At 63.9% G+C, this 57,671-nt stretch carries 52 protein-coding genes and 1 pseudogene (1 of these 53 only partly in view); 33 read left to right on the forward strand and 20 right to left on the reverse strand.

What is annotated here, in order from left to right; all coding sequences use genetic code 11:
- A partial coding sequence (locus BN9444_RS06730) for an aldehyde dehydrogenase family protein (protein ID WP_141681575.1) occupies positions 1-657 on the reverse strand: 657 nt, incomplete at its 3' end.
- A gap of 131 nt (positions 658-788) precedes the next feature.
- Here BN9444_RS06730 and BN9444_RS06735 point away from each other — a divergent pair.
- A complete protein-coding gene (locus tag BN9444_RS06735; RefSeq protein ID WP_068801630.1) occupies positions 789-1,670 on the forward strand; it encodes a D-arabinono-1,4-lactone oxidase in 882 nt (293 codons plus the stop codon).
- Between the two features lie 225 nt (positions 1,671-1,895).
- Complete coding sequence (locus tag BN9444_RS06740; protein ID WP_066509603.1) at positions 1,896-2,810, forward strand: cation diffusion facilitator family transporter; 915 nt, start codon at positions 1,896-1,898, stop codon at positions 2,808-2,810.
- Here the strand turns inward: BN9444_RS06740 and BN9444_RS06745 are convergent.
- Positions 2,807-3,664, reverse strand: a complete 858-nt coding sequence (locus BN9444_RS06745) for a GNAT family N-acetyltransferase (protein ID WP_084759269.1) — start codon at positions 3,662-3,664, stop codon at positions 2,807-2,809. The genes BN9444_RS06740 and BN9444_RS06745 overlap by 4 nt on opposite strands.
- A gap of 337 nt (positions 3,665-4,001) precedes the next feature.
- Between BN9444_RS06745 and BN9444_RS06750 the strand changes: the two genes are divergently transcribed.
- The gene (locus tag BN9444_RS06750) at positions 4,002-5,339 is read left to right on the forward strand and encodes a hypothetical protein (protein ID WP_066488658.1); all 1,338 of its coding nucleotides are present in this window, start codon (positions 4,002-4,004) and stop codon (positions 5,337-5,339) included.
- Between the two features lie 9 nt (positions 5,340-5,348).
- The gene (pcp, locus tag BN9444_RS06755) at positions 5,349-5,954 is read left to right on the forward strand and encodes a pyroglutamyl-peptidase I (RefSeq protein ID WP_066488662.1); all 606 of its coding nucleotides are present in this window, start codon (positions 5,349-5,351) and stop codon (positions 5,952-5,954) included.
- A gap of 195 nt (positions 5,955-6,149) precedes the next feature.
- Here the strand turns inward: pcp and BN9444_RS06760 are convergent, their stop codons facing one another.
- Together BN9444_RS06760 and BN9444_RS06765 are read right to left on the reverse strand one after the other, a co-directional pair.
- Entirely contained in the window at positions 6,150-7,223 is a 1,074-nt protein-coding gene (locus tag BN9444_RS06760; RefSeq protein WP_068801631.1) for a lipoate--protein ligase family protein, read from the reverse strand.
- Positions 7,224-7,243: 20 nt separating this feature from the next.
- Positions 7,244-8,293: a hypothetical protein gene (locus BN9444_RS06765; protein WP_068801632.1), complete on the reverse strand. Its 1,050-nt coding sequence runs from the start codon at positions 8,291-8,293 to the stop codon at positions 7,244-7,246.
- A gap of 50 nt (positions 8,294-8,343) precedes the next feature.
- Between BN9444_RS06765 and zupT the strand changes: the two are divergent.
- Both zupT and BN9444_RS06775 read left to right on the forward strand, forming a co-directional pair.
- Positions 8,344-9,127, forward strand: a pseudogene (gene zupT, locus BN9444_RS06770) (zinc transporter ZupT).
- Positions 9,128-9,228: 101 nt separating this feature from the next.
- The gene (locus BN9444_RS06775) at positions 9,229-10,308 is read left to right on the forward strand and encodes an HNH endonuclease signature motif containing protein (RefSeq protein ID WP_068801633.1); all 1,080 of its coding nucleotides are present in this window, start codon (positions 9,229-9,231) and stop codon (positions 10,306-10,308) included.
- Here BN9444_RS06775 and BN9444_RS06780 read toward each other — a convergent pair.
- Genes BN9444_RS06780 through BN9444_RS06790 form a run of 3 tightly spaced genes read right to left on the reverse strand, consistent with a single transcriptional unit; the run spans position 10,292 to position 12,521 of the window.
- The gene (locus BN9444_RS06780; protein ID WP_068801634.1) at positions 10,292-11,221 is read right to left on the reverse strand and encodes a DUF808 domain-containing protein; all 930 of its coding nucleotides are present in this window, start codon (positions 11,219-11,221) and stop codon (positions 10,292-10,294) included. The genes BN9444_RS06775 and BN9444_RS06780 overlap by 17 nt on opposite strands.
- 53 nt (positions 11,222-11,274) lie before the next feature.
- Entirely contained in the window at positions 11,275-11,799 is a 525-nt protein-coding gene (locus BN9444_RS06785; RefSeq protein ID WP_066490555.1) for a ribonuclease FAU-1 family protein, read from the reverse strand.
- The gene (locus tag BN9444_RS06790) at positions 11,799-12,521 is read right to left on the reverse strand and encodes an Rv1157c family protein (RefSeq protein WP_068801635.1); all 723 of its coding nucleotides are present in this window, start codon (positions 12,519-12,521) and stop codon (positions 11,799-11,801) included. The genes BN9444_RS06785 and BN9444_RS06790 overlap by 1 nt, the downstream gene beginning before the upstream one ends.
- A 595-nt stretch (positions 12,522-13,116) precedes the next feature.
- On the opposite strand from BN9444_RS06790, the gene typA reads away from it, so the two are divergent.
- The 9 genes from typA (at position 13,117) to BN9444_RS06835 (ending at position 22,130) form a co-directional block, all read left to right on the forward strand.
- A complete protein-coding gene (gene typA / locus BN9444_RS06795) occupies positions 13,117-15,027 on the forward strand; it encodes a translational GTPase TypA (RefSeq protein ID WP_068801636.1) in 1,911 nt (636 codons plus the stop codon).
- 134 nt (positions 15,028-15,161) lie between these two features.
- Positions 15,162-17,051 (forward strand): ABC transporter family substrate-binding protein, encoded by a 1,890-nt coding sequence (locus BN9444_RS06800; protein WP_068801637.1) that lies wholly within the window; start codon positions 15,162-15,164, stop codon positions 17,049-17,051.
- On the forward strand, positions 17,048-17,950 hold the full coding sequence (locus BN9444_RS06805; protein ID WP_068801638.1) for a PIG-L family deacetylase: 903 nt from the start codon (positions 17,048-17,050) through the stop codon (positions 17,948-17,950). Before BN9444_RS06800 ends, BN9444_RS06805 begins: the two co-directional genes overlap by 4 nt.
- Complete coding sequence (locus tag BN9444_RS06810; protein WP_068801639.1) at positions 17,947-18,381, forward strand: hypothetical protein; 435 nt, start codon at positions 17,947-17,949, stop codon at positions 18,379-18,381. The genes BN9444_RS06805 and BN9444_RS06810 overlap by 4 nt, the downstream gene beginning before the upstream one ends.
- 63 nt (positions 18,382-18,444) lie before the next feature.
- On the forward strand, positions 18,445-18,768 hold the full coding sequence (gene fdxA / locus BN9444_RS06815; RefSeq protein WP_066490601.1) for a ferredoxin: 324 nt from the start codon (positions 18,445-18,447) through the stop codon (positions 18,766-18,768).
- Between the two features lie 43 nt (positions 18,769-18,811).
- On the forward strand, positions 18,812-19,912 hold the full coding sequence (dapC, locus tag BN9444_RS06820) for a succinyldiaminopimelate transaminase (RefSeq protein ID WP_068802161.1): 1,101 nt from the start codon (positions 18,812-18,814) through the stop codon (positions 19,910-19,912).
- A gap of 73 nt (positions 19,913-19,985) precedes the next feature.
- Positions 19,986-20,765: a pseudouridine synthase gene (locus tag BN9444_RS06825; RefSeq protein WP_233423560.1), complete on the forward strand. Its 780-nt coding sequence runs from the start codon at positions 19,986-19,988 to the stop codon at positions 20,763-20,765.
- Between the two features lie 29 nt (positions 20,766-20,794).
- Positions 20,795-21,361 carry a GtrA family protein gene (locus BN9444_RS06830; protein WP_066490606.1) on the forward strand — a complete coding sequence of 189 codons (567 nt, stop codon included), beginning with the start codon at positions 20,795-20,797 and terminating at the stop codon, positions 21,359-21,361.
- 88 nt (positions 21,362-21,449) lie between these two features.
- A complete protein-coding gene (locus tag BN9444_RS06835) occupies positions 21,450-22,130 on the forward strand; it encodes a hypothetical protein (RefSeq protein ID WP_066509299.1) in 681 nt (226 codons plus the stop codon).
- Positions 22,131-22,240: 110 nt separating this feature from the next.
- Here BN9444_RS06835 and BN9444_RS06840 read toward each other — a convergent pair whose 3' ends face one another.
- The 5 genes from BN9444_RS06840 to BN9444_RS06860 form a co-directional block, all read right to left on the reverse strand.
- Complete coding sequence (locus BN9444_RS06840) at positions 22,241-23,668, reverse strand: amino acid permease (RefSeq protein ID WP_413464125.1); 1,428 nt, start codon at positions 23,666-23,668, stop codon at positions 22,241-22,243.
- Between the two features lie 110 nt (positions 23,669-23,778).
- Positions 23,779-25,911 (reverse strand): AAA family ATPase, encoded by a 2,133-nt coding sequence (locus BN9444_RS06845; protein ID WP_068801641.1) that lies wholly within the window; start codon positions 25,909-25,911, stop codon positions 23,779-23,781.
- 5 nt (positions 25,912-25,916) lie between these two features.
- The gene (locus BN9444_RS06850; RefSeq protein WP_068801642.1) at positions 25,917-26,372 is read right to left on the reverse strand and encodes a T3SS (YopN, CesT) and YbjN peptide-binding chaperone 1; all 456 of its coding nucleotides are present in this window, start codon (positions 26,370-26,372) and stop codon (positions 25,917-25,919) included.
- Positions 26,373-26,613: 241 nt separating this feature from the next.
- A complete protein-coding gene (gene dapD / locus BN9444_RS06855) occupies positions 26,614-27,585 on the reverse strand; it encodes a 2,3,4,5-tetrahydropyridine-2,6-dicarboxylate N-succinyltransferase (protein ID WP_066490628.1) in 972 nt (323 codons plus the stop codon).
- A 118-nt stretch (positions 27,586-27,703) separates the two neighbouring features.
- Positions 27,704-29,101: an amino acid permease gene (locus BN9444_RS06860; RefSeq protein WP_068801643.1), complete on the reverse strand. Its 1,398-nt coding sequence runs from the start codon at positions 29,099-29,101 to the stop codon at positions 27,704-27,706.
- Between the two features lie 96 nt (positions 29,102-29,197).
- Here BN9444_RS06860 and dapE point away from each other — a divergent pair, with 96 nt between their 5' ends.
- The 5 genes from dapE to BN9444_RS06885 all read left to right on the forward strand — a co-directional run bounded on the left by dapE (position 29,198) and on the right by BN9444_RS06885 (position 32,939).
- Positions 29,198-30,325, forward strand: coding sequence for a succinyl-diaminopimelate desuccinylase (gene dapE / locus BN9444_RS06865; RefSeq protein WP_068801644.1), 1,128 nt, complete (start codon positions 29,198-29,200; stop codon positions 30,323-30,325).
- A gap of 33 nt (positions 30,326-30,358) precedes the next feature.
- Positions 30,359-31,138: an LOG family protein gene (locus tag BN9444_RS06870; RefSeq protein ID WP_066490634.1), complete on the forward strand. Its 780-nt coding sequence runs from the start codon at positions 30,359-30,361 to the stop codon at positions 31,136-31,138.
- An 89-nt stretch (positions 31,139-31,227) separates the two neighbouring features.
- The gene (locus BN9444_RS14505) at positions 31,228-31,767 is read left to right on the forward strand and encodes a hypothetical protein (protein WP_066509312.1); all 540 of its coding nucleotides are present in this window, start codon (positions 31,228-31,230) and stop codon (positions 31,765-31,767) included.
- Positions 31,768-31,907: 140 nt separating this feature from the next.
- Positions 31,908-32,075 carry a DUF3117 domain-containing protein gene (locus BN9444_RS06880; RefSeq protein WP_068801645.1) on the forward strand — a complete coding sequence of 56 codons (168 nt, stop codon included), beginning with the start codon at positions 31,908-31,910 and terminating at the stop codon, positions 32,073-32,075.
- Positions 32,076-32,939, forward strand: a complete 864-nt coding sequence (locus tag BN9444_RS06885) for a methyltransferase domain-containing protein (RefSeq protein ID WP_066490639.1) — start codon at positions 32,076-32,078, stop codon at positions 32,937-32,939.
- 140 nt (positions 32,940-33,079) lie between these two features.
- On the opposite strand, the gene BN9444_RS06890 is transcribed toward BN9444_RS06885, so the two are convergent.
- Both BN9444_RS06890 and glgA read right to left on the reverse strand, forming a co-directional pair.
- Positions 33,080-34,525 (reverse strand): GH32 C-terminal domain-containing protein, encoded by a 1,446-nt coding sequence (locus BN9444_RS06890; protein WP_068801646.1) that lies wholly within the window; start codon positions 34,523-34,525, stop codon positions 33,080-33,082.
- The gene (glgA, locus tag BN9444_RS06895) at positions 34,526-35,680 is read right to left on the reverse strand and encodes a glycogen synthase (RefSeq protein WP_066491072.1); all 1,155 of its coding nucleotides are present in this window, start codon (positions 35,678-35,680) and stop codon (positions 34,526-34,528) included.
- 134 nt (positions 35,681-35,814) lie between these two features.
- Between glgA and glgC the strand changes: the two genes are divergently transcribed.
- Complete coding sequence (glgC, locus tag BN9444_RS06900) at positions 35,815-37,032, forward strand: glucose-1-phosphate adenylyltransferase (RefSeq protein ID WP_068802163.1); 1,218 nt, start codon at positions 35,815-35,817, stop codon at positions 37,030-37,032.
- A 213-nt stretch (positions 37,033-37,245) separates the two neighbouring features.
- Positions 37,246-37,410 (forward strand): hypothetical protein, encoded by a 165-nt coding sequence (locus BN9444_RS14510; RefSeq protein WP_196131131.1) that lies wholly within the window; start codon positions 37,246-37,248, stop codon positions 37,408-37,410.
- 530 nt (positions 37,411-37,940) lie between these two features.
- Here the strand turns inward: BN9444_RS14510 and BN9444_RS06905 are convergent.
- Positions 37,941-38,585: an O-methyltransferase gene (locus tag BN9444_RS06905; protein ID WP_066490657.1), complete on the reverse strand. Its 645-nt coding sequence runs from the start codon at positions 38,583-38,585 to the stop codon at positions 37,941-37,943.
- A gap of 122 nt (positions 38,586-38,707) precedes the next feature.
- On the opposite strand from BN9444_RS06905, the gene sigE reads away from it, so the two are divergent.
- The 3 genes from sigE (at position 38,708) to tatB (ending at position 40,361) form a co-directional block, all read left to right on the forward strand.
- Positions 38,708-39,316, forward strand: a complete 609-nt coding sequence (sigE, locus tag BN9444_RS06910) for an RNA polymerase sigma factor SigE (RefSeq protein ID WP_230384020.1) — start codon at positions 38,708-38,710, stop codon at positions 39,314-39,316.
- A 93-nt stretch (positions 39,317-39,409) separates the two neighbouring features.
- Positions 39,410-39,823, forward strand: coding sequence for an anti-sigma factor family protein (locus tag BN9444_RS06915; RefSeq protein WP_066490670.1), 414 nt, complete (start codon positions 39,410-39,412; stop codon positions 39,821-39,823).
- Positions 39,824-39,830: 7 nt separating this feature from the next.
- On the forward strand, positions 39,831-40,361 hold the full coding sequence (gene tatB / locus BN9444_RS06920) for a Sec-independent protein translocase protein TatB (protein WP_066490679.1): 531 nt from the start codon (positions 39,831-39,833) through the stop codon (positions 40,359-40,361).
- A gap of 110 nt (positions 40,362-40,471) precedes the next feature.
- Here the strand turns inward: tatB and BN9444_RS06925 are convergent, their stop codons facing one another.
- Positions 40,472-41,602, reverse strand: coding sequence for an Mrp/NBP35 family ATP-binding protein (locus BN9444_RS06925; RefSeq protein WP_066490683.1), 1,131 nt, complete (start codon positions 41,600-41,602; stop codon positions 40,472-40,474).
- A 94-nt stretch (positions 41,603-41,696) separates the two neighbouring features.
- Here BN9444_RS06925 and BN9444_RS06930 point away from each other — a divergent pair, with 94 nt between their 5' ends.
- Complete coding sequence (locus tag BN9444_RS06930; protein WP_066509318.1) at positions 41,697-42,497, forward strand: hypothetical protein; 801 nt, start codon at positions 41,697-41,699, stop codon at positions 42,495-42,497.
- 182 nt (positions 42,498-42,679) lie between these two features.
- On the opposite strand, the gene BN9444_RS06935 is transcribed toward BN9444_RS06930, so the two are convergent.
- Both BN9444_RS06935 and BN9444_RS06940 read right to left on the reverse strand, forming a co-directional pair.
- Entirely contained in the window at positions 42,680-46,405 is a 3,726-nt protein-coding gene (locus BN9444_RS06935) for a multifunctional oxoglutarate decarboxylase/oxoglutarate dehydrogenase thiamine pyrophosphate-binding subunit/dihydrolipoyllysine-residue succinyltransferase subunit (protein WP_196131132.1), read from the reverse strand.
- 365 nt (positions 46,406-46,770) lie between these two features.
- Positions 46,771-47,589: a hypothetical protein gene (locus tag BN9444_RS06940; RefSeq protein ID WP_141681518.1), complete on the reverse strand. Its 819-nt coding sequence runs from the start codon at positions 47,587-47,589 to the stop codon at positions 46,771-46,773.
- 67 nt (positions 47,590-47,656) lie between these two features.
- Between BN9444_RS06940 and BN9444_RS06945 the strand changes: the two genes are divergently transcribed.
- From BN9444_RS06945 to BN9444_RS06955, 3 genes are all read left to right on the forward strand, one after another.
- Positions 47,657-49,462 carry a carboxylesterase/lipase family protein gene (locus BN9444_RS06945; RefSeq protein WP_084759271.1) on the forward strand — a complete coding sequence of 602 codons (1,806 nt, stop codon included), beginning with the start codon at positions 47,657-47,659 and terminating at the stop codon, positions 49,460-49,462.
- Positions 49,463-49,529: 67 nt separating this feature from the next.
- Positions 49,530-50,381, forward strand: coding sequence for a DNA primase (locus BN9444_RS06950; RefSeq protein WP_066490697.1), 852 nt, complete (start codon positions 49,530-49,532; stop codon positions 50,379-50,381).
- A gap of 171 nt (positions 50,382-50,552) precedes the next feature.
- The gene (locus tag BN9444_RS06955; protein WP_068801648.1) at positions 50,553-51,476 is read left to right on the forward strand and encodes a hypothetical protein; all 924 of its coding nucleotides are present in this window, start codon (positions 50,553-50,555) and stop codon (positions 51,474-51,476) included.
- 55 nt (positions 51,477-51,531) lie between these two features.
- Here the strand turns inward: BN9444_RS06955 and BN9444_RS06960 are convergent, their stop codons facing one another.
- The gene (locus tag BN9444_RS06960; protein WP_066509328.1) at positions 51,532-52,074 is read right to left on the reverse strand and encodes a hypothetical protein; all 543 of its coding nucleotides are present in this window, start codon (positions 52,072-52,074) and stop codon (positions 51,532-51,534) included.
- A gap of 198 nt (positions 52,075-52,272) precedes the next feature.
- Between BN9444_RS06960 and BN9444_RS06965 the strand changes: the two genes are divergently transcribed.
- Positions 52,273-53,541: an MFS transporter gene (locus BN9444_RS06965; protein ID WP_066509330.1), complete on the forward strand. Its 1,269-nt coding sequence runs from the start codon at positions 52,273-52,275 to the stop codon at positions 53,539-53,541.
- A gap of 22 nt (positions 53,542-53,563) precedes the next feature.
- Positions 53,564-54,403 carry a MurR/RpiR family transcriptional regulator gene (locus BN9444_RS06970; RefSeq protein WP_068801649.1) on the forward strand — a complete coding sequence of 280 codons (840 nt, stop codon included), beginning with the start codon at positions 53,564-53,566 and terminating at the stop codon, positions 54,401-54,403.
- A gap of 99 nt (positions 54,404-54,502) precedes the next feature.
- Here the strand turns inward: BN9444_RS06970 and BN9444_RS06975 are convergent, their stop codons facing one another.
- A complete protein-coding gene (locus BN9444_RS06975; RefSeq protein WP_369814835.1) occupies positions 54,503-55,621 on the reverse strand; it encodes an alkene reductase in 1,119 nt (372 codons plus the stop codon).
- 289 nt (positions 55,622-55,910) lie between these two features.
- On the opposite strand from BN9444_RS06975, the gene BN9444_RS06980 reads away from it, so the two are divergent.
- The gene (locus tag BN9444_RS06980; protein ID WP_068801650.1) at positions 55,911-57,320 is read left to right on the forward strand and encodes an NAD-dependent succinate-semialdehyde dehydrogenase; all 1,410 of its coding nucleotides are present in this window, start codon (positions 55,911-55,913) and stop codon (positions 57,318-57,320) included.
- A gap of 257 nt (positions 57,321-57,577) precedes the next feature.
- Positions 57,578-57,671, forward strand: partial view of a DEAD/DEAH box helicase gene (locus BN9444_RS06985; protein WP_066490718.1) — the start only. 1,994 nt of this gene lie beyond the right edge of the window; only the first 94 of its 2,088 coding nucleotides appear in the window; its start codon is at positions 57,578-57,580; its stop codon lies beyond the right edge, outside the window.

Here is a 57,671-nt window from a genome sequence, read left to right on the forward strand (position 1 = left end):
CACGAGTTGCCACGCACCCGCGGGCAGGCCCGCGGCGATGGCGAGGCGGCGCAGGTAGATGGCCGTGAGCGTGGTCTGAGAGTCCGGCTTGTGAACCACGGCGTTACCCGCGGCGAGCGCGGCGAGGACGTCGCCGACGCCGAGGGAGAGCGGATAATTCCACGGGGAAATGAGCCCAACGACGCCGAGCGGGTAATACTGCGTGCGCGTCGTGGTGAGCACAGGCAAGGCGCCGCGGTGGCGCTCGTCGCGCAAGGCGTGGGCGGCGCGCTGACCATAGAAGCGCGCGCAATTGTAGAGGTCCATGACCTCGTCATAGGCGTGGGCGCGGGCCTTGCCGTTTTCGGCCTGGATGAGGTCAAGGACGGTGTCCTCGTTCTCGCGCAAAGCCTCGTGGAGGCGGAAGAACACGCGGCGGCGCTCGGCGAAGCTCGTGTTGCCCCAGACCTTTTGTGCGGCGCGGGCGTCCGTGACTGCGGCCTCGACGTCGGGTGTGGTCGCGGTGGGGAAAGTAAAGAGTTCCTCGCCGGTCCAGGGGGCTACCGCGATGTGCGCGGGGCCGGTGCCGCGCACGTCGCCAGCCGGTGCGGAGTCGAGGATCGAGCGCAGGCGAGCGGCGAGTTCAGCGGGAAGCGAGGGCGAGCGAAAGGTTTTCATAAATTCCCATACTAGCGATTACTAGTGTGACTATCCTTGCACTATGACAGTCACTGAGATTCAGTCCACACAAGCGCTGCGCGCGGCCGTGGACCAGCGGCGCGGGGACGAGCGTCGCGCCGCTGGGCGCGGTGGACGTCGACGCCTTTGAAAACAACGCACGCGCCATGGTCGCCCGCGCCGGCGGGCTGCCCATTCGCGTGGCCTCCAAGTCGCTGCGCAGTGTCGAGGCCCTGCGTAATGCGCTGTCCTTCGACCTCGTCGCGGAGGAAGTCGGCGGCGACATCGACGAGATCCTTGAGAACTGGGAGACCCACGCCCGCAGTGCGGATCACTTTGAGTGCTTTTGGTTCCCGCATACCGACCGCGCGCAGATCAAGCGCAATACGCGCCTAGCGCCCGATGCCGCGCACGAGGTGGGCCCGCGTCCGAAGCGGAAGGAATTCCTCGACGAGGAACTCGTGGGCAACGGCGCCTTCGCTGTGGCCCTGGCGGTCGGGCGCGCCGTGCCCGCGTCGATCCCTTACGCCAACCGCATCGCGACCGCAGCGCTCTCGCACAACCGCTACCGCGGCACGAACCACGGCGTGTTCGTCTCGCCGCGTCGCGTGCGCTTCCACGAGATGGAGTACGCCGTGCCGCTGGCTGACGGCCCCGCGGTCGTCCGCGAGATCCGATCGCTAATCGACCGCCGCGGCTGGCGCATCGGCTTCCCGCTCGAGCTGCGCACCACGGCCGCGGACGACGTTGCGCTGTCCACGTCTACCGGCCGCGAGTCCATGTACATCGCCACGCACGTGCCGCAGTTCGTGGAACCGCAGCCCATCTTCGCCGAGATCGAACCGCTCCTGCGCGTCGCCGGCGGGCGCCCGCACTGGGGCAAGATGCACACCCTTGGCCGCGCGGACCTAGCAGAGCTTTATCCGCGCTTCGACGAGTTCTGTGCGCTGCGCGAACAGATGGATCCGCAGTGGCGCTTCGGCTCAAATTATTTGAAGAAACTCTTCGGCTAATTGAACTTTCGGTCTCAATTGACACCCCAGCGCACGGCTGGTTTTATGGCTGTGCAGAAGGGGAGTAGTTCCGCGTCGGCACCTGGGGTTTAACAGGGTCGGCGCTGGCTGGTCGACATACTGGCGCCGCGCGCCCGGCCACCCAGCCAGGTTCCACCTGGTGAACGAGACCTTCGGTATTCACCGTCCGTTTCCTACCCGGCTGAACCGAAGGGACTCGTTACTATGTCCGCCGTTGATCGTTCCGAACAAACCGCCCTCGAGCGGTTTATGAAGCTGTCTATCGCCGCCGCCGTCGCGACGATCCTGCTGAAGACCCTTGCCGCGTGGCTCACCGGTTCCGTGGGTTTTCTTTCCGATGCCCTCGAATCCATCGTCAACCTCGTCGCCGCCATCGCAGGCTTCATTGCGCTGCGCGTCGCCGTCAAGCCCGCGGACAAGGACCACCATTTCGGCCACGGCAAGGCCGAGTATGTCTCCGCGCTGCTTGAAGGCGCGCTCATCTTTGTTGCCGCCGGCATGATTCTCTGGTCCGCCGCCAACCGCCTCATTCATCTTCAGCCGCTCGAGCAACCTGGCCTGGGCCTTCTTTTGTCCACCGCCGCTTCCGTGCTCAACCTCGTGGTCGGCCTGGCGCTCCTGCGCGCCGGTAAGACTTATCGCTCCGCGACCCTCGATGCGGACGGCAAACACCTGCTTACCGACGTGTGGACTTCCGTCGGCGTCCTCGTGGGCATCGCTGCCGTGTGGCTCACCGGTTGGCTCTGGCTCGACCCCGTCATCGCGCTCGCCGTGGGTATCAACATCATGTGGACCGGGTACCAGCTCCTGCGCGACTCCCTTTCGGGCCTGCTCTCTGAATCCCTGCCCGTCGAGGAAAACGCCGCCCTCGACGAGCTCCTCGCGCGCGTTGCCCCCGCTCATGGCCTCACGATTACCCAACGCCGCACCGTGGCCTTCGGCCGCCAGCGCTTCATCTATCTCACCGCCGACGTCGACCCCACGTGGACCGTCCTCGCCTCCCACCAAGCTGCCGATGCCCTCGAAGACGACGTGGACGGTCTCTTCCCAGGCGCAGAGGTCTTCATCCACTTGGAGCCTGCCGGCGTCGAGCACCGCCGCATGCTCCACATGCGCTAGCTCGCCGCGCTACAACCCGCGGCGTAAAACTCGCCCTCGTCGCCCACGGACTGGTAGCCAATCCGTTCATACACGCGGTTCGAGACGGGATTTGCTCGGTCCGTATAGAGCGTCGCGACCTCGCCGTCGTCGAGGATGTCCTGCGTGAGCGTTGCCACGACCCACGCCGCGTAGCCTTGTCCGCGCTCGGCCGCGGGCGTAAACACCGGCCCAATGCGCTTGAGACCCAGGCCTGTGTCGTTCACGGCCGTGTAGTGGACTGGCTGCCCGTCGACCTCCCACAGCCAATGACCGCCGCGCGCGAGACGCTCCGCCACGTCCGCCGCGTTGAAGAAAGCGGCATACCGCTTCTCACATGGCTTACGCCCCGCCTGTTCTTCTGAGTCGTGTACGAATTGCCGGCGCCAGTCGACGATGAGGTCCACGTCGTCCGGAGTCGCCGCACGCAGTTCGCCCGCCGGGCACGCGGGCCAGACCACCTCGTCGAAAAAGTGCAGGCGCGAATGCATCTCCAGCCGCGCGCCGGGGCCGGCGAGCGCCTTGGCTGTCTCAAAGTGGCCGATGCACCCCGGCAGCTTCTCACCCCGCTCGGACAGCGCGTCCTGCAACGCGGCAAGCGCCGCGGGGCGAAGCTTCTGGACATAGGCGGGGTGGGGCGGCGTCGGCTTTGTGCGCATCGCCACGCCTACGATGTCGTCGCCGTCAGTAATCGTCGCGAACCAATACGGCTGGTCCTCGAGCTTCGGCTTATTCGCTTGGGTGGCAAGCACGCTTGTCTCGCGCAGATGCTCCTTCAGATACTCGCTAGCGGCCGCACGAAACTCGGCCGGTTCCTCATAAAAAGTTACGTTCATAGCCACCCAGGTTACAAGTAACGTGACTCACATTTTGAGCCCCATGTGTGGCGGTGCGCGCGACTCGCCCCCGCATGGGGGTAAGAGTGTTTCCTGAGAGGAATATTTGTCACTACATCTTTAGTTTACGGGAGAAACTTTTGGGGTAGCCGTGTGGATTCTCGAATGTTTCGCCCGTTATCCCGTGTCTCTGCCCTGTGGGGAGGGAAAAATGATGTGCATGTCATATATATACTTATCCTGTTGCAGGCGGGTGAGGGGAACCTTAACCTAGGTCACGTCGCGCCGCCGCGTTCGAGCGGTGCACCCACATCCGTACACTCTCGAGGAGAACTGCATGAAGCTTCGCCGTCTTGCCACCGCCGCTGCTGCCGCTGTGGCCGGCGCCACGCTCTCCGGAGCGCTCGTCGCCCCGCTCGCTGGTGCTGCAACCCAGACCGAGTCCTACCCGGAGACCCCGGCCGTCAACGCCAAGCTCCCCATCGTCCACACCAGCCATGGCTCGGACCACATCAAGGCGAACGTGCTCAACGCGCGCCCCATCTGCAACCCGTGGGAAGACACCCGCACCGTGGTCTACAAGGTGACTGACACGTTCATGCCGGTGGGCACCATCTCCACCACGAACCAGACGGAGAAGGACATTCCGCTCCAGCAGAACTTGTCCAAGTCGCAGTCCATTCAGGTTTCCGTCAACGGCGACCGCACCCAGACGACCTCCATCAACGGTAGCCACACCCAGGATGGCACGACCGCGGGCGTTTCTTTCTCCATCGCCAAGTCGCTCGGTGCGTCCGCGTCCTACTCCCTGTCCTGGGAGGCTGGCCAGTCCATCGGCCCGTACGACGTTCCGCCGAACCACACCGGTGAGGCCACCTACGGCTTCCGCGTTCTCGACATGACCGGAACGCAGCAGTACTGCAAGCCCAACGGCACCTGGTCCACCCCGACCTTCTGGTCCGCGCTGCAGCCTGTGAAGAACGAGGTCCGCGTCAAGCTCTACGACGACATCGCGGATTCCTACGCCCCGAACAAGGACGCGCAGAACACCACCCCGGTCGTTGAGGAAGAAGCCAAGGACCCGGAGGCCGACGCTGAGGTCGTGAAGAACAACGAGGTCCCGGTTGAGGGCGAGGTCGCCACCGAGGCCGAGGGCAAGGCCGAGGAAGAGGCTGATAAGAAGCAGGCCGAGGAGCAGCACAAGCTCGACCTCCAGCCGTACTTCACGACGTCCGGTGCGAAGTCCGACGGCTTCGCAGGCACCGTCGCGCTGCGCCTGAAGAACGTCGGCACCGACCGTTACTACGGCGAGTTCCCGGCAACCCAGTTCCGCGTGGATGTTAAGACCGCCGAGGGCCCGGAGGGCGTTGACCGCCTTATCACCCCGCGTTCCTCCAACGGCGCGCACATTCGCGACCTGGGCTTCGATGAGAAGACCTCCACTCGTTCCTTCGAGGTCACGCTGGCTAACCCGATTAACGCCGGCGACTCCGTCCGCGTGGCCAACCTCGACTTCGGCGACGGCAACACCTCTGAGGGCCGTCTCCACAACTACATCGAGGTCACCCAGATCTCCCGCATCGACGGCGACGATTCCGAGTACAACGACCAGAACGTCGACTCCCGCGGCGCCACCCTGTCGGATACCGGCAAGGAGCTGAAGGGCACCTTCTAAAATGAGGGCATGCGAATAGTCGTCACCGCCTTCGATCCCTTCGGCGGGCAGCGCGTCAACCCCGCGCAGCTCGCCGTGGCCGAACTTCCGTCCCGCATTGCCGGGGCGGATGTCGTGCGTTTTACCGTCCCTACTCGCTTCGGTGCCCCATTACCAGACCTCAAGCGTGCCGATGCCGTCCTCTGTGTTGGCCAGGCCGGAGGCCGCGCCCAGCTCACGCCGGAGCGCGTGGCTATCAATATCGACGACGCGTCGATTCCAGACAACGCGGGTAACCAGCCCACGGGCACGCCCATCGTCGAGAATGGACCCGCAGCATATTTCGCGACGCTGCCGGTCAAAGCCATGGTCGCCGCCATTCGCGACGCTGGCTTGCCCGCAGCGCTGTCGAATACCGCGGGCACCTTCGTGTGCAACCACCTCATGTACCGCATGCTGCACGCGACCGCCGGCACCGCGACCCGCGCCGGATTCATCCACGTGCCCTACGCACCGGAACAAGGCGAGCCGTCGCTGCCCGTCGCGGACATCACGCGCGGGCTCGTCGCCGCCATCGAAGCCATCGTCGCCCATCCGGACGGCGATCTCGTGTCGGCGGAGGGAGCGACGCACTAATAGCCCGCATCGTCGCCGCACCCAAGCTCAGCCCGCTGCACCTCGCCCCGGCCTTCGCCGCGTCCCTCGGCGCGACAGTCGACTAGCTCTGACTCGCTCCCGCTGATAGCACTTCAGGACATATAAGGGGCATCCGCGGCGCGGATCAGGGGCCTTATATGTCCTGGAGGGATTTTTACGGGGCGCCAGCGCGGGTTAGGGCAGGCGCTTGGTCCACGCCTCGGTCGCATACTTCGTGTCGACGAGATCGCGTGCCGCCGCGAGGTCGGCCTCCGTGAGCTCCGCCGGACGCGCGCCGTAGCGGGTGGCGAATTCCTGGGCCATCGTCGCGATGATCTCCTCGCGCGGCACGCCGGTCTGGCGGCGCAGCGGGTCAACGCGCTTCTTCGCCGACGCCAGGCCCTTGGACGCGACCTTCACCTTGCCGATGCGCAAGACGTCCATCATCTTGTCCGCGTCAATGTCGTAGCTCATCGTCGTGTGGTGAAGCACCGCGCCGCGGCGACGCTTCTGGGCCGCGCCGCCGATCTTGCCGCCGTCCGAGGTGATGTCATTGATGGGCACGTACCACGCGTTGACGCCATGCTTGGCCAGCGCCGCGAGGACCCACTGATCGAGATAGGCGTAAGAATCCTCATACGAGTAGCCCGCGACGAGAGACTCGGGAGCGTAGATGGAGTACGTGATGCAGTTGCCGCCCTCCATGAACATCGCACCGCCGCCGGACATGCGACGCACCGGCGTAATCCCGTGCTTGTCCACGCCCGCCTGGTCGAGCTCATTGGAGTAGGACTGGTAGCTGCCGAACACGACGGCGCGGTCGTCCCACTCCCAGAAGCGCAGCGTCGGGCCGCGCTGGCCGGTGGCCACCTGGTCGAGCAACAGCTCGTCGAGCGCGACGTTGACCGGCGTGGGCAGCACGCCCGGCTGCAGGATTTCCCACTCGTGGTCCGTGAAATCCGTGCCGTCGGACAGCGCGCGCTGCACCGTCACCGCAAGATCGTGCGTGCTAAACCCGTGCAGGGCCACCGGCTGCTCAACGCGCGCCAAGGCGGCGTCGAGACGGCCCTGAATATCCGCGGTCGCCTCGCCGCGGTGCGTGCCCACGAGCGCCGGCGCGAGCGCCTCGTAGGCGTCCTCGGGCTCAAGGAAGAAATCGCCCGCGACCTGCGCCGCGGTGATGGCGCCGGCCTCGTCGACCGTGATATCGACGACGATGAGTTTGCCGCCCGGGACTTTGAGTTCAAAGTGCTTATTCGCTTCAGTCATAAACAAGAGCGTACTCGTGTTTAATCTTTTCGGCCGCGGCCGGGCTTCCGATGCCGCTTCGCCTTACCCGAGGCTTTCCGCCGCGCCGACACACGCGCGGACTCCGAAGAGTAGCGCCCAGCGGCCTGGGGCAGCGGCAATGGGCGCCACGTGAGGTCGGGTTCGCCGCCCAGCCCCGCGACGACCCCAGCGAGGACGGCGACATCGACACCGTGGGCGCGCGCGTGCTCCGTCATCGCCGCAGTATCGAGCGGTGCTGTCGACGCCGATGTGGGGTGGGTGATCTGAGGGAACGGCCGGGTGCCCTGGGGGACGGGGGAGGCGGCATCGGCAGGCTGGATGAGCGCTTGCCAGGTGCCGTCTGCTGCGGGTGGCTCCGGGATGATGCGCGCGCGGGGCGCGAGTGCCGGAACGGGCGGCTCGAAGAACTCCGCCGAGCCGGGCTCGGGCACGTCGACCGCGATGAGTCCGTCTGCGGCATAGGCACGCGCGAAGAGCGTCTGGCCGCCCTCGACCGCGTGACGCAGGAGGTTGGCGACATGCGCTGGCGCCGGTGCCGTGCCCAGCACGCAGTCTTCGGCGGAGGCGACGAACGTCTCGCCCATGAGCGTGAGGGAAACAAAGAAGGAACACGTGTCCATCTGCGTGAGCTGCTCCGCGGAAACGTCATGTGTGGTCTCCGTGGCAAGCAGCACGCCCATCCCCGGGGCGAGGACGGGGCCGCCCGCGTTATTGCGTGGCACCTGCCAGGGGCCGAGGCCGAGGTTGACCGCGATGTCGAGCATGCCGTCGACGATTTCGACCGTCGCTGTGGTGGTGACGTGCATGGTGCGCAGCTGTTCGAGGTCCGGGAAATCCTGGGATTCCTCGGCGTCGAGGGCACCCAGGTAGCCCAGTGGGCAGCGGATATTCCAGCCGCGGGTGAGATTATTGGTCTCGAGGGTGACGTCGATGAGCGTCGGGCCGTCGGCCAGGTGCGGAATCTTTAGCGCGGTGGAGGCGACGATGTGCTCGAGGACCGCTGCGTGTTCCACGCCGCAGTAGTTGCGGGCCAAGGGATAGTGCTGCATGGCGCTCCTCGCGTTGGTAAGTGGACTCCTCCATCGTAGACTCTAAAGCCATGTTGTTTGCCCTTGCTCTGACGTTGCTTGCGGGCTTATCCACGTCTATCGGCGCCGCCATCGCCGTGGGCCACCGCAACCCGGGGCCGAAGTTCATGGCGGGGGCCCTTGGCCTGTCCGCCGGCGTCATGCTCTACGTCTCCTTTGTGGAGATTTTGCCGCAGGGCGTGGACAAGCTCATTACGGCTTTCGACTCGGAGCGCACTGGCACGTGGCTGGGCGTGGGTGCGTTCTTCCTGGGCATTGCCATCATTGCGGTCATCGACCGCCTTGTGCCGGAAGAGATCAATCCGCACGAGCCGGGCACCATGCTTGACGATGCCCGCCGCGCCCGGCTCATGAAGACCGGCGTGTTCGCCGCCGCGGCGCTTGCCTTCCACAATTTCCCGGAAGGCTTCGCGACATTCCTCGCCGGCTTGGAGGACGCGAGCATCGCGCTGCCGGTCGCGTTTGCTATCGCCATTCACAATATTCCGGAGGGTATCGCTGTGGCCGTGCCCCTGCGCCAAGGCCATGGGCTCGCGGCGCAAGGCGTTTGCGTGGGCGACGCTGTCCGGCCTCGCGGAGCCAGTGGGCGCCGTCGTGGGCTATGTGCTGCTCTTGCCAGTGCTCGGCGATACGACGATGGGCGTGGCTTTCGGCGTCATTGCCGGCATCATGGTGTTCATTTCCTTGGATGAGCTGCTGCCTACCGCAGAGGAAACCGGCGAGCACCACTACGCCATCTACGGCCTCATCGCGGGCATGGCCGTTATGGCATTTTCGCTTCTTATGTTTCTGTAGCCCGCGGTTTCTGCTGGTTGCGCCCAGTATCTTTTGGGTGCCACATATAGTGTGCAGTCCTCCGCTTGCCGGAGGACTGTGCTCGTTTTAGCGTGTGGTGCATGACCATTATGGGGGAGCTGGCCAGCCTGTTGGCCCGGGGGCTCGACATCGTTGACGAGGTGCTCGGCTTGACCGAGTCGGAGATTATCGCCATGGGTATTCCCGACACGCTTGCCAAGGACGTCGTCGCGACTGCCGCGCCGTTTACCGAGACGAATTCATTCCAAGACAAACGCCGCCAGACGCGCGCCGCGGCGAAGAAACACAACCTACTCACGCTTATCGCGGTGGAGAAACAAGCCCAACGGCTGAAGAAAGAACACCAGCGCTGGGACTTACGTCTCGAGGCGTTGAAGAAGACCGGCGATACGAAGCACATCGACAAAGAAGCCCGCGAGCTGGTAAAGAAGGTGGTCAAGCCGCGCACGCCTAAGGCCGGCGTGCGCTTTGCTCAGCATTCGGATGGCAACGCGTCGCTGACTATCTGCGGGCCGTCGGCGGACCTAGCCGACATTCGCGATTCCATTGACAAAGACCAGCCCATTGAGTCTGTGCTCGAGCATTGGTTCGGCGAGAAGAAAGCGGCGCGGCCGACGATCACACTTATGCTTGTGACCACGATGGACAATTACGCCAAGGCCTGCGAGGGTCACGAGGTGTGGTTCCAGCTGTCCAACGGCGCGGTGATTTCCTCGACGGAGCTGGCGACGCGAAACATCAACGACTACGGCTTCCACGTGCTGTTGCACCCGGTCTACGGGCCGGTGAATCTGCATCGGATTTCGCGGTTTGCCTCCACGAAGCAGCGGCTGATGGCCATGGGTGAGAATCCCGTCTGCCCCTGGCCGGGCTGTTCGAAGGGCGCGCACGATTGCCAGGTGCACCACCTGGAAGCCTGGCGCAACGGAGGGGAGACGAGCCCGGAGAATCTCACGATTGCGTGCCAGTATCACAACGCCGTCAACGAGGTGGATGGTCGCGGGTTCTTAAGAAGGCGCGGAACGATTTACTGGGTGCCGCCCAAGGGCTGGTACCACCCGCCGGGTACGCCGGTCGCGCCGGAGCTGGAAGGCCCGCTGCCGGCGTGGGTGGAAGAAGAAAAGCAACTGCTCGAGGAGGAATTTATGAACGCGCGGTAGAACCAGCCGAACGCTTGGCGAAGGTGATGATGGAGACCACCACGAGGCCTAGGAGGAAACCGAACACGAGCGAGATGCCGGTGTCGATGAGCCATTGCAGGGCTCCGTTTGAGGTGATCGCTGCCGCGCGCTCGATGAGGTTGTGGAGCTCGTGCGCGCCGAATTCGTGGAGACCGTTGATGACGATGTGGCCGCCGACCCAGAGCATGGCGAAGGTACCGATGACGGAGATGATGTTGAGGGCGATGGGCATGCCCTTGACGAGGGCAGTGCCCAGCGGAGACTTGCCGTTGCGGCGCTTGAGCAGTCCGATGCCCATGTCATCCATCTTCACGAGGAGGCCCACGACGCCGTAGACGCCGAGAGTGATGAGGATAGCGACGGCGATGAGCGTGCCCAGGCGCAGCCAGAACGTCTCCTCTATAACGGCGTTGAGGGAGAGCACCATGATTTCCGCGGACAGAATGAGGTCCGTGGTGATGGCGGAGGAGACCAAGCGGTCCTCGGCCTCCTTGGGAGACTCGCTCGTGGGAGCGGCATCCTCGTGGTGTTCATCGCGCTTGAAGAAGTGGATGACCTTCTCCGCGCCCTCGAAGCACAGGTACGTGCCGCCGGCCATGAGGATGGGAGTAAGCGCCCACGGCGCGATCCAGGACAGGATGAGCGCGATGGGCAGGATGATGACCAGCTTATTGCGCAGCGAGCCCTTCGTGATGCGCCAGATCATGGGCAGCTCGCGCGCGGGCTGGACGCCTTGGACGTACTGCGGGGCGACAGCGGCGTCATCGATGACAACTCCGGCTGCCTTGATAGAGGTTCTTCCAGCGAGTGTTGCAACGTCATCGACGCTCGCCGCGGCGGAGCGGGCGATGAGCGCGATGTCATCGAGAAGGGCGAAGAGTCCACCGGCCATGAAGAAATCCTTTGCGCTAGGGAGGGGATTGACGCGCCAATCTTACTGGTTGGCTAGCCTTCCGGCACGAGTTCGACATGCTCCGCCCACGTGAGTGGGTAGCCAATGGCCGTGAGCCAGTCAATGACGTTGTCGTTGTGACGGGTAGTCCCGTCGACGGCGCGCAGAGTGGCGTCGATGGCGAACTCGGCGTCCTCGGCGGAGATGAGCCCCTGTGCGGTGGCCTGCGAGAGCTCGTCGATGTCATCGACGGTGATAGGGGAGCCGGTCGTGGAGAGAAGGTCGATGTAGAGGTCGCGGGTGGTCCAGGCGGCATCGGAAAGCTCAATGCTGGCGACGTCGATGTAGAAGTCCTGGTAAAAGCGGCCGCCCGCCCGCTCATGGAACTTGTTGACACGCAGACCTAGGCCCGGAAGTAGCCAAGACTCCAGGTAGCCGAAGCGCGGGTGGTTGGCGCCGCGGGCCATGTAGAGGCCGAACTCGTGGCGCTCGTACGCGTCGACGGTGCGGTCGATGCCCTTGGGATCGACGTTGATGTGGTCAGCGAGGCGGAAGGTCTCCAGCTTCGGCGCGTGCATTACTTGGCCTCGATGATGGCGGCGGTGGGGGCGAAGGTGCAGCGCGACTCGGCGGTGTTCACGGCGCCGGAGAGCACGGCGACGACGGTGCCGGTGCCGGTCTGCGCGCGGCCGGAAACCGTCGTGGGGCCGTCCGGGTTGATGCCGTGGTTGGTGAGCGGGGTTTCGCCGAATGCGAAATTATCGATGTTGAACCACTGGACCCTCATGGCGCCCTGGTTGGGGGCGGCGGTCTGCGTACCCAGTGCGGTAAAGAGGAAGACCATCTCGCCGGGGCCAGCGCCAGGCGCCGGGATGTCCGTGGGGCCGGGCACGGCGATGGCGGAGCCCATGGCGTCTTGCTGGCCGCCGATGCAGTTCGCGGAGACCGTCGGCCAGTAGAACTGGGTAAAGCCGGGGCCGCCGTCGACAAGCTGGACGCCGCCCTCGCCGGTGGCACCCTCGCCGGTGCTGAACGCCAGCGCAGAGAGCACGGCGTTGCGGAGGTCCTGCGGAACGAAAGGCTGATCCACGAAGGCGTGAATGCGCGACTGCGTCTCCGGCGTGGGGCGGCCTAGGCCGTCGAGCGGGTTGGAGGACGCGGGCAGGCCGGTGACGGAGGAGAAGTCCGGCGCGGCGGCAGTGGCGGGCACAATGGCCGCAGCGGTGGCGGTCGCAGCGAGCGTCGCGGAGGCAACGCACGCAGCGGCGGCACTGCGCAGGACGGTAACCGAGGAGCTCACGGGTAAAGGGTTTCCTTCTGTGGATAGGAGACAATGCAGTCGGACACGCTCCGCGCGAAGGCACGAAGATACACCGACGGCGGCGTGGGCTACGCCGCACCGACGAGGACGGCCAGCCAGCCATCCGTGTCGGGCAGAGCGTAGGGCGCGCCGCTGAACAAACATTAAGTTATTGTCAAATAATCAACATGAGTCACAATAGTCACTTGAGTTTCTCGGTCAACTAATGAGGCTGGATTTTGTGGGGCGCCTGTGAAATTGTTACCGATCTGTGACTTTTGGTTGGGGTGTGCGACGGTGTTGGGATGGGGTGTGTCGTTTCCTGCGAGAGTGTGCTCGCGGTGAGAATGCCCACTCTTGGCCGCTGTGGGGTGGCTGTCGTGGTCCTTAATGCTGCGTCTTTGCCGTGTTGGGGGTAAGATTCTTACCCGTTCATAATTTCCCCGTGCAGACGGCGGTGGCATTCGGGCCCCGCTTGACGGACATGAGCGCCCTTATCCGCAGGCCTTCTGAGGTCGCTGCCAGGGTAAGCGGTGCGGAACTGCCACTGGTGCGGGAAATTTCACCCCCAGATTCTTAAAGGAGAATCCCCCTCGTGACCCAAACCGAGTTCCGCAACGTCGCCATCGTCGCCCACGTTGACCACGGTAAGACCACCCTCGTCAACGGCATGCTGGAGCAGTCCGGCGCTTTCGGTGACCACGGCGAGCACACGGACCGCGTCATGGACTCCAATGACCAGGAGCGCGAGCGCGGCATTACCATTCTCGCGAAGAACACGGCCATCCACCGCAAGGGCCTGGGCAAGGACGGTGGCGACCTCATCATCAACGTCATCGACACCCCGGGTCACGCCGACTTCGGCGGCGAGGTCGAGCGCGGTATCTCCATGGTCGACGGCGTTGTCCTCCTTGTTGACGCGTCCGAGGGTCCGCTGCCGCAGACCCGCTTCGTGCTCACCAAGGCTCTCGAAGCCAAGCTGCCCGTCATCATTTGTGTGAACAAGACGGACCGCCCGGACGCACGTATCGACGAAGTCGTTGCCGAGTCCCAGGACCTGCTGCTCGAAATCGCTGCGGGTCTCGACGACCCGGAGGCCGAGGCCGCTGCGGAAGAACTGCTCGACCTGCCGGTTCTGTACGCTTCCGGTCGTGCCGGCATTGCGTCTACCGAGAACCCGGGCAACGGCAATGTCCCGGAGGGCGAAGACCTCCAGCCGCTCTTCGACGTTATCTACAACGTCCTGCCGGAGCCGTCTGCTTCCGTCGACGGCCCGCTGCAGGCACACGTCGCCAACCTCGACTCTTCTGACTTCCTCGGCCGTATTGCTCTGCTGCGTATCTACTCCGGCAAGATCAAGAAGGGCCAGCAGGTCGCGTGGATTTCCTGGGACGAGGACGGCAACGAGGTTGTCAAGAACGTCAAGGTTGCCGAGCTGTTGCGTACCGTCGGCTTCGAGCGAGAGCCGGATACCGAGGCCATCGCGGGCGACATCATCGCTATCTCCGGTATCCCGGAGATCATGATTGGCGATACCATCGCTGATGTCGACAACCCGGTTGCTCTGCCGAAGATCGACATCGATGAGCCGGCCATCTCCATGACCATCGGCGTCAACACCTCGCCGATGGCCGGCCAGGGCGGCGGCGACAAGCTCACGGCTCGTATGGTCAAGGCCCGCCTCGACCAGGAGCTCATCGGTAACGTCTCCATCAAGGTTCTGCCCACCGAGCGTCCGGATGCCTGGGAAGTCCAGGGCCGCGGCGAGATGGCGCTGTCCGTTCTCATTGAGAACATGCGCCGCGAGGGCTTCGAGCTCACCGTGGGTAAGCCGCAGGTCGTTACCCAGGTCATCGATGGCAAGACCATGGAGCCGTACGAGATGCTCACGGTCGACACCCCGTCCGAGCACCAGGGCGCCGTCACCCAGTTGCTGGCCACCCGTAAGGGCCAGATGCAGTCCATGGACGTCCGCGAGGGCGACTGGGTCCGCATGACCTTCCGTGTTCCGGCCCGTGGCCTCATCGGCTTCCGCACCCAGTTCCTCACCGAGACCCGCGGCGCGGGTATCGCCAACTCCATCTCGGATGGCCTGGACGTCTGGGCTGGCGAGATCAAGTCGCGTGCCACCGGCTCGCTCGTCGCTGACCGTTCCGGCCAGATCACGGCGTACGCGCTGCAGCAGCTCGCAGACCGCGGCGATTTCTTCGTGGAGCCGGGCATGGAGGCCTACGAGGGCATGGTCGTGGGCGCCAACAACCGTGATGAGGATATGGACATCAACATTACGAAGGAAAAGAAGCTCACCAACATGCGTTCCGCTACCGCGGATGCCACGGTGACCCTGCAGAAGGCCCGCACCTTGTCCCTCGATGAGGCGCTGGAATTCTGTGGCGGCGACGAGTGCGTCGAGGTTGCCCCGAACGTCCTGCGCGTGCGCAAGGTCGAGCTGTCGGCGACGGACCGTAAGCGCGCTGCGTCGCGCGCAAAGCAGCTGAATAAGTAAGATTCTGCTTCACACGGCGCCGCCGCGCCCGCCTGCTCTCACGCAGGAGGACGCGGCGGCGTTCGTCTGTGCGCTGCACGGCGCTACAGTAGGCTCGACAGAATTACCGTAGAAAAGCGGAGAAAGTACGAGACATGGTGCGATTCCTCCAGCCCCTCCTGCGCGGTGCGACTGCGCTCGTGTGCGCCTGCGCGTTGAGTGCGTGTGCTGCCAACCCCGGCCCGCCGCCGGTTGTCGATGAAGAGGAAGCCGCGACCGTCACGGGGACTCCCACGACCACGCGCGCGGCGACGGACGTGCCGGAGCGCACCACGGTTTCCATCGGCGTTGATCCGCTGGTGGGCGGGCTCAATCCGCATCTCGCCGCGAATAATCAGGAGCTCGTCCAGCAGCTCACGGACCTCGTGCTGCCGTCCGCGTTCCGCAACGGCGTCATGGATACAGACCTGCTCGATAGCGCCGAGGAAGTCGAGGCCCCGCGGGGTGTTGCGCAGCGCGTGCGGTACAAGATTTCCTCCGCCGCGCAGTGGTCAGACGGCACGCCCATTTCCGCGGCAGACTTCAGCTACCTGTGGCACGGCATGGTGACCACCGCCGGCGTCCAGGACCCGGCGGGCTACCGAGCCATTTCGAGGATTGCCTCGAGCGACGGCGGGCGCGTCGTCACCGTCGACTTCCGCGAACGCGTCGCGAACTGGCAGGGGCTCTTCCACGGGCTCGTGCCGTCCCACCTGCTCGGTGACGTCGCCTTCGATACGGTCCTGCATGACGATATTCCTGCCTCGGCGGGCCGCTACCTCGTCGCGACCGTGGACCGCGCCCGTGGGGTCATTACGCTCAACCGCAATGATCGTTACTGGGGCAAGGACCCTGCGCGCACCGACGTCATCATGTTGCGCTCGGTCCGCGACGCGGAGCAGGCCATCAATATGCTGCGCTCTGGCCAGATTGGCTTCGCGGACTTCACGCCGGAGCAGACCACGCTCGAGGCGCTCTCGCTCCTGCCGGATGTCGACGCGGAGACGGTGGATACCGCGCGTCAGTTGCGCTTGCATGTCGCGCTGCCCGAGGAAGCTCGCGCGCAGCTCGCGGAGCTCATCGATGCCCGCCAGGTTGCACGGTTGGCCACCGGGCGCACCGCGCCGCTCGATGTCCCAGGCCAGGCTGCCGATGCCCCCTCGTCCGAGGCGGCAGACAACCCCGACGTCGCAGAGCTCGTCGCCTTGGGACGTCCCGTGCACATCGGCGTCGATCCCTCCGATACGACGGCGGCTACGGCGGCCAATATCCTCGTCGACCAGCTCGCCCTGCACGGCGTGAGCGCGAAGGTGGTTGCGGACCGCATGCGCACATTGGCGGCGGAGTCGTTGCCCTCGGGCACGGTCGATGCCGTGTTGAGCTGGGATACTGTGGACGAGAATCCACTCCGCGTGGCCAGCTCCTACGTCTGTGCGAGCGATCCGGTCCCGGTGGGGACAACGTCGTCAGCTGCACCAAGCGCGGCTGACCCAGCCGGGTCGACCACGCCGGGTTCGCCGGAGCCTTCTGTGGCAGACACGTCGGCAAAGGATAGCGCGGCGGCGGAGCGCACGAGCGAGGAGACCGCGACGTCGCTGGGCGATCTGTGGGACGAGGACGAGACTCCGGAGACCTTCCCGGGCGAGCTGTCCGGCGTGTGCCCGCCGGACGCGGCGGTGACGCGTGCGGCGATTCTGAGCGGGGAGACGAAGGCTGCCGATGCCGCCCGCGCGTTGGCGGAGTGGCAGGCGCGCAGCCACGTGGTTGTTCCGCTGCTCGCCGAGTCACGGCTCCTCGCCCTGGGAGAGGGCATCGTGGGACCGGGGACTACAGTGGACGCATGGCGCGCGGGACTCGCGACGGCACCCGAGTGGACGCCCGAGGACAAGGACCTGGCCGCGACGTCGACGGCCACCCGCGAAGCAGCGCGAGGTGCCGATAAGGGCGCAGACCAAGACAACGACGCGAAACAGGGCACGAACGAGGACAAAGGACGAAAAGAATGACGGATTTGACTGGCTTCCGCGTGGTCGCGGTGCATGCGCACCCGGACGATGAGGTCCTCTTTACCGGCGGCACGCTCGCGGACCTGGCGCGCCGTGGCGCGACGGTCACCTTGCTCACGCTCACACTGGGCGATGAGGGCGAAGTCATCGGCGAGCCGTACCAGAGCGTCGTGGACAACGGCGTGCTGGCGGGCTTGCGCGTGCGCGAGCTCGAAGACGCCGTCGCGGCGTTGGGCATCGAGCACGAGTTTGTGGGCGGCGCTGGCTTCTTCCGCGACTCGGGCATGGAAGGCTCACCCGCGCACGAGCACCCGCGTGCACTGGTCAACCGTGTCGAGGAGGCGGCGGGGCACCTGCGTGGCCGGTTTGCGGAGCTCGACCCGCACATTATCGTGACCTACGGTCCGGACGGCGGCTACGGCCACCCGGACCACATCGCGGTGCATAAGGCGGTTCACACCGCGGCGGGAGACCGTCGCGTGTGGTGGGCTGTCTTCGACCGCGCACAGAACTACGCGGGCCTCGACACACTCACCGAGCCCGAGGGCTGGCAGAAGCCGGACAGGGACTACCTCGATAACTTCACGAACGAGGCCTCGGAGACTGAGACGTTCGTGCGCTACCCGCTCGATGACGCGGCGTACGCCGCCAAGCGCGCGGGCATGGCCGCCCACCCGACGCAGATCTGGCTGGCGGACGGAACGGTGTCGCGGACGAACCCGGTCTCGGCCTTCGCGGGCATCGGCGACCCGGCCGTGGCGCCGGTGGCCTTCGGATTGTCGAACCTGCTCGTCATGCCGTTGCTGCGCGCCGAGTTCTATCACCTGGGCCAGGCAGGTACCGCCGCGGCGGCGCCAGCAGAAGGCGCTGCAGGTTTGTTCGCAGGACTCGAGCGATGAATAACACGCAGGCGGAGCAGCCTTCCCAGCAGGCCCGAGAGCAGGCGCAGCCGGCGATTCGCACGAATTTCGATCGGGGCGAGGCGGTGACGGGATTGGTGTGGCTGAGCCTCGGTGCAATCTTCTCGTTGCTCCTCGAGGTGGTTTACCTCGGCGCGCGTCTGCCGCTGGGGGAGACCTCCATCCCGTTCCCCGTGACCATCGCCGTGGCATTTGGATTCAACCTTGTCCTCACGCGCACGGCGCTGTTATGGTCGCGCCGCACGCTTGTCGCCGCGGTGCCCCTTATCGTGTGGACGCTGGGCTTTTTGGCTCTGGCGCTAGCAGGGGGCATCGGCAGCCTGCAAGCGTTGCCCGCCACATTATCGACCATCCTGTTATTTGCGGCTGGAGTAGCCGGGGGCGGGTGGCCTTTCTTCAATGGGAAGTGACATACTAGGTAAGTTCACATCCCCCTGACGTAATCTCAATTTTTCGGAAGTGATTTCAAACCCATGACGTACACTATCGCGCAGCCTTGCGTCGACGTGATGGACCGTGCCTGCGTTGAGGAGTGCCCGGTCGACTGCATCTACGAGGGCAAGCGTTCCCTCTACATCCACCCTGATGAGTGCGTGGACTGCGGCGCCTGCGAGCCCGCGTGCCCCGTCGAGGCCATCTTCTACGAAGACGACGTGCCGGACGAGTGGCTCGACTACAACGACGCGAACGCGGCGTTCTTCGATTCTCTGGGTTCCCCGGGCGGCGCCGCGGCGCTGGGCCCGCAGGACTTCGACGCTCCGCTCGTTGCTGCCCTCGGTCCACAGAACCAGGACTAGCAGAAAGACTAAGTAATCACCGCTTGCGTGGGAGAGGACAATGATGGCACGCACGCCGCTAGGTAATACACTTCCGGATTTCCCTTGGAACTCGCTGGCCGGAGCCAAGGCTAAGGCCCAGGCGCACCCGGACGGAATTGTCGACCTCTCGGTGGGCAACCCCGTTGACCCGGTGGCGCCCGGCGTGCAGCTGGCGCTCTCCGCTGCCGCAGAGGCTCCCGGTTATCCGGCCACTGCCGGCACGCCGGAGCTGCGCCAGGCCATCTTCGACGCGCTGTCGCGACGCTACAACATTGCGGTCGAGTCCCCGGCGGCGACGCTGCCCGTGGTGGGCACGAAGGAAGCCATCGCCTGGCTGCCTACTCTGCTCGGCTTGCGTGGCGAGACCATCGTCATCCCGCCGGTGGCGTACCCGACCTACGAGGTGGGCGCGCTCATCGCGGGGGCCACGCCGGTGCGCGAGTCTGACCCGGCGAAGTTCGGCTCTGCTGGCCTGGCATTTATCAACTCGCCGTCGAATCCGACGGGCGAGGTGCTCACCATCGAGTACCTGCGTGAGGTTGTCGCGTGGGCACGCGCGAATAACGCGATTGTGGCTTCGGACGAGTGCTACATCGGTCTGGGCTGGGACGATGAGAAGCAGCCGGTCTCCATCCTCGATCCGCGCGTGACGGACGGGGATAACACGGGCCTTATCGCCATGCATTCGCTGTCAAAGTCCGCGAATATGGCGAGCTACCGCGCGGGCTTCTTCGCCGGCGACGCTGCGCTTATCGCGGAGCTGCTCGAGCTGCGCAAGCACGCCGGCCTTATCACGCCGGGCCCCATCCAGGCGGCCATGGTCGCAGCGTTGGAGGACGACGACTCAGAGGCGCTGCAGCGCGGTCGCTATGCCGCGCGCCGCGCCAAGCTTGTGCGTGCGCTCACGGACGCGGGCTTCCGCATCGAGCATTCCGAGGCAGGTCTCTACCTGTGGGCTACCCGTGGCGAAAACTGCCGCGACACGGTCGACTGGCTGGCCGAGCGCGGAATCCTTGTCGCCCCGGGCGACTTCTACGGCCCGGAGGGCGAGCAGTTCATTCGCATGGGGCTGAATGGCACGGACGAGCGCGTCGACGCGGCGTGCGCGCGCCTTGCGGCCTAACTCTCCGGTCGGCTCCTGGCGACCGCCGGCGCGGGAGGGAATCTCGCCGCGCAAGACGGTCCTTGTGGGCCGGGTGCCTGCCGACGTTGCCTATTGGGCGGCATCGGCAGGCGATTCGCCGTTTTCACCGGGGGAGCGGCTGCCTGCGGGACGTATTCTGGAGCGGCCCGTGCCGGCGTGGTACCACCCCGCGGTGCCGCCGGAGCCGCCGATTCCTTTCCACTACGAGGTGCTCTACGCTGACCGCGACCTTATCGTCGTGGATAAGCCGCATTTTCTCCCCACGACGTCGAATGGGCGAATTGTGCGCGAGACGGTGCAAACGCGGCTGCGCGTGGAATATGGTGAGGACGAGATCGTGCCGCTGCATCGGCTCGACCGGCTCACGTCGGGTGTGGTCGTGTGCTCGCGTAACCCGGCGACGCGTGGGGCGTACCAAGAGCTGTTTGCGCGGCGGAAAGTGCACAAGGAATATCATGCGCTCGTGTCCTCACCGTTGGAGCGCGCGGCGGGCGTCGTGGACCTGGGCATGCGCAAGGAGCGGGGCGAGCGCCAGGTGCGCGTGGATCCAGCGGGCACGCGCACGCGGACGTGGCTTGAAGGCCGCGGTGACGAGGTGGTGCTGCGGCCGGAGACGGGGCATACGCACCAGTTGCGCGTGCTGCTGAACTATCTTGGCTCGCCGATTGTGGGAGATGACACGTATCCGGTGGATAAGGGACTGGCGCTTTACGACTTTTCTACGCCGTTGGCGCTGGTTGCGACGTCTCTGTGGTTGAGGGATCCGTTCACTGGCAAGCGGCGTCGCTTTTCAATTTCGCGGGACTGGCGGGGTACCCTAGGACAGTTATAGAAAAATCCACCACTAGGAAGGGCGCCGCCATGAGCACGTCAGTTACGGCCGGCCGCTTCGCCTCAAACTTGGGGCAGTTTATTAAATTCGGCCTCGTGGGCGGCTCAGGCACCGTGGTCAACGCGGTCATGTTCGTCGTCGCGAAGAAGTTCTTCGAGGCTGTCTGGGGTATTCACTACTACGACTCGCTGCTGGCGATCCCCTTCACGGACTTCAACGTGCGCTGGTACAACATCTTCGCGTTCATTGCCTTCTTTGTCGCGAACGTGTGGAATTACCAGCTCAACCGCAAGTGGACGTTTAGCTCCGTCGACAAAGTGTCGTGGTGGCGCGGGTTCTTTCCGTTCCTGCTCACCGGCATCGGCGCTTATGTGGTTTCGCAGGTCGTCATGATTGCGTTAGTCAATCCGACTTCGCCCATTTCACTGTCCTCGGAAATCTTCGATGACTCCTCAGGCCTACGCAACAAGAGCTACTGGGCCAACATCATCTCTATCATCGTGGCGATGCCCATCAATTTCATCATCAACAAGTTGTGGACCTTCCGTTCCACGCCCAAGGCGCCGCGCGTGGTGGAGGAAAGCCACCCCGCCTAGGCCGTCTCCTGTCCCCGGCGCCGCAGCTCAGACTGCGGCGCCGGGGTTTCTACATGGTGATGTCGGGGGCCGCGCTAACGTTGGGGCCATGAGACGTTTCTTATTCCTTCCCCTGTCCCTGATCACCGTCGCGGCGGCGGGCCTGAGTGCGTGCACGTCGTCTGATCCGGAAGTCATCGTGGTGACCTCGACGGCACAGCCGCAGCCTCGGGCTGCGGAATCCTCTGCGGCCGCGGCGGCGAGCACTGCGAATGGTACTGCGTCGGCGGAGAACACGAAACCCACGGACGACTATGAGGCGTCGAAGGCCGAGTCGGACAGGCTGCGTGCCGAGGCAGAGGAGGCGGGCCTTACGTGGCTGCACCCAGGCGCGTTTGCGGGTGGCATCGGCACGGGCGAGTATCGCATTCGCTTTGGCATGGGTGACTGCTCCATCGCGGACGAAGGCGCCACTGTGCGCTGCATGATTAACCAGATGGATGCGCCTTTGGTCGAGGGCGCTGAGGGGCAAACGCCGGCCAACCTTGTGGAGCGTACCGAGGATGGCACGTTCCGCTACGGATACGTGGGCAGTGATGACACGATGGCGTCTGAGCTTGGCGGCGACAACTATAAGCGCGTGCGCGAGATTAAGGCCGGCACACAAACCGATGTGGAGGGCGTGCGCGTGACCTTCAAGGGACCAGGCGAGGAGCCGTATCTCAGTGTCACGGCAGCCGACGGCCACGGCTTTGAGGTGAGTGAGCGCGGGAAGCTGCGCATGAAATAAGGCGTCGCCGGGCGCACAGACACGAGTGCCCTGGACTCCGCGGGGAGTCTAGGGCATGGGGTGCGTCTTGGGGTCAACGCGGGGAGCGACGGGGAGCTTAGGGCTGAGTCCTAGACGCGGGGTGCATCGGAAGCATGGTCGGTGTCGGGCAGCGGCAGGCGCGCGGTGGGGGAGATGCCACGGACCTTGGCATTGATGATGCCGGCAACGGTGAGGACGGCGAACATGGCGGCGGCGGAGACGAGTTGGACGCGCGCGGAGGCATCGGAAAGCATGAGCACGGCAAGTGCTACAAAGATAGCGAGTGCGAACCACGTGAGGTAGGGGAAGGCCCACATGCGGATGGGCAGGGGGTGGATGGTCTCAAGCTGGCGGCGCAGGCGCAGCTGGCTCACCGCGATGAAGACCCACACGATGAGCAGCGAGGCGCCTGCGGCGTTGAGCATAAAGGTGAGCAGCCAGCCGGTGTCGGCGTAGTTGAGGATGACCATGACCACGGAGAGCGCCACGGACAACGCGATGGCGTTGGTGGGCACGCCTTTCGCGTTGGTCTTGGTAAAGAACTTGGGGGCCTCACCGCGGGCGGCGAGCGAGTGCATCATGCGCGAGGACGCGTAAATCTGCGCGTTGAATGCGGAGAGCAGCGCTAGGACGATGATGACCTCCATGAAGCCGGCAGCGCCGGGGATGCCCGCGCGTTCGAGGACCATGGTGAAGGGCGACTCGGCGGCGGACTTCGCGTTGCCCAGGGACGAGTAGGGCAGGAGGAAGGTGATGACGAGGACGGAGCCCAGGTAGAACACGGAGATGCGCAGGATGGTCGAGCGCACGGCGTTGACCAGGGAGCGCTTAGGGTCCTCGGATTCGGCGGAGGCGATGGCGACGACCTCGATGCCGCCGAAAGCAAAGGCCACGGCGAGAAGTGCCGCTGCGACGCCGCCCAGGCCGTTGGGCATGAAGCCGTCCGCGAGGAAGACCTCGCTGCCGATGAAGGTGTGGCCGGGCAGAAGGCCGAAGATGAGGAGCGCGCCGATGATGAGGAAGGCGACGATGACGATGACCTTAATGGCCGCGAACCAATACTCGAACTCGCCGAAGCTACGGACGTGGAGCAGGTTAATGATGCCGAAGATGGCGACGCAGATGGCGGCGGGGATCCAGGGGGTGACGCCGAACCATGCGCCGATGAAGCCGGCCGCGCCGGTAATCTCTGCGCCGAGGACGGCGACGGTGGCCAGCCAATAAATCCAGCCCTGTGTGAATCCGGCCCAGCGGCCGATACCGTGTTCCGCGTACTCCGAGAACGAGCCGGAGGCGGGGATGACGGTGCCCATTTCGCCGAGCATCTGCATGACGAGGATAGCGAGGAAGCCAGCGATGACATAGGCGACAAGGACGGCGGGGCCTGCGGCGGAGATGCCGACGCCGGTGCCGAGGAAGAGTCCGGCGCCGATCGTCGAGCCGAGCCCCATCATCGTGAGGTGGCGGACCTTGAGACCGTGGCCGAGGGTAGAGGAGGATGTATCAGACACACTCATCATGCTAGTTCGGCGGTGGGGCGCGGTCCGCATCAGGGGCAGCGGAGCATACCCCACCGGCGACGGGGAGCGGCGGGCCGCCGGAGTGGGCGGTGCGCCGGTCCGCGGGGCTAGGCGGTGTGCGCGAGCACGACCTTGCCGTCGACAGCATCAGCAAGGATAAAGCCTGGCTCAAGTTCCGGCATGGGGAGCAGGAGCAGGTTTTCCACTGCGCGTTGGACGTGGCGGGCGCCGAAGGCCGGTTCGTAGCCGCTGTCCGCGATGAGGTCCACGGCGGCATCGGTCACCGTAAGCGCGTAACCATGGCCGGCCAGGCGTGCGGTGATGCGCTCGATCTCCTGCAACGCGATGGCGCGGATGGTGTCCTTCCCCAGTGGCTGGAACGGGATGATGGCATCCATGCGGTTGACGAGCTCCGGGGCCATGGACTTCTTTACGGCGCCGAGGACGCGCTCGCGGCTAGCTTCCACGAGGTCGGTCTGGGTGCCGCCGCCAAAGCCCAGCGAGCTGACGTTCATGCTCGTGGCGCCGAGGTTAGAGGTCATGATGATGACCGTGTCGGAGAAATCCGCGACCTCGCCGCGGGAGTCCGTGAGACGGCCGGCATCGAAGACCTGGAGGAAGGTATTCCAGACCTTGGGATGTGCCTTCTCAATCTCGTCGAGGAGGAGGACCGTGTGCGGCTGCTTGCGCACGCGGGTGGTGAGCCAAGTGTCGGGCTCGGTGGAGCCGACATAGCCCGGTTGCGGACCCGTGAGGCGGGAGATGGCCCATTCCTGGTGGTACTCGCTCATATCGAGGCGGATGAGGCGCTGCGCGTCATCATAGAGTGCCTCGCACAAGGCCTTGGCCAGCTGCGTCTTACCTACGCCGGAGGGACCGGCGAAGAGAAAGACGCCGTTGGGACGCTGCGGGTTGAGATCCCAGTTGAGGTGGGTGAGCGCCAGGCGGCGTGCGGTGACCTCGCAGGCGTAGTCCTGGCCGTGGACCTGCTTCTTGAGGGCGGCGATGAGCTCGGCAGAGCGGACGCGCAGATTATCCGAGGAGGTCAACGTATCAACGTCGGCGGTGGTCACTGCCCGAGCCCCACGCAACTGCGCGGAGCGGATGGCCGTGCGGGCGCGGTTGATGCCCACCGCAGGCTGGCGCAGGGTGTCCGTAGGCGCGGCGGGGGCCGTGATGAGGGGACGAACGTCCTCGTCGACCGTGAGCTGGGCGGCGGCTGCCTCTTCAATGAGAACCTGCTGCACGAGCTCCGTGGCCTCGGCGTTAGTGAGTGGCGGCAGCGTGACCCGTACGGCGGCATCAGCCAGCGCAGCATGCTGCTCCTCGAAGGTGCCGACCGCGGCTTGCGGCAGCACGAGGACCGGATGCGGTGTGGCGGTCACATGGAAGGTATCGACAGCAGCGGCGACGTCCGTCGCCGTATAGGGCGAGGTGAGACCCAAGATGGTCTCGACGCAATCGAGCACGACGATATGTGTGGCGTCAATGCCTGCGAAGGCCTTGCGCAGGGAGCGGAAGTTCAGCGCCTTGCTAAAGAGGAAATCGGGATTAAATCGGCTGACCGAGACGCCGTCTTCGGCCATTGCTGCGAGGTAGTCGGCGACCTCGCTGGTGCGCCGGCCTTCCGGAACTACGACGACGCAGGGCACCTCGGGCGCGCCGGTTGCCTGGACGTAGGCCTGCCGTATGGCGGCGGTCTGCGACTCGGGGACTGCGCGGGCTTCTGCGGCGTCTAAGAACCGGGAGCGTGGGCCAGCAGAATCTTCTGACGCAGCGTGGGCCTGTTCGACGGTGCGTGCCTCGCCTGCGGCGCCGGTGGATTCAGCGGTTGCGCGTTCCCCGGACTGGGCAGTCGGGGCGGGCGTGTCCTGCGTCGCCATCGCGTTCGGCGCTGAGTCCGATGAAGAGTCCGTTGCTGCGACCGGTGTGGCGTTGGGCGCGGCGGTGGCGGCCTCGGCGGTTGACGTGGGACGCAGCAGGGAGCGGAAGGTTTCGGCCTTCTGCGGTGGAGCGGACTCCTGGAGGCGACGCACGGAGACGTCGAGCGCGGACAAGGACGCGTGGGCCGACGTGCGAAGCAGGTCAGCACCGCCCTCGCCAAAGATATCGGCGAATAGCTTCGGGTACTTGTCCTGCAGCGCGGCGGCTAAGTGCCAGGCCGTGGCCGGCTCAGAGCGCTTCTTGGCCTCCGCTTGTGCGTAGTCGGACAGGGTAAGGAGCGTGGAGGTGGAGAGCATGGCGTTTAGTCGTCGATGTAGTGTTCGCCACCGAACTGTGCAATGAACTCGTCATCAAAGCTGTCACCCGCGATGGCGACCGTGTAAAGGGCGTTGAGGAATTCATCCGGGTCGACGGTGTCGCCCAGAATGAGGTGTTCGACCAGGACGGCCGTGACATCGCGGTCAAGATTGTCGTTGTGCGCAGTGTGGATGGCGAAACGACCAAAGATGTAGTCGTTATTGTGCTCGAGCAGCCACGCCTGCGATTCGGGGGTCATCGGGGCGTCCCAGACGGTCAGCGCAGTGATACGGATAAGGACGTACGGATCCTCACCATCGCGCTCTTCGAAGGTGATGTGGACTGGGACGTTTCCGTTGATGATCCGGTAGCCGTCCGGAAGCAGGCTCACCTGGCCGGTGTTCTTGTCCTCCATCAGCCAACGCTGGACCTTGTCCTTGATTTCCAGAATGTTCGACATAATTCAAGCTCCTGCACTAGTAGGTGGGCCGTCACAGACGGCGGGGAATGGGTGTCTTCTCGGGGTGGATGCAACCGTGCGAGAAGAACAAGCCTAAGTGTAGGAGACGGAGGCCACACGAGGGGACGAGTTTACGTACATTTCACGTAGATCTGTTCGAATGGCATGGCTATGCGCAGGAAAACGCGGACACCCCGCGCCGCGGGATGCGGTGCGGGGTGGAGGCGAAAGCGACAGCGCGTTAGTTCTTGTGGAGCGCGTCGTTGAGCTTGACGGCCGAGGCCTTCCACTCGGTGGCCTCGACAGCGCCGGTGACGGAGTTGCGGCGCAGGAGGAAGCCGGAGCCGCCGGAGAGCTGGGAGCCCTTGACGGTGTCGCCGTCGGCTACGCCGAGGGCGGTGGCGACGGCGCCGTGCACGGCGATCTTGGTGCCGGCGGTGACGTAGAGGCCGGCCTCGACGACGCAGTCATCGCCGAGGGAGATGCCGATGCCGGAGTTCGCGCCGAGCAAGCAGCGCTCGCCGATGGAGATGACTTCCTTGCCGCCACCGGACAGCGTGCCCATGATGGAGGCGCCGCCGCCCACGTCGGAGCCGTCACCCACGACGACGCCAGCGGAAATGCGACCCTCGACCATGGAGGTTCCCAGCGTGCCGGCGTTGAAGTTGACGAAACCTTCGTGCATGACGGTGGTGCCCTCAGCGAGGTGGGCGCCCAGACGCACGCGGTCCGCGTCGCCGATGCGCACGCCGGATGGCACGACATAGTCGACCATGCGCGGGAATTTGTCGACGGAGAAGACGACCACGGGGCCACGGGAGGCGAGGCGGCCGCGGACCATCTGGAAGTCGGCGACGGCGCAGGGGCCGTAATTGGTCCACACGACGTTGGCGAGCAGTCCGAAGATGCCATCCATGTTGAGGCCGTGTGGCTTCACCGCGCGGTGAGAGAGCAGGTGGAGGCGCAGGTACGCGTCGTAGGCGTCCACCGGAGCCTCGTCCAGGTCCTTGATGGTCGTCTCCACGGCGACGCGGGCGACGCCACGCTCCTCATCAGGGCCGACGAGGGAAGCGAACTGCTGCGGGGCCTGCTCCAGGCGGGTGGTGCCGGTCGCGTCCACAGGCTTATCCGTATACACAGCAGGGAACCAAACGTCGAGGACGGTGCCGTCGTGAGTGAGCGTGGCCAGTCCGCGGGCGGATGCTGAGGTCATGAGAAGTCAGAGTACTTTCGTGAGGTGAATGTCTAGTAGGGCAGCGCCGCGCCGCGGCGCATATTGTTTCAGGAGTCTAGCCGACCATGAAGGGAATCTCAGGTCAGTGATACCTGGCTCACACCTGACCGGGGGCTGCGGTAGAGGGGGTACGGACAAGCTTCTCGCGCTTGCCCACCGGAAGCACCACGGCGAGGACGATGAGGGCGGCGGACAGGACGAGTACGGCGATGACCTGGCCGCGCGCGGACGGGTCGAAGACCATGAGCACGATGAGTGCTGCCATGGCGAGCATGACCAGCCACGGGACGTAGGGAAAGCCCGGCGCGCGCAGCGCGGTGATCTCGCCATTGGCCTTGAGCTGCGGGTGGAGCTTGAGGTAAGAGCAGGTGATAAACAGCCAGATGACGAGCAGGCAGCCGCCCACGGCGTTGAAGAGGAAGGCGAGCAGTCCCGGCGGGTTCCAGTACTGCAGGCCCACCGAAGCAAAGGCGAAGATCATCGAGAGGATGACGGCGTTGACGGGGGAACCAGTGCGGGAGGTCTTGAGGAAGAGCTTGTGCGCGTTGCCCTCGTGCGCCATGTCGAAGACGAGGCGGGAGGTGGCGTAGATCTGTGCGTTAAACGAGGACAGGAGGGCGACGACGATGACGACCTCCATGACGCCGACGGCGCCCGGCAGGCCGGCCTGCTCGAGGACGAGCGTGAACGGCGACTGTGCGGCGACGTCCGCGTCGTGGATGCGGTCGAAGGGCAGCAGCAGCGAGATGATGGCCACGGAGCCGACGTAGAAGACGATGATGCGGAAGACGGCGGCGCGCACGGCGGTGGCCACGTTGTGCGCGGGGTCCTCGGACTCGGCGGCGGCGATGGTGACAAGCTCGATGCCGCCGAAGGCGAAGGCGACAGCGAGCAGGCCCGCGGCGAAACCGGGCGCGCCGTTGGGTAGGAAGTTTTCCGTGAAGTTGGACAGGTGGACAGTGTCCGTGTTCGGCCACCAGCCCAGCGCCATGAGCAGGCCGATGGCGATGAACACGATGATGACGCCGACCTTGATGGTGGAGAACCAGAACTCGAATTCGCCAAAGCCACGCACAGCCGCGAAGTTGACGATGGCGAAGAGGGTCACCGCGATGAGCGCCGGGACCCACGGCGCCCAGCCGGTCCACCCCGCGATGATGGCGGAGGCGCCGGTGATTTCCGAACCCATGACCATGATGAGCATGAACCAGTAGAGCCAGCCCAGCGTAAACCGTGCCCAGTTGCCAAAGGCTTGGCCCGCGTAGGTGGAAAAGGAGCCGAGCGAGGGACGTGCGGCGGCCATCTCGCCAAGCATGACCATGACGAGCGCGATGAGCCCGCCCGCGATGGCATAAGAAATAAGGACCGAGGTACCGGAGGCCTGAATGCCCACGCCGACGCCGAGGAAGAGCCCGGCGCCGACGGCAGAACCCAGGCCCATCATGGTGAGGTGGCGTGATTTCAGCCGCTTGCCCGCTGCTGGAGAGGTGCTCATAAGGAAGATTCTTTCGCGCTATAGGCTTCAAGTAGAACGCATTAAAGCCTAACACCGGCGCGCGCGTGGCCTGTCACGGCGGTACGATGGCCACTTGTGACTCTAGATTTGCATGCTGACCCCGTCGAACTCACTGCCGCGCTGGTGGATATCCCCAGCCCTTCGCACCATGAGGAGGCGATCGCGGACGCTGTGGAGGAAGCTTTGCGTGCGCTGCGGGCTCCCATTGAGGTAGAGCGCTACGGCAACACGGTGTGTGCCCGCACGAACCGGGGGCTGACCTCCCGCGTCGTACTCGCCGGCCATATCGACACGGTTCCCATCGCGGATAACGTCCCGCACCACATGGAAGGCTCTGGCGAGGATGCCGTCATGTGGGGCTGCGGCACCGTGGACATGAAGTCCGGCATGGCGGTCTACCTCCATGCCTTCGCCGAGCTTGCCGATGCCCCCTCGCTCGCCCATGACTTGACCCTCATCGCCTACGAGGGTGAGGAAGTTGCCACCGAGTTCAATGGCCTGGGCCACTTGCAGCGCGACCATCCTGAATGGCTCGCTGGAGATCTGGCACTGTTGGGCGAGCCCTCCGGCGCGATGATCGAGGCGGGCTGCCAGGGCACCCTCCGCCTACGTGTGACGGCCCACGGCACGCGCGCCCACTCGGCGCGCGCCTGGCTCGGCTCCAACGCCGCCCACGCCCTGGCCCCGGTCATGCAGCGCGTGGCCTCCTATGTGCCCCGCACCGTCACCATCGACGAATGCGAGTACCGCGAGGGACTTAATATCGTCCACCTCGAGTCGGGCGTGGCAACGAATACCATTCCGGACGAGTCGTGGATGTTCGTCAATTTCCGCTTCGCGCCGGACCGGTCGCTCGACGAGGCGATGGCCCACGCGCTCGGCGTCCTCGAACTCGAAGTGGGCGCCAACGGCGGCGAGGCTGGCGCGCCGGGCACCATCACCGTCGAGGTCGACGACGCTGCGGGTGCCGCTCTGCCGGGCCTGGGCCAGCCAGCGGCACAGGCGCTGCTCGCCGCCGTTGACGGCAATTTCAGAGCGAAGTTCGGCTGGACCGACGTCGCACGCTTCTCCGAGATGGGCACCCCAGCCGTCAATTTCGGTGCGGGCGATCCGGGCTTTGCACACAAGAAAGACGAGCAGGTTCCTGTCGCGCAGATCTGTGAGGTCGCCCGCGCGCTTAAGGCCTACCTCACCACGTCCTAAGACCTTCAACGTTCAGAAAGTACTCACACCCACATGGCACCCGAGCTCAACCACGTCACGAAAGACCGCACCCTGCGCGGCCCCATGCTCCTGCGCACCGAGGGACAGCAGGACTCCACCTTCGACCAACGGCTCCTCGAATCTGGGGCAGACCATGACTGGATGCATGCGGACCCGTGGCGCGTGCTGCGCATCCAAGGCGAGTTCGTCGCCGGCTTTGATGCGCTCTACCGCCTGCCCAAGGCCGTGACCGTCTTTGGTTCCGCCCGTCTGCACGAGGGTGACACCTACTACGACCTCGGCGTCGAGGTCGGCCGTCAGCTAGCGGGCGCCGAGTACGCCGTGATCACCGGCGGCGGCCCCGGCATCATGGAGGCCGCCAACCGCGGCGCGCATGAGGCGGGCGGCACCTCGGTGGGTCTGGGCATCGAGCTCCCGCACGAGCAGGGGCTCAACGCCTACGTCGACTTGGGCCTCAACTTCCGCTACTTCTTCGCGCGTAAGACGATGTTCCTCAAGTACTCCCAGGCCTTCATCTGCCTGCCCGGTGGCTTTGGCACCATGGACGAGTTCTTTGAGGTCCTCTGCATGGTGCAGACCGGCAAGGTGACGAACTATCCGATAGTCCTCATGGGTTCCGAGTACTGGTCCGGCCTCGTGGATTGGATTCGCCAGACTCTCGTCATCGACGGCTATATCAGTCCGGAAGACCCCGATCTCTTCCTCATCACCGATGATCCGGACGAGGCCGTGGCCCATATCGTCACATGCCACGAGGTCATTGCCGACCAGCGTATCCGCAACGCGCGCTAGTCGTCCCCACTGGGGCTTCCGGCGGCTTCTCGTGGTTTCTCCCGTGGCCTTTGCATACCGCACACTGAAAGTAAGGTAGCTTAAACAGCATGTTTTCGTGGATCCTGCTCATCCTTATTCTCGCCATTCTCGCCATCCTGGGCATCTGGGCGACGGGTAAGTTTGGTGTGAATGGTGCAGTGATGGATGGGCCAGAAGGCCCCTCCGATGTGCGCGCGAGCAACCGCGTGGCGGTCAAACACGGTGACCTGGACGACGTCCGTTTTGACGTCGTGCGCAACGGCTACCGCCAACGCCAGGTCGACGAGGTCCTCGTGGCCCTCGACAAGCGTTTCCAAGAACTGGAGGAAGAACTCACCGCTGCCCGCGCGATGTCCACGCCTGCGCCTGACGTGGCCGCTGCCGAGTCCCCGGCCGCCGCTGCGTTTGTGGACGCCGCTGCTCCGAGCGCACCTGCGCAGCAGGCTGAACTCCCGGAAGAACGCTCGGACGAGAAGCCAGCCGAGCCGCAGGAGAAAGAGGACCGCACCGGAACGATGACGGTCACGCAAACTCCCGGCGCTGGTCCCTCGCAGGCAGGAAGCTTCATCATCGTCGATGGTCCGAGCGAGGACGAGCGCCGGTCCTAGGCTGCCACGCGATCGCCGCTATCTGTAGTGTTTCAGTCCGCTCTGCCCGTGGCCGCGACGTGACGTGGGCTAACCCCGCGGGAAAGTAGCGTAGACTAGGTGGGGTATACCCAATAACTGAGATATAAGGAGCTTCGCTCATGGCAGCAATGAAGCCACGTACCACCGGCGGCCCGATGGAAGCAGTGGAAGAATCTCGCAAGATCGTTATGCGCATCCCGTCTGATGGCGGCGGACGCATCGTCGTCGAGATGACCAAGGAAGAAGCCGCTGAGCTCGGAGCTTTGCTCACGGAGGCTGCCGGATAAGTGCTTGCCGACGTAATCGATCTTCTCGCTGATCCCGTCGACGGTACGCCATTGGCTGGCGCGGACGATTGTGCTCGTCTCGTCGCCGAGTCGGGTCACTCCTATGACGTCGCCAAGCAAGGCTACGTCACGCTTGCCCCGGGGGCTGGGCTCAAACACAAGGGTGATGACGCCGCCATGGTCGAGGCCCGTGAGACGTACCTTTCCCGCGGTCACTTCGCGCCTTTCGTGGAGGCGGTGACCGGCGCCGTACAAGACGTCGTTGACCTCGCACCGGAAGAACACTCGCCGGCGCTGCTCGAGGTCGGCGCAGGCACCGGCTACTATCTCGCGCACACACTGGACTCCTTGGACGGCGCTCGTGGCGTGGGCCTGGATATTTCTACGCACGCGGCCAAGCACTTGGCAAAGGCGCACCCGCGCATTGGCGCCGTGGTCGCAGACGCGTGGGAACGCCTGCCGCTGCGCGATGGCGTCATTGACGCTATCTCCGTTGTCTTCGCGCCGCGCAACCCCGCGGAGTTCCAACGCGTGCTCGCGCCGCATGGCCAAGTTGTCGTTCTTACCCCCGCGGCGGGACATCTCGACGAACTGCGTGCCCCGCTGGGCATTCTCGGCGTGGAAGAAGGCAAGGTTGAGCGCATGTACGAGCAAGCCAAGGGCTACCTTGAGCAAGCCGCAGACCCAGTTGATATTTCTTTCCCTATCGTGCTCGACAAGGCCTCCATCATCGCACAGGTTGGAATGAGCCCGTCTGCGCGCCACATTAGCGCGGAGCAACTGGCCGAGCGCATGGCCTCGTTGCCGGAGTCGATCACGGTGACCGCCCGCGCTCGCCTCGATCGCTTGCGCCCCGTCCGCTAGTTCACAGGTCCGGGGTGTTGCCCCGCGCGCCCCACGCTACGCGCACGGCGTTGAACGGAACAGGCAAACGGCCCCGCAGCATCACGAACTGTGATGCTGCGGGGCCGTTTCCGTGCTGTGGTGGGCGCCGGACCGCGCGATTAGGAGCCGGCGCGCTCGAAACTGCGCACGACCTCAGCGTCGCCATTCGTCTCAACGCGGAAGCCGCTGCAGCCGCCATCGAAGTACATGCGCGAGGCCATGGTCACCAGGCCCGAGTCCGCGAAAATCTCTACGGTCGTGCCGTCGACGACGATGGTGAGCGAGTCGTCGACGTTCTCTGGATCCTCGGTGAGCGGAGCCACCGCAGGGATGTCCGTCTTATACGTTTCGTCGAAGGCACGCGACATGGAACGGTCGACGCGCAGCTCCGTGCCCGCGTGGGTGACCGTCGTCGCTGGCTTGCCGTGGCCGTCGAGGAGCGTGACGGTGACGGCGCTGCCGGCCGGAACCTCGAGCAGGCCCGTCCACATGCGGGCGCGCTTCGAATGTGAGACAGCGTCCGGCAAACCGCGCGGGGGAGTCTGGTACAGCACTCCTCCCTGCAGTGTCACGAGGCGCGGCAGCGTGAGCGCGTTGGCCCAACCTTCCTCGGTCCACGAGTGATGAACCGCGGGGTTATCGCTGCGACCACGACCATTGAGCAAACCGAACAAGCAGGCTTCCCGGTAATTGAAGTCCTCCGAGAACGTGCCCGGTGTGGAATTCGTATTGCGCGGGCGGGTGAAGTCGTGGCCGTAGTCGAGACGACGGAAGCCGGAAACAACCTCAAACTCGGTGCCCTGCAGACGTCCCACGAGGTAGCCAGCCACCTCGCCGGATTCCTTGCCCACAGCTTCGACAGTAAAGAACAGAACGTCATAGACGTTGCCGTCGATTTCATCGCGTAGGCGGATGATGCGAGGGGAGACGATCGCGGCCGGGAGATCGTCCTTGGTGCCGGGGAAGGCGGTATTGCCCTTGAATGTCAGCGGACCGTCGAAGTGCCACGTGTCGCCATCGGCGCTGCGCAGCACGACCGGCGTTGGGTTCTCCGTAGAACCGGACAGCGCCAGCATGAGCCAGCCTTCGTGGCCGTCCTCCCGTTTGTCGTCGGCAGCCCAGTCGGGGACAACGCACGGCGAACGAAAGCGCGAGAATCCATCGGCGCTGGTGATGACCTCGCCATGGCGAGCCACGTTGGGGTCCAGCGCCTGCGGATCGTCAGAGACCTCACACGTTTCGTCATAGCCCGCGTACTTGGCGAAGCGAATGGACGAGGCGCCAGCGGTCAACGAGGTGAAATACAGGTTGATATCAGGGCCGACCGCCGCCACGGAGCCAGCGCGCAGGCCAAACTCGCCGCCTACGGGCGCGAGAGCGTCATCGCACTCGAGCCACTCGAAGGGCGCTTCCTCCGCAAAGACGTGGCCCCATCGGGAAGGCTCGCCAGGGGCCGGACGATATTGGTGGAAGAGGTGCCACGTCGTGCCGTCGAGTAAGGCTCCTGCGGGTGCTTCGAGCACCCCAGACTCCAAAGCGACGTGCAGCTCAGGGCGGTAGGTCATCTAAATCAGGCTCCGGTAAATATCGACTGTTTGGGCGGCGATGGTCGCCCAGCTAAATTTCTCTTCCGCGCGCTTGCGGCCGGCCGCACCCCACGCACGCAGCGTGTCGGCGTCGCCCACCAGGCGGTTGACGGCGGCAGCAATGCCCGCCTCGAATTCCGCGGGCACCTGCTCGTCGTAGTGGACCAGGGTACCCGTTTCGCCGTCCACGACAACTTCCGGAATTCCGCCCACGTCAGAAGCCACGACGGCAGTCCCGCACGCCATGGCTTCAAGGTTGACAATGCCCAGCGGCTCGTAAATGGAGGGGCACACAAAGATGTCAGCGCCGGAGTAAATCTGCTGAATGTCGGTGCGGGAGAGCATCTCACGGACCCAGTAGACGCCATCACGCTGAGCCTGGAGGCCCTCCACGAGCGACTTGGTTTCTGCCTCGATCTCTGCAGTGTCCGGGGCACCAGCACACAGCACGAGCTGCACGTCGGGGTCGAAGTCAGCGGCTGCCTTGAGCAGGTGAGCCACGCCCTTCTGCCGGGTGATACGGCCAACGAAGGCAACGATGGGGCGGTTACGGTCGACGCCCAACTTATCGAGGAGTTCGGTCTCGCGCGGTTGCCACAGCTGCGTATCGATGCCGTTGAGGACGACATGGACCTTGTCCGGGTCGACATTGGGGTAGACATCGAGGATGGAGGACTTCATGCCTGCAGACACAGCAATGACGGCGTCAGCATTCTCAATGGCGTTGCACTCCGACCACGAGGAGACGTCGTAACCGCCGCCGAGCTGTTCGCGCTTCCACGGGCGGTGGGGTTCGAGCGAGTGTGCGGTGACCACGTGTGGAATTCCGTAGAGCTTCCCCGCAAGGTGGCCAGCAAGGCCGGTGTACCAGGTGTGCGAGTGCGCGACATCGGCTGCCGATGCCCCGTTGGCCATGCGCAGGCCCGTGCTCAGCGTCTTAAGCGCGCCGTTGGCATCAGCTAAGTCCGGATCAACACCGTACGTGTAGACATTGGCTTCCTCACGCGGGGCGCCCATGCAGTGGACGTCAACATCGATAATGTCGCGCATGAAACGAGTCAACTCGGCGACGTGAACGCCTGCACCGCCGTAAATTTCGGGCGGGTATTCTTTGGTAAAAATTCCGGCTCTCATAATCGACCAGAGTAACCACAAAACCGCGCCCTCGCCGGGGATTCTTGTGGCCTCGGGGGTGCCTGTGTAAACATCACATGAATTCGCGCATATTTTCAATGACAAAAAGGCAAAGCATGGATAAGTTGGGAGATGTGAAATCCCAGCCTAATGTTCTAGCCATTGTTCTCGCCGGTGGCGAAGGAAAACGCCTCTTTCCCCTCACTGAAGATCGCGCCAAGCCCGCCGTCCCCTTTGGTGGTGCCTACCGTCTTATCGACTTCGTTCTTTCCAACTTGGTCAACGCCGGTTACCTCAAAATTGCCGTGCTGACCCAGTACAAGTCTCACTCGCTCGACCGTCACATCTCCCAGGCGTGGAACCTGTCGGGTCCGACCCCGCAGTACATCGCTTCGGTCCCGGCACAGCAGCGTCGCGGTAAGCGCTGGTACAACGGCTCGGCAGACGCCATCGTGCAGTCGCTCAACCTCATTAACGATGAGAAGCCGGATTACGTCATCGTCTTCGGTGCGGACCACGTCTACCGCATGGATCCGTCCCAGATGGTCGAGGAACACATCGCGACCGGACTGGATTGCTCCGTGGCAGGCATTCGCGTTCCGCGTTCGGAAGCGACGGCCTTTGGCTGCATCGAGGCTGACGGCATGGGAACCATCACGGAATTCGTGGAGAAGCCGGACAACCCGCCGTCTACGCCGGATGATCCGAATATGACCTACGCCTCGATGGGTAACTACGTCTTTACTGCCTCTGCGCTTAAGCAGGCACTTCTGGAAGACGAGAAGAACGAGAACTCAGCGCACGACATGGGTGGCGACATCATTCCGTACTTCGTCGAGCGCGGCCAGGCCCACGTTTACGACTTCATGTCGAACGAGGTTCCGGGTGCAACCGAACGCGACCACGGTTACTGGCGCGACGTCGGTACCATCGACTCTTTCTACGAGGCACACATGGATCTCATCTCTGTGCTGCCCATCTTCAACCTGTACAACTCACAGTGGCCCATCCACTCGACGGATGCGACGAACCTGCCGCCGGCGAAGTTCGTGCAGAACGGTATCGCGCAGGCTTCCATGGTTGCCGCGGGCTGCATCATCTCGGGCGGTACGGTGCGCAACTCGGTGCTCGCGTCCGACGTTCACGTGGCAGACGGCGCGACTGTTGAGGGGTCGGTTCTCATGCCAGGCGTGCGCGTAGGAAAGGGTGCTGTCGTGCGCCACGCCATTATTGACAAGAACGTCGTTATCTCCGATGGCGCCATTATCGGCGTTGACCGTGAGCGTGACGAGGAGAAGTACACCGTATCTGCCGGCGGCGTAGTGGTCGTGGGCAAGAACGAGACGGTGTAAAACGGCATGGAAATACGCCAGGTGATGCACGGGTAACGACCGTGCCACGGTAGTGCTTCAGCGACAAGGCCCGCCCCGTGCGGGTCTTGTTTGATCTCACAGCGATTACGTAACAAAAAGGTTGCTTTCTTATAACACTATCAGTTAATCTGGTCGTGGTTTACGAATAAAACGCGCATAGAGTAGTCAACATAGCGGGGAATTATGAAAGCAATGCAGTTTGATACCGTCTTCAAATCAGTCGTCGCCTTTGCGACGGCCTTGACCATCGTGGTCGGCGGTTCGGCGGCGGTTCCCCAGGCCTTTGACAAGGATGCTGTCCGTGACACCGCCGCTGCCGCGTCCGCTCCCGGCAGCATGGACCGTGCAGCACGGTAACCACGCAATCGGGTGTAGAACGTTTCAGTGCCATGTTGCGTGATCAGACTTGAGCGCAGGCACAAGCGGCGGAGATAGAAGACAATCCGGTGCAAACGAGGGGGAGATCGGGGTTGGCTAGGAGGGCCAGGGCCGCTGCATGGATCGCGCGGCTGATGGCACCGACTTGAGCGAAGTGGAACGCGCTGCGGAGAATTCTCGCGCAGAAGCAGTAGTGCGAGCTTAACAACAAGCGGCCGGCAGCTCGGCAGTGGCAGAACGCCAAGTGCGGATCTTGACTCTGATAAGTCCTCGAACCATAAAAAGACGCTGATGCCCGCCGGATTTGACATTCTGGTCTTCGCAGCGCGGTGCTTACTTTCCTCATCGGCACCGTTTTGGCGTGAGCGGTGAAGTGCCCGCGTGGCTGCTCAACGCTTTGCGCCTCTAGCGTGGGTACACAAAGACCTCACGGTTGCTTATCGGAACAGCGAGGTCTTTGTGCTTTGTGCGCCGACGGTGACAGCGGGGCGCTTACCGCGACCCAGCTCTTAACGCTTGGTAACCAGCGTGATACCGGATTCGAGGGGCAGACGCGTAATGACAGCGTCCTCCAGTGACCGTGCGAACTCATCGGCTTCGCGCGCAGCAGTCGTGGTGCGATCTGTCCGTGAGGTATCGGCCAGTGTTCCGTCGAGCAATGCTCCAGCAAGGACGAGCGTGCCGCCGTGTGTGAGCAGCGGCCACGCGGCCTTCGTTAAAGCCTGCAGATCCATGGTGGGAACATCAGCGTAAATGACGTGGTAGGACTCGTTGGCGAGGCGGCCGATGACATCGAGGGGACGCGACGGGAGGAAGCGCACGCGCGAGGTAGGGTGGCCTGCCGTGCGGAACAATTGCTTGGCGTTGGCTTGGTGCTCAGCCTCTGGGTCGATGCACGAAAGGATGCCGCCTTCAGGTAGGCCCTCGAGCAGATAGAGGCCTGCTACGGAAACTGCCGGAGTAATGGCAATCGCCTGCGGCTTCTCCGCGTGCACGCCGCCAGCAGTAAGAGTGGCAAGGAGCTGACCTACAGCAACACCCGGGGCGGGAAGCGAGAATTCCTCCGCATGCGCGTAGGCGGCACGCAGCGCCTCCGAGCGCTCAGTGGTCGTGTCGATGTAGTCAAGCAGGGCATTATATGCAGTAGAAGTCACAGTGCTTATCCTAGCGGTCCAAGCCGGTGCGCGGGGCTGGCAGGTCGTGCACAGGACCATTCACAGTGGATTAGCAGCTCGATATCTGGCTTTTGGAGCACGGATATAGCACAATGAAATGCATGAAACGCGCAATGGCAGACCATTATTCGGACCAGCTTCACGGGACCGCTGCCTTTGACGCGGGCGAGGCCAGCATGCCCACCTGGGAGGAACTCGTCGCAGAACACGCGGATAGCGTGTACCGATTGGCCTACCGCCTTTCCGGTAATCAACATGATGCGGAAGACCTCACCCAGGAAACGTTTATGCGCGTCTTCCGCTCCTTGGATAAGTACAAGGCCGGAACCTTTGAGGGCTGGTTACACCGCATCACTACCAACCTCTTCCTCGACATGGTGCGCCATCGCAGCAAGATCCGCATGGAGGCGCTGCCGGAGGACTATGACCGCGTCCCGGGCGAAGATATGACCCCGGAGCAGGCTTACACCGTGGCAAACCTCGACCCTGCGCTGCAGCGTGCACTCGATGAGCTGAGTCCCGACTTCCGCGTCGCTGTCGTTCTGTGTGACGTCGTAGGAATGAGCTACGACGAAATCGCAGAAACGCTGGGCGTCAAGATGGGTACGGTTCGTTCGCGTATCCACCGTGGGCGCTCGCAGCTGCGCGCCTCACTCGAAGCCGCGGCCGTCAACGATTCTGACGCACGCATTTTGCTTCGCACACGGTAGCGTTCAGCGCGCTAGGCTGGAGACGTACACACGCCCGCCAGCACGAGCGCTGCGGACCCGATTCATTCACCCGCTTGGATAAAGGAGGTGGCCATGAAGAACCACGCCGCAACCGTGTCGCTCGGCGGCGCACGCGCAGTGCGCCAGCGCACGGTAGACAAGCTGAAAGCAAAAGCGCGACGTTACGATTCCATTGGTCACCTCGGTCCAGAAGCCGTCGTTGCATTTGTCGATGGTGAGATGGGCCCGAAGTCGCAACATCGTGTTCGGGTGCACCTCGTGCACTGCCCGGAATGCCGTGGCGAGATTGAGCGGCAACGTGGCGCAGCCGAGTGGGTCCGACAACGCAGCAAGGATGTGCATATCCCGCAAAGCCTCGTCGCACGGCTCACGAATATTGCGTCGTCGCCCCAGGGCTCCGGGCCCAATGGGGAAGAGCTGGCGTGTACTCCTAAACAAGACTTTTTGGATAAGCTCGACACGCTGCGTCGCGCAATGAGAAGGTAAAGAACGCGTGTTTTCCAATATCGGGTGGGGCGAAATTTTCGTCATCGCCATTATTGCTGTTTTGGTCATTGGCCCCGAGCGCCTGCCTGGTGTGATTCAGGACGTGCGCGCTGCCATCTATGCTGCGCGCAAGGCTATCAATAGTGCCAAGGCGGAACTTAATGGCGAGATGAGCAGCTTGGGCCAAGAGTTTGACGCTCTGCGTGGTCCCATCAATACGGCTGCGGAGTGGGGCCGCATGGGTCCGCGGGCGGCGATTACTAAGGCACTCTTTGATGGCGACGATTCCGCCTGGGATGACTTCGACCCGCGCAAGCCTTCGCGTCACCAGGAGCCCGGACAGCCTGCTGCAGGCGCACAGCCGAATCAGGGCGGCGCCCAGGGATATCAGGGACCGGGCGCGGCTCAGGCGCCCCAAAATCCCGCTCAGAACCCGGCCCAGAATCCTGCGCAGTCACCGCAGAACCCGCAGCAGCGCAGCCAGAATGGCGGCGATTACAGCAGCGGTGGTGGCTTCTCGTGGGCGGATATCACCTAGCCGTAGGCGCAGAGAACAACCACAGGGAACAACCATAGGGAACAAGAACATAGAAGAAAAGGCCCCGTGAACTCTCGGTACAGTGTTCGCGAGGCTTTATCTCGTGCGGTCTACTTCACGCCGAGACCCAAAGACTTGCCAGCGAGCGAGTCCTTGCGGACGACGAGCTTCGAGGCGACATCGGCAAGCGCGGCTCCGGCGGGGGACTCAGGCGCCGCAACGACTACGGGGGTGCCTTCATCGCCATTGGTGCGCAGGGCCGGATCCAGCGGGATCTGACCGAGCAGCGGAACGTCGGCGCCAAGGAGCGTGCTCAGGCGATTGGCGACGGTATGGCCGCCGCCTGCGCCGAAGATCTCCATCGTGGAGCCATCCGGCATCACCATGGCAGACATGTTCTCCACGACTCCGGCGACACGCTGGCCGGTCTGCTGCGCCATCGAGCCGGCACGCTCAGCGACCTCAGCGGCGGCTGCCTGCGGCGTGGTGACGACGAGGAGCTCCGCGTTGGGGATGAGCTGTGCGACCGACAGCGCGACATCGCCGGTACCCGGCGGCAAGTCGAGGAGAAGGACGTCAAGATCGCCCCAGAAGACATCGCCCAGGAACTGCTGAAGCGCGCGGTGGAGCATAGGGCCGCGCCACACGATGGGGGCATTGCCCTCGATGAACTGGCCGATGGAGATGAACTTGAGGCCGTGCGCGATCGGCGGCAGCAGCATTTCCTCATCGATGACCGTGGGCGGTTCCATATTGCCCAGGAGACCGGGGATGGAGTGGCCGTAAATATCGGCATCGACGATGCCAACCTTGAGGCCGCGGGCAGCGAGCGCGGCGCCCAGATTGGCCGTCATGGACGACTTGCCCACGCCGCCTTTGCCGGAAGCCACGGCGAAGACGCGCGTCGTGGAATTCGGCTTGGCGAAGGGGATTTCGGGCTCGGCCTGGCCACCGCGCAGCTTTTTCTTGAGGGCACGACGTTGGTCGTCATTCATCGCGTCCATAGTCACGGTCACGGTGCCCACGCCCTCGAGGTCTTCGAGCACCGCGCGGGTGTTCTGTTCGATGGTGTTTTTCATGGGGCAGCCAGCGATGGTGAGGTAGATCTCGACCGCGACATCGTTGCCGTCAATGGCGATGGATTTCACCATGTCCAGCTCGGTAATCGGGCGACCGATTTCGGGGTCCTCGACGCGGGACAGTGCCTCGCGTACGTGGGATTCTTCAATTGCGTTAGTCATATCAGCTACCCATCTTAGTCCCGGATCTACCCGTGTAAACTGGTCACCCGTACCACCTGGATTCGAGCTGATCTCGCGACAAGGAGCCCCGTTCATGCATACACGTTTTGCCCGCCGACTTGTGGCTCTCACAGCGGTGGCAGCGAGCACGGCAGGGGTGAGCGCGTGCGCGCGCCAGGAGCCGTTGCCTGAGGCATCTGAACTGTCTCGGGCACAAGTGCGCATCGCGGTGGCCCCTGATTCCCCCGAGCAGCTCGTGCTCGGAGAAATCTATATCCAGACCCTCGGGGAGGAGGGGCGCTCTGCCAGTCTCGTGCATGAGCAGATGCCGGATAGCAGCTCCCGCGTGGATGAATTGGAAGAGGGAAACTCGAATTTCCTCGTGGCATGTACCGGCAACGCGCTCGCGGGCTTCGATATGCCCACGGCCAAGCGCCTAGAGAAGGAACGCGAGGAGGCCGGTGACGAGACGGACCGGGACTTCCTTGCAGAGACGCACATCGCGATGATGAATGCTCTGCCCACGGTGCTGACAACCGTGGATCCTTCGTCCGCACCGGGCTGCAAAGATCAAGAAAAGGTCGATCTGCCTCAGAACTTTGTACCTATCTACGCTAAAGATCTGCTTGATCGGGACGAGCGTTTTGAGATTGCCTCGGTGACGAAGTATCTCACCACCGAGGACCTCGACGACCTGGTGGAGGAGGCTGACCGCACAGGCAGCGTGAGCCAGACGGTGGAGCACTGGCTTAACACCTCCACGTCGAACCCAGGAGACACAAGCGGTAGTTCGGAAGGCAGCGGCACGAGCGACGGCGGCGCGGGCGGGGATGCCGGCGCCAACGCCGGCGCTGGGTCGGGGTCTGGCGATACAGGCGGCTCGACGTTGAAGTAGCGTGGCGGCTTAGTTGCTGAGACCTGCGGCGCGGCTGTGCGCGGGCTAGATGCCGCTAGAGATATCCGCTCGTCCATGGTGTGGGCGAGCGGATTTGTGCGTGGCGGGGACGTGAAAAACACCGACGCCCCGGCGACAGCGGGGGAGCTGTCAGTGGGGCGTCGTGCTAGGAGGGAAGAACCTTACTTCGCGAAGGCTTCCTCAAGCAGCTGGTCATGCTCAATGGCGTGGACCTTGGCGTTACCGGTTGCAGTCGAGGACTGAGCGCGGCGGGACACGCGCACCATCTCCGGCATATCCGGGATGAGGCGACGCAGGTGCTCGTTGTAGAACGGCCACGGACCCTGGTTGGCCGGCTCAGCCTGGACGAAGCGAATCTGCTCCGCGTTCGGATATGCAGCGAAGGCCTCGCGCAGACGGTTGAACGGGATCGGGTGGAGCATTTCCACGCGCACGAGAGCGACGTCCTCGCGGCCATCCTTGTCGCGCTTCTTAGCAAGGTCGTAGTAGAGCTTGCCGGAGACGAGCATGATGGTCTTGACCTTGGAGGTATCCGCAATCTTCTCACCCTGCAGGTCGAAGTACTTCGGGTCGTTGATGACCGAGCGGAACTTCTTGACTTCGGTGAATTCCTCGACGGAGGAAGCCGCGTCCTTGAGGCGCAGCATGGCCTTCGGGGAGAAGATAACGAGCGGGCGCTTCATGTCACCGAGTGCCTGGCGGCGCAGGAGGTGGAAGTGGTTAGCCGGGGTAGACGGCTGAGCCACGGTCATGGAACCCTCAGCACACAGCTGCAGGTAGCGCTCGATACGGGCGGAGGAGTGGTCAGGGCCCTGGCCCTCGTAGCCGTGCGGCAGGAGGAGGATGAGCGAGCTGAGCAGACCCCACTTGGCCTCGCCGGAGGAGACGTACTCGTCGATGATGGTCTGTGCGCCGTTGGCGAAGTCACCGAACTGTGCCTCCCATGCGACGACGGCGTCGGGGTTGCCCAGGCCGTAGCCGTACTCGAAGCCCATGCCGGCGTATTCGGTCAGCGCAGAGTTGAAGACGTTGAAGGAGCCGCCGTTGCCGCGCTCGTTAGCGAGAGCGTCAAGCGGGTTGAACTCGTCACCAGAGGTCGGGTCGAAGACGACCGCGTGGCGCTGGGTGAAGGTACCGCGGCGGGAATCCTCACCAGCGAGGCGGATGGTCTTACCGGCGTTAGCGAGGGAGCCGAAGGCGATGAGCTCGCCGAAGCCCCAGTCGATACCGCCTTCGATGGCGGCCTTTGCACGCTGCTCGGCCACCTTGGCCACGCGCTTGTGGTACTGGAAGCCCTCCGGGGTATCGAGGAAGGCCTGGCCCAGCGCGGCGAGCTCGTCGCGGGTGATGGACGTGTCGAGACCGCGGGTGAGCTCCTGGGATCCGGTGATGCCGGTCTGCTGCTTCGGCTTCGCCTTCTCCGCGGCCTTGACCTCGGTGAAGACGGACTCCATCTGGTCGTGGAAGTCGCGTGCTGCTGCCTCTGCCTCTTCGTCGGAGAGGTCGCCGCGGCCAATGAGCTCCTGGGTGTAGCGCTCACGCACGGAGGTGTGGTCGTCGATGATGTCGTAGAGCAGCGGCTGCGTCATAGACGGATCGTCCGCCTCATTGTGGCCGCGCAGGCGGTAGCAGATGAGGTCGATGAAGACGTCCTTGCCCCATGCGTGGCGGTACTCAGCGGCCAGCTGGCCCACCCAGTAGACAGCCTCCGGGTCGTCGCCGTTGACGTGGAAGACTGGGCAGTCGAAGCCCTTGGCGAGGTCGGTGGAGTAGTGGGTGGAACGCGCCAGGTCCGGGGTGGTGGTGAAGCCCACCTGGTTGTTGACGACGATGTGGACGGTGCCGCCCACGGTGTAGGGCTGCAGGCGGGAGAGGTTGATGGTCTCCTGGACAATGCCCAGACCGTTGAAGGATGAATCGCCGTGGAGCATGATCGGCACGACGGGGTGCTCGCCCGGCTTGCCCAGAAGGTCTTCCTTCGCGCGGGCCATGCCCTCCATGACTGGGTCAACGGCCTCGAGGTGGGACGGGTTGGCGGCAAGGGTGATCTTGATGTCGCCGTCGCCGAACATCTGGTAGTGCTCGCCCTCGGCGCCGAGGTGGTACTTGACGTCGCCGGAGCCGCCGAGCTGGCCTTCCTTGTACTTGCCGTCGAACTCATCGAAGATGTCGGCCAGCGGCTTGCCCACGATGTTGAACAGGACGTTGAGGCGACCACGGTGCGGCATGCCGATGACGACCTCGTCGAGGTCCTGGCCTGCAGCGGTGTCGATGATGGAGTCCATGAGCGGGATGAGCGACTCGGCGCCCTCCAGCGAGAAGCGCTTCTGGCCCACGTACTTGGTCTGCAGGAAGTTCTCGAAGGCTTCTGCCGCGTTGACCTTCTGCAGGATGTACTTCTGCTCAGCGTTGGTGGGCTTCGGGACGCCAGCCTCGAGGCGGTCGCGCAGCCACTCGCGTTCGTCGCGGTCCATGATGTGGGCGTACTCGGAGCCAACCTTGAGGGTGTAGGCAGCGCGGAGGCGGGAGAGCACCTCGCGCAGCGTCATCTGCTCCTTGCCGCCGAAGCCGCCGACGTTGAAGGTGCGATCCAAATCCCAGATGCTCAGGCCATGGGTGCGCATGTCCAGGTCGCGGTGATCCGGCCAAGGCAGGCCCGGCTGGCGCCAATTCAGCGGGTTGACGTCTGCAATGAGGTGACCGCGGGAGCGGTAGGCCTCGATGAGCTGCATGACGCGGGTGTTCTTGTCCACGCCGGTGTTCGGCACGTCCTGTGCCCAGCGGAACGGAGCGTAGGGCACGCCCATGGACTTGAAGATTTCATCCCAGAAGGCGTCATCATTGATGAGCTGGCCGATGGTGCGCAGGAACTCGCCGGACTCCGCACCCTGGATGACACGGTGGTCGTAGGTGGAGGTCAGGGTGACGAGGCGGCCTACGCCCAGTTCAGCGAGGCGGTCTGCAGAGGCACCAGCGAACTCGGCCGGGTAATCCATAGAACCGACACCGATAATCGCGCCAGAACCCTTGGTGAGGCGGGCGATGGAGTGGCGGGTACCAATGCCGCCCGGGTTGGTGAGGTTGATGGTCACGCCCGAGAAGTCATCCATGGTCAGCTTGTTCTTGCGGGAACGCGCGACGATGTCCTCGTAGGCGTCGAGGAACTCGGCGAAGGACTTGTGCTCGCAGTCCTTGATGGCGGCAACGACGAGGGCGCGGGATCCGTCCTTCTGTGGAAGGTCGATGGCTAGACCCAAGTTGACGTGCTCGGGCTGAATAACGAAAGGCTTGCCGTCCTTGTTTTCGTAACGCACGTTCATGGCCGGGTGGATCTGTACGGCCTTGACCATGGCGTAGCCGAGGATATGGGTAAAGGAGATCTTGCCGCCGCGGGTGCGCTTGAGGTGATCGTTGATGAGCGCGCGGTTTTCCCACATGAGCTTGACCGGCATATCACGCACGGTGGTGGCCGTGGGGATGGTCAGAGACTCGTCCATGTTCTTGGCGATGGCCTTGAACATGCCCTTGAGCTGGGTCTCGCCCGGCTCCGGTGCCTCGCCAATGCGCTCGAGCGGGGACTGCGACTTCTTCGCAGCGGACTTCTTGGAAGCCGGCTTATCCGGTGCCGGTGCAGCCTTCTTCGTGGAAGCCTGAGCGTCGGCAGCGGCGGCAGACGTGCTGGTCTCGCGCGCGGACTGCTTGACTTCGATGGAAGAACCCTCGGACTGCTTCACGGCAGCCGGAGACTGCGTTGCGCTTTGCGGGGCGCCGTTGGCCTTGAAGTACTCGCGCCACTCCTTGTCGACGGAGTTCGGGTCCTTGGAATACTGCTGGAACTGTTCGTCAATCAGCCATGCGTTGGGGCCGAAGATGCTCGAGTTGCTCACGGCAGATGCTCGCCTCATTTCCTTGCTTACATGCTTATTTAAGTTGCGTTTATCGCGGTCGTTTATTCGACGCTGGGACCGACGGCCGGAATCTAGAAGGGCCTGCAGAAGGCCCACCGGTGCCGATAGTCTGCCCACCATGATAAACCCCACACTGTGAAACATTCACAGAGTGGGGGGTCGTTTGGTGACTTTTAGAGTGGGTGCATAATTTCCGCCCACTAACCTGCGCTTATTCGTTACGGTGTGGGGAACGCTCGCCCAAGCGGGGGTGCCGCGTCCACCACCCAGCGCAGGACGAAGTCGGAAAGTAGTACACAGGTCGTGCTCTGGGGCCACGGGGCGGACACGGAGGTGCAGGGTCCTTATAGAGCACGCAGCTGCGTGTGTACGTTGTCCATGACTCTGCGCGCTAGCTTGCGATTGGCGATGCCGCCGGCGACGGCGCCCAGGCCCAACGGCAGCAGCTTGGACAGCCATGCCCACTTGAAGCGGCCGACGACCTTCTTGGTGAATGTCTTGGCCAGGCGGCCGGACAGGCCCTGCAGCGTCGGTGCGGAAAAGCGCGTGAGCGCGGCGGCCGAGGCAAGGGAACCGGGACGGGTGGCAGTGGCCGCACCGGGGGCATCGGCAGCCTCGGTGAAGAAGGTGTCAACGATGGCGGTGCCGCGGGAGCCGGAAAGCACCATGAGCACAAGTGCGCGGCGCAGTTCCTTGTCCTCAATGGCTATGCCGCGGAGCTTAGCCGAGGCCAGGATGTACCACGTGGCGGCCTCGAGGAAGACCACGGACTCCGCGGCAATCGCCGCAGTACCCGTCGCGAAACCGATACCCGGAATGGCCGCGGCGCCGCCGGCACCGGCGCCGGTGCCCGTGACGATCTTGAGGAAGTGGTCATCGATAACGCCTTGGCGGGTGTCCATGGAGACGTTCTGGTTCTTCTCGATTACGCCGTCCACGTATTTCGAGATGGTGCTGGCCTGAATACCGACCGCCCGGTCGAGCGTGCTCAAGATGATGGCGGAGAACTTGTCACCGTCAGAATTTTCCGTGGCCCATTGCGTGCGAAAGGAATCGTTGAGGGAACGCTCTTCCTCCGTGAGGACGGTGCCCTCGCCGTCGTCGCGCGGCTGCACCTCAGCCTTGGTCGAGGACTTCTTTCCAAAGAGCTTGTCTGAAATCATGGTCGCTTCCTTAAATCATGTTTGTCATTGGTACGCAGGATCGAGTGTACGGAATTACGCTGGAGGCATGAGCTCGCTCAACCGTCCACCGCGCGCACACCGCCCGGAAAACACGCCCCCGCGGCTCCCTCGTGGCGCCGCGGGTCAGGCGCGAGCGGACCATGGGTATGAGCCCACCGTGTCCGAGGCGCGGCGGGCCGCTCGGGAGGCTCATGCGCGCGCACGTCGTGCCCAGTTAAGGGCCGATAATGCGCTGGCGGATGCCTTGACGGTGCACACTCAGCAGGGCTGGGTGCGCGGTCTGTATGAGGACGTTTCGGGAGCGGCCGTGCGCTCCTGGCGCGGCATTCCGTTTGGCGCGGATACGAGCGGCTCGGGACGCTTTCAGCGATCACGCCCCGCACAGGGGTGGGAAGGCATTCGTGACTGTCGCGAATTTGGGCCGGTTGCCCCGCAGCCCACGTATTCGTGGACGGACAAGATTGTGGGCTCTGAGGACTGCCTCCATTTGGACGTCGTGCGCCCCGACACGGACGAGACCCTGCCCGTGGTCGTCTATCTCCACGGCGGTTCGTTTATCGTCGGCTCCTCCCACATGCTCATGCTGCGTGGCTTTCAGCTCGCGCAGACCATGAACGTCGTCTACGTCTCCGTGAACTTCCGGCTCGGTGCGTTGGGATACCTCGACATGCGCAGTCTCAGCGCAGCCGAGGGTGCTTGCGCCAACCCGGCCGTGAGCGACCAGCTCCTCGCGCTGAAGTGGGTGCGCGATAACATTGCGAGCTTCGGTGGCGACCCGGACTCCGTCACGCTCATGGGGGAGTCCGCCGGCGGTGCGGCCGTGCTTACGCTCATGGGCACCCCGGCTGCGCGCGGGCTGTTTCACCGCGCCATTGCGCAATCGCCGCCCATTTCCATGATCCATTCGCGCACGCAGTCGACCCTGTGGGCCCGCGAGCTGGTAAACAAGCTGTCCCTGCCGCGCCTGGCCACGCTAGGGGACGTCCAGAACCAGCACTTCGCGGACATCGTGCGCGCGGGGCAATCCATGATGTGGCGCGCGGGTGAGCTTCTCCATCTCAACTCCTGCTACGCGCCCACCGTCGACGGGGATCTGGTGCCGCGGCACCCCATCGATACGTTTGAGGCGGGCGAGCAGGCCCCCGTGCCGCTGCTCATCGGCACGAATTCGGATGAGGCGAGTTTTGGTAAGTTCCTCTTTCAGCGCGAATTTGCCCGCCAGCGCGCGGCGTTGCACCTGCTCTCCAGCTTCGACGAGGAGGGCGCGCCTGCCGTCGTCGCCGCCTATAACGGCGCGTCCACGCGCGCGGACTTTGCGCATTTGCTTGCCGATGCCCTCTTTTGGGCGCCGTCTGTGCGCGTCGCCGAGGCACACAGCCTGGTCGCACCGACATGGATGTACCGTTTCGACTTCGCGCCGGTGGCGCTGCGCTGGTTAGGGCTTGGTGCTATGCATTCGCTTGAGCTCTCCAATGTCTTCGGCGACGCGCAGGCCTCGCGCATGTCGACGCTCACGCGTATCGGCTCGACAGAGAGCTTCGATGAACTCACGGTCCTCATGCAGCGCCAGTGGGCCGCCTTCATCCACGGCGGCGAACCGGGTCCAGAGTGGCCACCGTACCGGGTCGCGCACCCGGCCGATACGGCCCATCGCCTCGTGCCCGCGGGCGAGGAGGCACGCGTTCAGCTGGCCTTGCGCGAGACTCTTGTCTTCGACGACGTGGTGCGTGTCGAGGCGGATCCGTACTCGCAACGCCGCGTGGCCTGGGATAATTACAACATGTGCGAGTGGGGAGTCGGCCGCCCAGAGTTGGCGGCACAACTGGGATTCATCACGGGCACGCTGGAATAAAGGTAAGCTGTGGCGGTGGACGGAAGCCACCGCCTCGTGCACGCCATCACGAATCGAAAGGGTCACCATGAGCTTCTTTGAAGATATTGCGACTGCACTGGACGCTGAGGGCATCGAGTCCCGCGTTCACGATGACATCATGTTCGTTCCTATCACCTCTGACCTGGAGATTCAGTTCCAGGAGATCGATCCGCTGCTGCCGGCGGCCAACGTGTACATCGCGGCGGCGGATGTCGACGAAGACGATGAGGAATTTGAGGCCGTCTTGGTCTCCGTCGCCTTCTCCGTGGACGACGCGCTCGACGCTGTGGCGCGCCACATCGCGACCGACCAGGTTGTCACGGTGCTGCGCGATCTGCTCGAGGGCACCGATGAGCGCATTGCGGAACTTGAATTCGCACAAGACGAGTTCAACCCGAATCTCGTTGTCGCCGAGGTCGCCAATGACTCGGAGCTGCGCGTGCTCGTTGAGTCCGTGGACGGCGAGCCCTGCGCCGTCGTGCGCTTCGTGGCTTTCGATTTTGATGAAGAAGAGTTTGAGGAGCTCGAAGACGAGTCCATCCACGAGCTGTGGGAGCTGGGCGACGACTTCGATGATGACCGCCTCGAGCTGCTGAGCAATGGCCTGGGCGAAGGCCCCGTCATCGAGATTCCCGCCGAGACCCTCGAGCTGGGCACGTACACCGACTTTGATCGTCTCTTCGACGTACTGGGACTCGTCTCCGAGCAGGCCCTCGATTGGGAAGCACAGCTCGTGTCCTTCGACGATGACGACTATGACGAGCCTGAGGTCTACGACATCTTCGGCGCCGATGATCTCGACGCGGACGAGCTGGACGGTGACGACGACTTCGACGAGGACGAGGACGACGTGGAGACTGACGACGACGCCGAGGGCACCGACATCACGCGTGACTAGTCTGCGGCGTTGGGTTGGATAGCCACTGCTGAAGAAATGTGCCGACCGCCGCGTTAAAGTATCTGCCGTCGCGTTAAACTAAAACTAATAGCCCGAATGTATGTGCCGCGCCGGTTCCACTCGGCGCGGCGGCACGCCATGGCCTAGATAAGAGACGAGGACGACAGGACAGTGGAGTCCCAGACCCAAGCGCGGTGGCGCACCGTCCTCGCTGTTGTGGGCGTCGCGCTCCTAGCCAGCCAGTGGTTTGTCGCATTGTTTCAATGGCCAGGGGACATCCCGCTCCACCGCATCTATGACATTCCGGCAGAGGAGACGATGTACATCCTCGTCGCCGTCGCGACCGTACTGTTTCTCATTGCTGGATACGGCAGTGCGCCTGACCGTGTGTTCATCATCGTGCCCATGGGCGTGTTCGTCAACATTGTGGTGGGCATGTCCGTCGATCGCCTGGGATTGCCTTTTTATGGCGACACGCTGGGCACCATCGGCGCAACTGTCATTGGCGGACCGATCCTCGGGCTCGCGACCGCCGGGCTTACCGCCGTGCTTTGGGGATTCTCGGCACCCATGATGATTCCGCACGTGGTCTCCGCAGCCTTCGTTGCCCTGGCCGTGAGCTATTGCGCGCGCGTCTCCGTGTTCTCCTCACTCGGCAGCGTCATGGCGCGCGGTGCGTTCATCGGTCTGATCAACGGCATCCTGTCGTCGCTTACCGTCCTCGTTGCGCTACGCGGCGACTCGACGCCGAACGCGGAATCCTTCGCGAACTTCTTTGTGCTGCTGCGCATGGGCGAGGTGGAAGCCACTATCTTGCAGAACCTCATCTGCGACAGCATTGATAAAACGTTCTGCGTGCTCATCGTGCTCGTCCTGGTGCGTTATATGCCGCCGCGCCCCATGGCTTTCTTTACCTTTAGCGGCAACGAGCCGCGGCTGTCGCGCATTCTTCTCACTGAGAGCGAGCAAGAAGTCAAGGACGCCGGCCGTGCGTTGAATGAGCTCGCACGCGAAACTACCGGCACCGCAGGAACGCCCCGCAACGAGGGCTCTCGCGCGCTAGGCGCAGACGCACAAGGCCGCCACAGGGCTTAAGTCGCAGCGCGGCAGCGGTCCCCGGTAGTGGTTCGCGGCCATGGCCGGTGGCTGGTTAGGCCGCAGACGCAAAGCTTTCGAACATGGACAACGGTGACGGCACCGGGCGGAAGTCACGGTCCACGAGCCAGACAAAGGTGGCGGCCGAGGACGTCGTGATCTCGTGCACCGCGTCTCCGCCGTAGCAGTCATGCGGCGTGTCGACCGCTGCGAGCGCCGGGCGTGACGTGTCCTCTTCGGCGGGTGCCGGCGCCGGGCTGACCGCAGCGCGCACCCATGCTTCGGCGGCGACGAGTGCGGCGTCGCTACGCAGCGGTCCGGTGGGATCCGTGATCCGCGCGCTGATGAGATACGCGGGCTCGCGGGTGGCGCCATAACCGCGGACGCGAGCCTTGGCCACCGGGCCCACGCGATAGCGCGTGAGCGCGATGATAAGCGGTGGGGCAGCCCCCACGGCAGGCAGCGCCAGTGTGGGCGGACGCCAGCTGGCGACGGGCCGGGCAAGGGAGCGCGGGTGGCGCAGCACGGTGCGCAGCTTGGACACGGTCTCTGCGGCGGAGAGTTCGATGGCAAGGTGAGTATCAGCAACAGTGTTCATGCTTCGCAGAGTAGGGCTAGGCCCCAACACGCCGGGTCCGGACAATGCCGAACATCGAAATCGTGTTCGAAATGTGGCGACTATAGCGGCGCATCCAAGAGCGATAGACTGAATAGCACGAAGAAAGGGGAAGAAAAAATTTCGGAACACGACAGGGAACTGTCTGCGTCACGCCAGTCCGTCGCGGAATCTTCTGGCATGCCGCACCCGGAGCCGCAGCAGTCGGTAGAGCCGCAGATTGAGGCGAAGATACCGCGTGAGATTTGGATTATGGTCGCTGCGGCGTTCATGATTGCGATTGGCTACGGGCTCATTGCGCCGCTGCTGCCGCAGTTCGTGGTGAGCTTCGACGTGTCGATGGCGGCCGCGGGTTGTGTGGTCTCTGCATTTGCCGCGTCGCGGCTGTTCTTTGCGCCTGCGTCCGGACGCCTCGTGGATATGTTGGGCTCGCGCCGGATTTACCTCGTGGGCCTTACCACGGTGGGTGTTGCCACGGGCATGGTTGCTCTGTCGCAAAGCTATTGGCACATCCTCGCGTTGCGCGCCATCGCGGGCATTGGCTCGACGATGTTTACGGTTTCCGCCATGGGACTTATCGTGCGTTTGTCGCCGCCCACGATTCGCGGCAAGTGTTCGGCACTCTACGGCACGGCATTCCTCTTGGGTAACGTGGCCGGACCGCTGGTGGGCGCGTCCTTGTCGTTCCTCGGCTTCCGGTGGCCGTTTTTTATCTACGGCGTCGGCGTGGGCATTGCCGCGCTTATCGTGGCGGTGCTCATGCCTAAGGTCGACCCCCAGGAGGAACGTGCCCACGAGGCGCCACACATGGCGGTGCGTGACGCATGGTCTGACACGGCGTTTCGCGCCGCGCTGACGTCGAACTTTGCGCACTCGTGGATCAACATGGGCGTGCGCGTCTCCGTGCTTCCGTTGTTTGCGGCATCCGTCTTTCACAACGGTGCGGCGGCTTCTGGTTTCGCGCTGGCGGCGTTCGCGGCGGGTAATGCGACGGTTCTGCAATTCTCGGGCCGCCTGGCAGACAGGTGGGGCCGCAAGCCCCTCATCATAAGTGGCCTGGTGGGCTCCGGGGTCTTCATGGGCACGCTGGGGTTCGCGGACCACGTGGTCTCGCTCATCGTATTCTCCGTGTTGGCCGGCGCGGCCTCGGGCCTTATCAATCCGGCGCAGCAGGCAGCACTCGCGGACGTTATTGGCAACGAGCGCTCTGGCGGCCAGGTGCTCTCCGCATTCCAGATGGCGGGCGACTTTGGTCAAATCTTAGGCCCCATCGTCATTGGTGCACTCGCGGACGAATGGGGATTTATGGCAGCCTTTGGGCTATGTGCGGTCATTGCCGTCGTGGGGCTGAGCGGTTGGTTCTTTGCTCGCGAGCCGTTAGAAACGGTTATCCCGCGCCGTCTGCGCGTGCGGAACCAAAAAATGACCAACGGGTTACTTGGGAAATAAAAATTTCATTAGACTAGCGCCCGTGAGTTTTCAAGAACGTGTCGAGAGTCATCGTGCCGACCTGAATAAGTCGGACCTCGCGATCGTTGATGTGTTGCTATCCAACCCAGCAGAGGCCGCCTTGTGGCGCGGCGAAGACGTGGCCGCACGTGCCCGCGTTCATCCCTCTGCCGTGACGCGTACCTCGAAGAAACTCGGCTACAAGGGTTTCCTTGAGCTGCGCGCGGATCTGCGCGACATGCACTCTGATTTCCTTGCTGGTCACGTGGAGACGCTCAAGCCGCGGGCAGCGACTATGCGCGATGGTTCCACGCTGGGCAACATGGTGCAGTCTGAGATTGATAACTTCATTCTCATCCCGAAGAACGTGAAGCAGCGCGATATCGACGCTGCGGCGGATCTCATCATGGAAGGCGAGCGCATTTATATCTATGGCCGCAGCGACTCCGCGCTGTTGTCTGAGATGTACTATCGCCGTCTCGGCCGCTTTGGCCTTGCGGTACATGACCTCACCGACCTGACGGCGCATGAGAATGCGGAGGCTGTGCTCACCATGACGGGTAAGGACGTCCTCATCGTCTTCGAGTTCCGCAAAGCTTCCAGGCAGCTGCGCCACCTCCTCGCGCACGCGGAGAAAGTTGGCGCACACATCCTGCTCGTGACGGATAATCTGCAGATTCTCTCGCCCATCCCGGATATCGTGCTGGCGTCCCCGCGTGGCGCCCGCGATGGCTGGCTGTCCATGTCTGTGCCGCTCATGATTGCCAACTCGGTCATCGTGACGATTGGTGAACGATACGCGGAGCGCGTCAAGGAATACCAGGACCGGCTCGATCGACTCAAGCGCGTCTTCGAGACCTAAGCGCAGCACGCACCATGCGCGCACAATATAAAAGCAACGCTGCCGCAGTCCCCAGACGAGGAGTGCGGCGGCGTTGCTGAGCGGTGAGCGGGAGCGTAACTAGCTAGCGAACGGGTAGTCCGTGTAACCATGTGCGCCACCCACGTAGAAGGTGGCGGGGTCCGGCTCGTTGAGCTCAAGGCCCTCCTCCCAGCGGCGGGAGAGATCCGGGTTAGCCAGAATCATGCGGCCTACGACGACGGCGTCGACGTAGGGGCGCTCGATGAGCGCGGCGGCATCGGAAAGCTGGGTGACGGTGGGGAAGCCCGTGTTGAAGAGGACGCGGGTCGTGCCGTTGGCACGGGCTTTCTCCGCAAGGTTCTGGATAAGCGCGTTCTCCTCGAATCCCCAGAGCAAGGATACGTAGGCGATGTTCAGATCCTTGATGCCGTCGAGGTAGGCACCGTAGGTGGCGGCGACCTCTGCGTCGTTGTCCTCGGGATCGATGGGCCCCTGGGCATTCATCTTGGGGGACAGGCGGATGGCGACGCGGTCGGCGCCGATTTCCTCGACAAGGGCCTGGGTGAGCTCGATGAGCAGGCGGGCGCGGTTTTCGGGCGAGCCGCCGTACTCGTCCGTGCGCTGGTTGGAGACGGCGCCCATGAATTCATGGAGCAGGTATCCGTTAGCGCCGTGGATTTCGACGCCATCAATGCCGGCGTCGACCGCGCGGCGGGCGGCGGCACGGAACTGTTCGATGATGCGCGGGATCTCCGAGGTCTCCAAGGCGCGGGGCACCGGGCAGTCTTTGCGGGTCTCGAAGTCGCGTACGGCGGTGCCCGAGGCAATGGCGGACGGTGCCTCCGGTTGCGGGCCGTTCGATAGCGTTGTGTGGGACAGGCGGCCGGCATGCATCATCTGCATGAAGATTGTGCCGCCCTTGGCGTGGACGGCGTCCGCAACCCTGGCCCAACCGGCCTGCTGCTCTGCAGTCTCGATACCGGCCTGACCGGGGAAGGCGCGGGTGGACACCGCGGGGAAGGTGCCCTCGGTGACGACGAGTCCGTTGCTGACACGCTGCGAGTAATACTCCGCGTGGAGCTCGGTGGGGATGCCGGACTCGCCCGCGCGGGAGCGGGTGAGGGCCGCCATGGTCACGCGGTTGGCCAGCTCGTAACGGCCGAGGGACAGGGGCTTAAACAGATCGCTCGTGGTCATGGTGGCTACAACGGCGCGCATCTGTGCTTTATTCCGGGTGCGTTGGTTACGGTTGAATTGGCTACCGCCCGGCGGGCCGCGACGGACTCTCGAAACCATGGAAATGACAAAGAAGGCCATCGTCGCCACCGGCGCCACGCATACTTCGGTGGTCGCCACCGCCTTGGCGGGTATGACGTTGGGCCAGCCGCCACGCCTAAGCCCGAACAGATCTTTATATGCAAAGGTATGACGTGTCTTTGGCGTGGTGAGCCGCGGTCGTCACCGTTCTTCATTGAAGGATGCCGGGTGTGCGGGTACGCAGGGGGCCATGGCTGATTTCGCATTAAATAACCCGAACACTGGTAAGCAAGAAGAGACTTTTCAGCGCATCGCGGACTCCGATCGCGATGGCATCTTAGACCGCTCCACGGCGGCCTTTAAGGAGTGGAGCGCGACAAGCATCGATGAGCGCGCCGCCGTGCTGGCGCGTACCGCGGACCTCTACGAGGAGCGCGCGGAGGAACTCGCCGAGCACATCGGATGTGAGATGGGCAAGCTCACGCGTTGGGGCAAGGCGGAGATTTCTATCGTCGCCGACATTTACCGGTACTACGCCGAGCACGCGCACGAGCTGCTCGCGGACGAGGAACTCCCGGCGCAGGGTGCCATTCACAGCTACGTGCGCAAGGACCCGCTTGGCCCGCTGCTAGGCATCATGCCGTGGAATTTCCCGTACTACCAGGTCGCCCGTTTCGCTGCTCCCAACCTGTTGCTGGGCAACACCATCGTGCTGAAGCATGCGTCGATTTGCCCGCTGTCCTCCCAGGACTGTGAGGATCTGCTCGTCGAGGCGGGCCTGCCCAAGGACGCGTATATCAATATCTACGCCTCGGGCTCCCAGATGGATGACTTCGTGGCGGATAAGCGCATCAAGGGCGTCTCGCTCACCGGCTCCGAGGGCGCTGGCGCTGCCGTGGCGAAGACCGCAGGCGAAAACTACAAGAAGTCCGTGCTCGAGCTGGGCGGCAACGATCCGTTCATCGTTCTCGACGACGCGAAGCTTGAGTGGGTTCTGGACCAGTACCTGCCCATCCGCATGTATAACACCGGCCAGGCGTGCAACGCGCCCAAGCGCCTTATCGTCATGGAAGACTTCTACGACCGCACCGTCGAGTACCTCGAGGAGAAGATCGGTGCGATGAAGGTCGGCTCCTTCGACGACGAGAACGCGGACATCGGACCGCTGTCCTCCATCGACGCGCGCGACGAGATTGTTGAGCGACTCGAGAAGGCTGCGCAGAACGGTGAGGCCACCATTCGTGTGGGTGGCAAGGCCCTTGATCGCGAGGGCGCCTACATGGAGCCCACGCTGCTCACCGACGTCGACCCGAAGGCAGACGTGGGCTGCAACGAGATCTTCGGTCCCGTCGCCATCGTCTACAAGGTCAAGGACGCAGACGAGGCCGTGAAGGTGGCTAACGAGGCCTCCGAGTACGGCCTGTCCGGCTCCGTGTGGGGCGCCGACGTGGAGGCTGCTGCGAAGGTCGCCTCCCAGCTCAAAGACGGCATGACCTTCGTCAACGAGGCCTCCGTGACCGCCGCTGGCCTGCCCTTCGGCGGCGTGGGCCGTTCCGGCTACGGCCGTGAGCTCGCACGCTGGGGCGTGGGCGAGTTCGTCAATGAGCACCTGTTCCGCGTCTCCGGACAAGACGACGCTGGACTGTCGCCCGTCCTCTAATCTGGCGTAGCTTTCGTTAGCGTGAACATGCGCTAACACCTCGCATAAGGACGGCGTCCACGATGGAATCGTGGGTGCCGTTTCGTGTTGCGGGCATACTGCGGGAAGGGGAGAGGCGCGACCGGAACTAGCAACCGGGACGAGCCATTGTGACCATTCGGGTGGGGAGCGCACCGCGGTGTTTCCGCCCACCAACACGTAACTATTTGTGTATTCAATGGTGTTTATTGCCTGCGTCAAGTAGTGTGGGTGGAGCAATGAGCATTACCGATAACGCCACCGGCGGCGTCAACGAACCGGAAGAAAATTTCAATCAGTCGGAATCTCAGGAAAACACGCAAGGTGTCGTGG

The organism is Corynebacterium phoceense (genome assembly GCF_900092335.1).
In the GTDB taxonomy this organism is placed as follows: domain Bacteria; phylum Actinomycetota; class Actinomycetes; order Mycobacteriales; family Mycobacteriaceae; genus Corynebacterium; species Corynebacterium phoceense.

Coding starts and splice junctions, on each gene's coding strand:
- BN9444_RS06835 (WP_066509299.1), top strand. CDS start 21,450: ATGAGACGTTTCTTATTCCTTCCCCTGTCCCTGATCACCGTCGCGGCG.
- dapC (WP_068802161.1), top strand. CDS start 18,812: ATGGCACGCACGCCGCTAGGTAATACACTTCCGGATTTCCCTTGGAAC.
- dapD (WP_066490628.1), bottom strand. CDS start 27,585: ATGACCTCAGCATCCGCCCGCGGACTGGCCACGCTCACTCACGACGGC.
- BN9444_RS06890 (WP_068801646.1), bottom strand. CDS start 34,525: ATGACCTACCGCCCTGAGCTGCACGTCGCTTTGGAGTCTGGGGTGCTC.
- BN9444_RS06800 (WP_068801637.1), top strand. CDS start 15,162: ATGGTGCGATTCCTCCAGCCCCTCCTGCGCGGTGCGACTGCGCTCGTG.
- glgA (WP_066491072.1), bottom strand. CDS start 35,680: ATGAGAGCCGGAATTTTTACCAAAGAATACCCGCCCGAAATTTACGGC.
- BN9444_RS06785 (WP_066490555.1), bottom strand. CDS start 11,799: ATGCACGCGCCGAAGCTGGAGACCTTCCGCCTCGCTGACCACATCAAC.
- BN9444_RS06925 (WP_066490683.1), bottom strand. CDS start 41,602: ATGACTAACGCAATTGAAGAATCCCACGTACGCGAGGCACTGTCCCGC.
- pcp (WP_066488662.1), top strand. CDS start 5,349: ATGCGAATAGTCGTCACCGCCTTCGATCCCTTCGGCGGGCAGCGCGTC.
- BN9444_RS06775 (WP_068801633.1), top strand. CDS start 9,229: ATGACCATTATGGGGGAGCTGGCCAGCCTGTTGGCCCGGGGGCTCGAC.
- BN9444_RS06845 (WP_068801641.1), bottom strand. CDS start 25,911: ATGCTCTCCACCTCCACGCTCCTTACCCTGTCCGACTACGCACAAGCG.
- BN9444_RS06850 (WP_068801642.1), bottom strand. CDS start 26,372: ATGTCGAACATTCTGGAAATCAAGGACAAGGTCCAGCGTTGGCTGATG.
- BN9444_RS06750 (WP_066488658.1), top strand. CDS start 4,002: ATGAAGCTTCGCCGTCTTGCCACCGCCGCTGCTGCCGCTGTGGCCGGC.
- BN9444_RS06945 (WP_084759271.1), top strand. CDS start 47,657: ATGAGCTCGCTCAACCGTCCACCGCGCGCACACCGCCCGGAAAACACG.
- fdxA (WP_066490601.1), top strand. CDS start 18,445: ATGACGTACACTATCGCGCAGCCTTGCGTCGACGTGATGGACCGTGCC.
- BN9444_RS06980 (WP_068801650.1), top strand. CDS start 55,911: ATGGCTGATTTCGCATTAAATAACCCGAACACTGGTAAGCAAGAAGAG.
- BN9444_RS06915 (WP_066490670.1), top strand. CDS start 39,410: ATGAAGAACCACGCCGCAACCGTGTCGCTCGGCGGCGCACGCGCAGTG.
- sigE (WP_230384020.1), top strand. CDS start 38,708: ATGAAACGCGCAATGGCAGACCATTATTCGGACCAGCTTCACGGGACC.
- BN9444_RS14510 (WP_196131131.1), top strand. CDS start 37,246: ATGCAGTTTGATACCGTCTTCAAATCAGTCGTCGCCTTTGCGACGGCC.
- BN9444_RS06930 (WP_066509318.1), top strand. CDS start 41,697: ATGCATACACGTTTTGCCCGCCGACTTGTGGCTCTCACAGCGGTGGCA.
- BN9444_RS14505 (WP_066509312.1), top strand. CDS start 31,228: ATGTTTTCGTGGATCCTGCTCATCCTTATTCTCGCCATTCTCGCCATC.
- BN9444_RS06745 (WP_084759269.1), bottom strand. CDS start 3,664: ATGAACGTAACTTTTTATGAGGAACCGGCCGAGTTTCGTGCGGCCGCT.
- BN9444_RS06870 (WP_066490634.1), top strand. CDS start 30,359: ATGGCACCCGAGCTCAACCACGTCACGAAAGACCGCACCCTGCGCGGC.
- BN9444_RS06830 (WP_066490606.1), top strand. CDS start 20,795: ATGAGCACGTCAGTTACGGCCGGCCGCTTCGCCTCAAACTTGGGGCAG.
- BN9444_RS06740 (WP_066509603.1), top strand. CDS start 1,896: ATGTCCGCCGTTGATCGTTCCGAACAAACCGCCCTCGAGCGGTTTATG.
- BN9444_RS06805 (WP_068801638.1), top strand. CDS start 17,048: ATGACGGATTTGACTGGCTTCCGCGTGGTCGCGGTGCATGCGCACCCG.
- BN9444_RS06860 (WP_068801643.1), bottom strand. CDS start 29,101: ATGAGCACCTCTCCAGCAGCGGGCAAGCGGCTGAAATCACGCCACCTC.
- BN9444_RS06950 (WP_066490697.1), top strand. CDS start 49,530: ATGAGCTTCTTTGAAGATATTGCGACTGCACTGGACGCTGAGGGCATC.
- BN9444_RS06960 (WP_066509328.1), bottom strand. CDS start 52,074: ATGAACACTGTTGCTGATACTCACCTTGCCATCGAACTCTCCGCCGCA.
- BN9444_RS06965 (WP_066509330.1), top strand. CDS start 52,273: ATGCCGCACCCGGAGCCGCAGCAGTCGGTAGAGCCGCAGATTGAGGCG.
- BN9444_RS06840 (WP_413464125.1), bottom strand. CDS start 23,668: ATGAGTGTGTCTGATACATCCTCCTCTACCCTCGGCCACGGTCTCAAG.
- BN9444_RS06975 (WP_369814835.1), bottom strand. CDS start 55,621: ATGCGCGCCGTTGTAGCCACCATGACCACGAGCGATCTGTTTAAGCCC.
- BN9444_RS06880 (WP_068801645.1), top strand. CDS start 31,908: ATGGCAGCAATGAAGCCACGTACCACCGGCGGCCCGATGGAAGCAGTG.
- BN9444_RS06780 (WP_068801634.1), bottom strand. CDS start 11,221: ATGGCCGGTGGACTCTTCGCCCTTCTCGATGACATCGCGCTCATCGCC.
- BN9444_RS06810 (WP_068801639.1), top strand. CDS start 17,947: ATGAATAACACGCAGGCGGAGCAGCCTTCCCAGCAGGCCCGAGAGCAG.
- BN9444_RS06760 (WP_068801631.1), bottom strand. CDS start 7,223: ATGACTGAAGCGAATAAGCACTTTGAACTCAAAGTCCCGGGCGGCAAA.
- BN9444_RS06765 (WP_068801632.1), bottom strand. CDS start 8,293: ATGCAGCACTATCCCTTGGCCCGCAACTACTGCGGCGTGGAACACGCA.
- BN9444_RS06940 (WP_141681518.1), bottom strand. CDS start 47,589: ATGATTTCAGACAAGCTCTTTGGAAAGAAGTCCTCGACCAAGGCTGAG.